50 protein-coding genes and 1 pseudogene (1 of these 51 cut by a window edge) are annotated in these 56,298 nt (G+C 71.6%); 20 read left to right on the top strand and 31 right to left on the bottom strand.

The window, feature by feature from the left end; translation table 11 throughout:
* On the top strand, window positions 1-354 hold the 3' portion of the coding sequence (locus ACFYW7_RS26040; RefSeq protein ID WP_389506406.1) for a hypothetical protein. Its footprint begins 483 nt before the window's first position; only the last 354 of its 837 coding nucleotides appear in the window; its start codon lies off the left edge, out of view; it ends in the stop codon at window positions 352-354.
* Window positions 355-398: 44 nt separating this feature from the next.
* Here the strand turns inward: ACFYW7_RS26040 and ACFYW7_RS26035 are convergent, their stop codons facing one another.
* Window positions 399-941 (bottom strand): hypothetical protein, encoded by a 543-nt coding sequence (locus ACFYW7_RS26035; protein WP_389506404.1) that lies wholly within the window; start codon window positions 939-941, stop codon window positions 399-401.
* Between the two features lie 688 nt (window positions 942-1,629).
* Here ACFYW7_RS26035 and ACFYW7_RS26030 point away from each other — a divergent pair.
* A complete protein-coding gene (locus tag ACFYW7_RS26030; RefSeq protein ID WP_389506402.1) occupies window positions 1,630-2,280 on the top strand; it encodes a DUF4360 domain-containing protein in 651 nt (216 codons plus the stop codon).
* An 87-nt stretch (window positions 2,281-2,367) separates the two neighbouring features.
* On the opposite strand, the gene ACFYW7_RS26025 is transcribed toward ACFYW7_RS26030, so the two are convergent.
* Entirely contained in the window at window positions 2,368-2,574 is a 207-nt protein-coding gene (locus ACFYW7_RS26025) for a hypothetical protein (RefSeq protein WP_389506400.1), read from the bottom strand.
* A gap of 182 nt (window positions 2,575-2,756) precedes the next feature.
* Here ACFYW7_RS26025 and ACFYW7_RS26020 point away from each other — a divergent pair, with 182 nt between their 5' ends.
* Complete coding sequence (locus tag ACFYW7_RS26020) at window positions 2,757-2,993, top strand: chaplin (protein WP_389506398.1); 237 nt, start codon at window positions 2,757-2,759, stop codon at window positions 2,991-2,993.
* Between the two features lie 513 nt (window positions 2,994-3,506).
* Here ACFYW7_RS26020 and ACFYW7_RS26015 read toward each other — a convergent pair.
* The 3 genes and pseudogenes from ACFYW7_RS26015 to ACFYW7_RS26005 form a co-directional block, all read right to left on the bottom strand.
* Window positions 3,507-4,511, bottom strand: coding sequence for an NADP-dependent oxidoreductase (locus ACFYW7_RS26015; RefSeq protein ID WP_389506396.1), 1,005 nt, complete (start codon window positions 4,509-4,511; stop codon window positions 3,507-3,509).
* 119 nt (window positions 4,512-4,630) lie between these two features.
* Window positions 4,631-5,208, bottom strand: a pseudogene (locus tag ACFYW7_RS26010) (aldo/keto reductase).
* Between the two features lie 33 nt (window positions 5,209-5,241).
* Window positions 5,242-5,934: an SDR family oxidoreductase gene (locus tag ACFYW7_RS26005; RefSeq protein WP_389506394.1), complete on the bottom strand. Its 693-nt coding sequence runs from the start codon at window positions 5,932-5,934 to the stop codon at window positions 5,242-5,244.
* Between the two features lie 118 nt (window positions 5,935-6,052).
* Between ACFYW7_RS26005 and ACFYW7_RS26000 the strand changes: the two genes are divergently transcribed.
* From ACFYW7_RS26000 to ACFYW7_RS25985, 4 genes are all read left to right on the top strand, one after another.
* Window positions 6,053-6,613, top strand: coding sequence for a TetR/AcrR family transcriptional regulator (locus ACFYW7_RS26000; RefSeq protein ID WP_389506392.1), 561 nt, complete (start codon window positions 6,053-6,055; stop codon window positions 6,611-6,613).
* A gap of 363 nt (window positions 6,614-6,976) precedes the next feature.
* Window positions 6,977-7,228 carry a hypothetical protein gene (locus ACFYW7_RS25995; RefSeq protein WP_389506389.1) on the top strand — a complete coding sequence of 84 codons (252 nt, stop codon included), beginning with the start codon at window positions 6,977-6,979 and terminating at the stop codon, window positions 7,226-7,228.
* A gap of 11 nt (window positions 7,229-7,239) precedes the next feature.
* Entirely contained in the window at window positions 7,240-8,439 is a 1,200-nt protein-coding gene (locus tag ACFYW7_RS25990; protein ID WP_389506387.1) for an SPFH domain-containing protein, read from the top strand.
* A 173-nt stretch (window positions 8,440-8,612) separates the two neighbouring features.
* Window positions 8,613-10,079 (top strand): FAD-binding protein, encoded by a 1,467-nt coding sequence (locus ACFYW7_RS25985; protein ID WP_389506385.1) that lies wholly within the window; start codon window positions 8,613-8,615, stop codon window positions 10,077-10,079.
* Between the two features lie 107 nt (window positions 10,080-10,186).
* Here ACFYW7_RS25985 and ACFYW7_RS25980 read toward each other — a convergent pair whose 3' ends face one another.
* The 7 genes from ACFYW7_RS25980 to ACFYW7_RS25950 form a co-directional block, all read right to left on the bottom strand.
* Entirely contained in the window at window positions 10,187-11,134 is a 948-nt protein-coding gene (locus ACFYW7_RS25980) for a TauD/TfdA dioxygenase family protein (RefSeq protein WP_389506383.1), read from the bottom strand.
* A 385-nt stretch (window positions 11,135-11,519) separates the two neighbouring features.
* A complete protein-coding gene (locus ACFYW7_RS25975; RefSeq protein WP_389506381.1) occupies window positions 11,520-11,987 on the bottom strand; it encodes a peroxiredoxin in 468 nt (155 codons plus the stop codon).
* Window positions 11,984-12,364, bottom strand: a complete 381-nt coding sequence (locus ACFYW7_RS25970; RefSeq protein ID WP_389506379.1) for a MauE/DoxX family redox-associated membrane protein — start codon at window positions 12,362-12,364, stop codon at window positions 11,984-11,986. The genes ACFYW7_RS25975 and ACFYW7_RS25970 overlap by 4 nt, the downstream gene beginning before the upstream one ends.
* Before the next feature lie 272 nt (window positions 12,365-12,636).
* Window positions 12,637-13,095, bottom strand: a complete 459-nt coding sequence (locus ACFYW7_RS25965) for a hypothetical protein (RefSeq protein WP_389506377.1) — start codon at window positions 13,093-13,095, stop codon at window positions 12,637-12,639.
* A gap of 154 nt (window positions 13,096-13,249) precedes the next feature.
* A complete protein-coding gene (locus tag ACFYW7_RS25960) occupies window positions 13,250-13,543 on the bottom strand; it encodes a hypothetical protein (RefSeq protein WP_389506375.1) in 294 nt (97 codons plus the stop codon).
* A gap of 101 nt (window positions 13,544-13,644) precedes the next feature.
* Window positions 13,645-14,079 carry an ATP-binding protein gene (locus ACFYW7_RS25955; RefSeq protein ID WP_389506373.1) on the bottom strand — a complete coding sequence of 145 codons (435 nt, stop codon included), beginning with the start codon at window positions 14,077-14,079 and terminating at the stop codon, window positions 13,645-13,647.
* Window positions 14,080-14,192: 113 nt separating this feature from the next.
* Window positions 14,193-14,453 carry a WhiB family transcriptional regulator gene (locus tag ACFYW7_RS25950; protein WP_389506371.1) on the bottom strand — a complete coding sequence of 87 codons (261 nt, stop codon included), beginning with the start codon at window positions 14,451-14,453 and terminating at the stop codon, window positions 14,193-14,195.
* A 266-nt stretch (window positions 14,454-14,719) separates the two neighbouring features.
* Between ACFYW7_RS25950 and ACFYW7_RS25945 the strand changes: the two genes are divergently transcribed.
* Together ACFYW7_RS25945 and ACFYW7_RS25940 are read left to right on the top strand one after the other, a co-directional pair.
* Entirely contained in the window at window positions 14,720-15,424 is a 705-nt protein-coding gene (locus tag ACFYW7_RS25945; protein ID WP_389506369.1) for a GAF and ANTAR domain-containing protein, read from the top strand.
* A gap of 442 nt (window positions 15,425-15,866) precedes the next feature.
* Entirely contained in the window at window positions 15,867-16,277 is a 411-nt protein-coding gene (locus ACFYW7_RS25940; RefSeq protein ID WP_389506367.1) for an ATP-binding protein, read from the top strand.
* A 202-nt stretch (window positions 16,278-16,479) separates the two neighbouring features.
* On the opposite strand, the gene ACFYW7_RS25935 is transcribed toward ACFYW7_RS25940, so the two are convergent.
* The 5 genes from ACFYW7_RS25935 to ACFYW7_RS25915 are packed head-to-tail and all read right to left on the bottom strand — an operon-like array spanning window position 16,480 to window position 21,068.
* Complete coding sequence (locus ACFYW7_RS25935; protein WP_389506365.1) at window positions 16,480-18,240, bottom strand: PP2C family protein-serine/threonine phosphatase; 1,761 nt, start codon at window positions 18,238-18,240, stop codon at window positions 16,480-16,482.
* Complete coding sequence (locus ACFYW7_RS25930) at window positions 18,237-19,310, bottom strand: SpoIIE family protein phosphatase (protein ID WP_389506363.1); 1,074 nt, start codon at window positions 19,308-19,310, stop codon at window positions 18,237-18,239. The genes ACFYW7_RS25935 and ACFYW7_RS25930 overlap by 4 nt, the downstream gene beginning before the upstream one ends.
* Entirely contained in the window at window positions 19,307-19,702 is a 396-nt protein-coding gene (locus tag ACFYW7_RS25925; protein WP_389506474.1) for an anti-sigma regulatory factor, read from the bottom strand. Before ACFYW7_RS25925 ends, ACFYW7_RS25930 begins: the two co-directional genes overlap by 4 nt.
* 47 nt (window positions 19,703-19,749) lie before the next feature.
* A complete protein-coding gene (locus tag ACFYW7_RS25920) occupies window positions 19,750-20,172 on the bottom strand; it encodes an STAS domain-containing protein (RefSeq protein ID WP_389506361.1) in 423 nt (140 codons plus the stop codon).
* Entirely contained in the window at window positions 20,169-21,068 is a 900-nt protein-coding gene (locus ACFYW7_RS25915) for an STAS domain-containing protein (protein ID WP_389506359.1), read from the bottom strand. Before ACFYW7_RS25915 ends, ACFYW7_RS25920 begins: the two co-directional genes overlap by 4 nt.
* 663 nt (window positions 21,069-21,731) lie before the next feature.
* Between ACFYW7_RS25915 and ACFYW7_RS25910 the strand changes: the two genes are divergently transcribed.
* Window positions 21,732-21,887: a hypothetical protein gene (locus ACFYW7_RS25910; RefSeq protein WP_389506357.1), complete on the top strand. Its 156-nt coding sequence runs from the start codon at window positions 21,732-21,734 to the stop codon at window positions 21,885-21,887.
* A gap of 244 nt (window positions 21,888-22,131) precedes the next feature.
* On the opposite strand, the gene ACFYW7_RS25905 is transcribed toward ACFYW7_RS25910, so the two are convergent.
* A complete protein-coding gene (locus tag ACFYW7_RS25905) occupies window positions 22,132-22,491 on the bottom strand; it encodes an STAS domain-containing protein (protein WP_389506355.1) in 360 nt (119 codons plus the stop codon).
* A gap of 295 nt (window positions 22,492-22,786) precedes the next feature.
* On the opposite strand from ACFYW7_RS25905, the gene ACFYW7_RS25900 reads away from it, so the two are divergent.
* Entirely contained in the window at window positions 22,787-24,358 is a 1,572-nt protein-coding gene (locus tag ACFYW7_RS25900; RefSeq protein ID WP_389506353.1) for an MFS transporter, read from the top strand.
* A 71-nt stretch (window positions 24,359-24,429) separates the two neighbouring features.
* On the opposite strand, the gene ACFYW7_RS25895 is transcribed toward ACFYW7_RS25900, so the two are convergent.
* Entirely contained in the window at window positions 24,430-24,783 is a 354-nt protein-coding gene (locus ACFYW7_RS25895; RefSeq protein WP_389506351.1) for a VOC family protein, read from the bottom strand.
* A 93-nt stretch (window positions 24,784-24,876) separates the two neighbouring features.
* A complete protein-coding gene (locus tag ACFYW7_RS25890) occupies window positions 24,877-27,459 on the bottom strand; it encodes a SpoIIE family protein phosphatase (RefSeq protein WP_389506349.1) in 2,583 nt (860 codons plus the stop codon).
* Between the two features lie 350 nt (window positions 27,460-27,809).
* Between ACFYW7_RS25890 and ACFYW7_RS25885 the strand changes: the two genes are divergently transcribed.
* The gene (locus tag ACFYW7_RS25885; RefSeq protein WP_389506347.1) at window positions 27,810-28,046 is read left to right on the top strand and encodes a DUF6296 family protein; all 237 of its coding nucleotides are present in this window, start codon (window positions 27,810-27,812) and stop codon (window positions 28,044-28,046) included.
* Here the strand turns inward: ACFYW7_RS25885 and ACFYW7_RS25880 are convergent.
* From ACFYW7_RS25880 to ACFYW7_RS25870, 3 genes are all read right to left on the bottom strand, one after another.
* Window positions 28,007-28,570, bottom strand: coding sequence for a GNAT family N-acetyltransferase (locus ACFYW7_RS25880; protein ID WP_389506345.1), 564 nt, complete (start codon window positions 28,568-28,570; stop codon window positions 28,007-28,009). The genes ACFYW7_RS25885 and ACFYW7_RS25880 overlap by 40 nt on opposite strands.
* 93 nt (window positions 28,571-28,663) lie before the next feature.
* Complete coding sequence (locus ACFYW7_RS25875) at window positions 28,664-28,852, bottom strand: hypothetical protein (protein ID WP_389506343.1); 189 nt, start codon at window positions 28,850-28,852, stop codon at window positions 28,664-28,666.
* A 15-nt stretch (window positions 28,853-28,867) separates the two neighbouring features.
* On the bottom strand, window positions 28,868-31,147 hold the full coding sequence (locus tag ACFYW7_RS25870; protein ID WP_389506341.1) for an MMPL family transporter: 2,280 nt from the start codon (window positions 31,145-31,147) through the stop codon (window positions 28,868-28,870).
* A 324-nt stretch (window positions 31,148-31,471) separates the two neighbouring features.
* On the opposite strand from ACFYW7_RS25870, the gene ACFYW7_RS25865 reads away from it, so the two are divergent.
* Both ACFYW7_RS25865 and ACFYW7_RS25860 read left to right on the top strand, forming a co-directional pair.
* Window positions 31,472-32,317 (top strand): SMP-30/gluconolactonase/LRE family protein, encoded by an 846-nt coding sequence (locus tag ACFYW7_RS25865; protein WP_389506338.1) that lies wholly within the window; start codon window positions 31,472-31,474, stop codon window positions 32,315-32,317.
* A gap of 823 nt (window positions 32,318-33,140) precedes the next feature.
* Complete coding sequence (locus ACFYW7_RS25860; protein WP_389506335.1) at window positions 33,141-35,531, top strand: M4 family metallopeptidase; 2,391 nt, start codon at window positions 33,141-33,143, stop codon at window positions 35,529-35,531.
* Between the two features lie 96 nt (window positions 35,532-35,627).
* Here the strand turns inward: ACFYW7_RS25860 and ACFYW7_RS25855 are convergent, their stop codons facing one another.
* Window positions 35,628-36,248, bottom strand: coding sequence for an L-threonylcarbamoyladenylate synthase (locus ACFYW7_RS25855; RefSeq protein WP_389506333.1), 621 nt, complete (start codon window positions 36,246-36,248; stop codon window positions 35,628-35,630).
* 182 nt (window positions 36,249-36,430) lie between these two features.
* On the opposite strand from ACFYW7_RS25855, the gene ACFYW7_RS25850 reads away from it, so the two are divergent.
* Entirely contained in the window at window positions 36,431-37,504 is a 1,074-nt protein-coding gene (locus ACFYW7_RS25850; RefSeq protein WP_389506331.1) for a dihydrodipicolinate reductase, read from the top strand.
* Between the two features lie 8 nt (window positions 37,505-37,512).
* Window positions 37,513-37,992 (top strand): carboxymuconolactone decarboxylase family protein, encoded by a 480-nt coding sequence (locus ACFYW7_RS25845; RefSeq protein WP_389506471.1) that lies wholly within the window; start codon window positions 37,513-37,515, stop codon window positions 37,990-37,992.
* Window positions 37,993-38,055: 63 nt separating this feature from the next.
* Here the strand turns inward: ACFYW7_RS25845 and ACFYW7_RS25840 are convergent, their stop codons facing one another.
* Entirely contained in the window at window positions 38,056-39,699 is a 1,644-nt protein-coding gene (locus ACFYW7_RS25840; RefSeq protein WP_389506329.1) for a GMC oxidoreductase, read from the bottom strand.
* Between the two features lie 250 nt (window positions 39,700-39,949).
* Between ACFYW7_RS25840 and kstD the strand changes: the two genes are divergently transcribed.
* A complete protein-coding gene (gene kstD / locus ACFYW7_RS25835; RefSeq protein WP_389506327.1) occupies window positions 39,950-41,743 on the top strand; it encodes a 3-oxosteroid 1-dehydrogenase in 1,794 nt (597 codons plus the stop codon).
* Between the two features lie 27 nt (window positions 41,744-41,770).
* On the opposite strand, the gene ACFYW7_RS25830 is transcribed toward kstD, so the two are convergent.
* Together ACFYW7_RS25830 and ACFYW7_RS25825 are read right to left on the bottom strand one after the other, a co-directional pair.
* Complete coding sequence (locus ACFYW7_RS25830; RefSeq protein WP_389506325.1) at window positions 41,771-42,892, bottom strand: PP2C family protein-serine/threonine phosphatase; 1,122 nt, start codon at window positions 42,890-42,892, stop codon at window positions 41,771-41,773.
* Window positions 42,893-43,178: 286 nt separating this feature from the next.
* Window positions 43,179-44,048, bottom strand: coding sequence for an ANTAR domain-containing protein (locus tag ACFYW7_RS25825; RefSeq protein ID WP_389506323.1), 870 nt, complete (start codon window positions 44,046-44,048; stop codon window positions 43,179-43,181).
* 282 nt (window positions 44,049-44,330) lie between these two features.
* Here ACFYW7_RS25825 and ACFYW7_RS25820 point away from each other — a divergent pair, with 282 nt between their 5' ends.
* Window positions 44,331-45,188: a DMT family transporter gene (locus tag ACFYW7_RS25820; RefSeq protein WP_389506321.1), complete on the top strand. Its 858-nt coding sequence runs from the start codon at window positions 44,331-44,333 to the stop codon at window positions 45,186-45,188.
* A gap of 271 nt (window positions 45,189-45,459) precedes the next feature.
* Here ACFYW7_RS25820 and ACFYW7_RS25815 read toward each other — a convergent pair whose 3' ends face one another.
* The 3 genes from ACFYW7_RS25815 to ACFYW7_RS25805 form a co-directional block, all read right to left on the bottom strand.
* On the bottom strand, window positions 45,460-47,880 hold the full coding sequence (locus ACFYW7_RS25815) for a SpoIIE family protein phosphatase (protein WP_389506319.1): 2,421 nt from the start codon (window positions 47,878-47,880) through the stop codon (window positions 45,460-45,462).
* A gap of 102 nt (window positions 47,881-47,982) precedes the next feature.
* Window positions 47,983-52,260: a HAMP domain-containing protein gene (locus ACFYW7_RS25810; protein WP_389506316.1), complete on the bottom strand. Its 4,278-nt coding sequence runs from the start codon at window positions 52,258-52,260 to the stop codon at window positions 47,983-47,985.
* Window positions 52,261-52,611: 351 nt separating this feature from the next.
* On the bottom strand, window positions 52,612-53,493 hold the full coding sequence (locus ACFYW7_RS25805; RefSeq protein WP_389506313.1) for an RNA polymerase sigma factor SigF: 882 nt from the start codon (window positions 53,491-53,493) through the stop codon (window positions 52,612-52,614).
* A 461-nt stretch (window positions 53,494-53,954) separates the two neighbouring features.
* Between ACFYW7_RS25805 and ACFYW7_RS25800 the strand changes: the two genes are divergently transcribed.
* Entirely contained in the window at window positions 53,955-54,890 is a 936-nt protein-coding gene (locus ACFYW7_RS25800; RefSeq protein ID WP_389506311.1) for an anti-sigma factor RsbA family regulatory protein, read from the top strand.
* Window positions 54,891-54,987: 97 nt separating this feature from the next.
* Here the strand turns inward: ACFYW7_RS25800 and ACFYW7_RS25795 are convergent, their stop codons facing one another.
* On the bottom strand, window positions 54,988-55,557 hold the full coding sequence (locus ACFYW7_RS25795; RefSeq protein WP_389506309.1) for a Dps family protein: 570 nt from the start codon (window positions 55,555-55,557) through the stop codon (window positions 54,988-54,990).
* Window positions 55,558-55,803: 246 nt separating this feature from the next.
* Here ACFYW7_RS25795 and ACFYW7_RS25790 point away from each other — a divergent pair, with 246 nt between their 5' ends.
* Window positions 55,804-56,163 carry a DUF5133 domain-containing protein gene (locus ACFYW7_RS25790; RefSeq protein WP_389506307.1) on the top strand — a complete coding sequence of 120 codons (360 nt, stop codon included), beginning with the start codon at window positions 55,804-55,806 and terminating at the stop codon, window positions 56,161-56,163.
* The last annotated feature ends 135 nt before the right edge of the window (window positions 56,164-56,298 follow it).

Here is a 56,298-nt window from a genome sequence, read left to right as displayed (position 1 = left end):
GTGTTCGGCGTCAACCTGCTGGACTCGCTGCTCGAGGGACTCTCGGTCCAGCAGGTGGACCGGCTGATCTGGGCGCCGGACCTGGTCGGGTGCGTTCTGTTCCTGGTCTCCGGCCATCTGGCGCTGGTCGAGGTCTGCCACGGCCGTCCGCGTGTCCTCGCCGGTGATCTCGGCTGGTGGATCGTCGCGGTCAACCAGCTCGGATCCGTGTGTTTCTTCGTCTCGGCGGTGGCGGCCTTCACGCGCCCCGAGACCGGAGGTCTCGTGAACGTCGGCATCGCCAACTGGGGCACGCTCGTGGGGGCGCTGTGCTTCGCCGTCGGCGGTGTGATCCAGTTCTCCGAACGCCCCTGAGGGGGCCGGCCGACGCGGGGCGGGCGGGAATTCGACGACAGGGCCTAGCGGTCGCCCGCCGGGTTGCCCTCGACCCACTGGATGAGCAGTTGCCGTACGTACGGATTGCCCTCCTGGGCGGCGTGCGCCAGCCGCTCCGCGCTCGCCCGCGCCGCCCGCCAGCCCGTCGGGGTGTCCTCGGCGTGGGCGTGGTCCGCGGCGGAGAGCGCGTCGGCCGCGAGCAGGCGCAGTTCCTCGGAGAGGTCGTCGGCCGCGGCGGACCGGTACGCCTCCAGGCGCAGGGCCGCCAGATCCTCTGGGGAGGGGGCCGGCCGGGTCGGCGGCTGGGCGTAGCCGCTCACCGCTATGACCACGCAGAAGGTGGCGACGTCCCGGCGGCTCTCCGACTGGCCCTTGGCGATGGCGGGGGCGAGCCAGACGGGCGCCCGCCAGTGCGAGACGGCCGTGGCGACGGTGAGGACGACGGTCAGCAGGGCGAAGGGGATCCAGCCACCGAGGAACCAGCTGATCGGACCGAGCACCAGGAAGCAGACGGCACTGCTCATCCATATGCGACGGCGGCCGGTTTTCAGATGTCGTGGATCCATGCGCCTCAGTGTCGCAGGGGCGTCGGACCCGTGAGGAGGCGGCGGGTGATTCGGGTGGGCCATGAGCTGTCCGATCCGTCCGGGCACACCGGAATGCCCGCCTCGGAGCGTACGGAAACACGACATGGGCAGCGAAAGCGGGCACCACCGGCCCGGACCTGCCCCGGTGTGCGTCTTTTGGCCATGCCGTGGCGGTCGTGTGCCGGGAGGAGCGTGCGGGCGGCGTGGGGCGGCCGGGCCGGGGTCCGCCGGACGGGCCCCGCCTCAGGGGGCGGGTCGCCGGGTCCCGGCGCCCGTCAGGTGCGGTGGCGGAGGGTCCGCGTTGTGGCGGCCGGGTGCGGGCCGGGGCCCCCGCCCGCCGGCCTCGGGCGGGCGGGAGCGCGTCGTCCCGGGTCCCGTGGGCGCGGCGGAAGCTGTGAATGGCCTGTGTCGAATGGCCGGAGATGGCCCTGTCGGCCTCGACCCCGCGTACGTACGCTTTTGCCACTCCCGTTCTTCACGGCTCCTTCACAAGCGGGAGTGGGCTGCGCGTGGGCATTTGTCATGCGCATGTCCAAATAGGCCGAGCTCGATCCACGCACTGGTCTGCGACGGTTCCCGTCCGTTCTCGGGAGCCGCACCCCCCAATTCACGGCGGCGCGCCGCAGGGCTGCCGCCGGAACGCCGACGCAACGGATTGGAACACCTCATGGCTGGTGGGCTGCTTCTGGGTGGCGCGATCGCCGCCCTGTTCGCCACAGCGCTTCCCCTGTCGGACCCGTCCTCCGGGTTCATCGACCCGCCCCCGGACAAGATCGTCATCAAGGTCGCCACGGTGAACGGCTCCGGCTGTCCCGCGGGCACCGCCGCGGTCGCCGTCTCCCCGGACAACACCGCCTTCACCGTGACCTACAGCAACTACCTCGCGCAGGTCGGCGGCAACTCCGACCCCACCGCGTTCCGCAAGAACTGTCAGCTCAACCTGCTCGTGCATGTCCCGCAGGGCTTCACGTACGCCATCGCCAGCGCGGACTACCGCGGCTTCGCCTCGCTCCAGCAGGGCGCCAGCAGCACGGAGAAGGCCTCGTACTACTTCCAGGGGTCCCCCAACACGGCTTCCCTGACCCACCCCTTCCGCGGCCCCTACGACGACAACTGGCAGGCCACGGACACGACGGACTGGGCCCAACTGGTCTGGGCCCCCTGCGGTGTCCAGCGCAACTTCAACATCAACACCGAACTCCGGGTCAGCGCGGGCACCTCGGCGCCCGGCAGTACGAGCTTCATGACCATGGACTCGACGGACGGTGACATCAGCACCGTCTACCACCTGGCCTGGAAGGAGTGCCCCGGCACCTGACCCGCCCGCTCCGTGAGCGGGTTCCCGGTCGGCTCCGCCGCATCGGAGCCGGCCGGGCCCGCGGTGCCGTCATTCCGCCGGGAGGTTTCAGGGCAGCAGCTTGTCGACCGCGGCGGAGCCCTCCTGCTGGAGCTTCCGCTCGGCCCAGGCGAGGTTCTGCGGACTGATGTCGCGGCCTGCCGCGAGTACCAGGTCCTCGGCCGTCACCGGGCCTTCGGTCCCGGTGTGCAGGAGCGTATCGGGGGTCACCCTGTCGTCGGAGGGCGTGGACGCGTCGGGCTGGCTCGTTGGCATGGTCTCTCCCTGTTCCACCGGATCTGTTCTCACGCTACGGGCATTCCGTACACCCCGCGCGCGACGCACTCGGGTGTCTTCGCGACCGGCGAACCCCCGTTCGGCTGTCCCTGGATGTCGACGCGCGCCGACTGAGGTGATGGTGGAGGAACTCGCATCCCCGCGAATGAACGGAGCCTGTAATGCGTATTCGTCTGATGGCCGCCGCCGGACTCGCCAGCGTGGCCCTGCTGGCCACCGCCGGGACCGCTGCCGCCGACGGCCCCAACCCGGTGGGCGTCGCGGTGGGCAGCCCCGGAGTCCTGTCCGGCAACGTCATTCAGATCCCCATCGACGTCGGCCTGAACGTCTGCGGCAACTCGATCAACGTGCTGGGTTTCCTGAACCCGACGATCGGAAACGTCTGCGTGAACGACTGAGGCCAGTGGTCCGCCGGGCAGGGGCTGTCCTGCCCGGCGGACGCGCGTCCGGGCCCGGTGGATCACCGGGCCCGTTCGTGTGAGCGGATCCGCCGCGCCGGGACCGGTCGGCGTCCGTCGGACGCCAGGACGATGCCCCGCGTCCATGGATTGGTCTGTGCATGATCGTCGTGGCGGGTGAGACTGCGCGCCGATAAGTCCCCCTGGAGGAGCAGGCCTCGGGGCCTGAGGAGCATCGGTGTCAGATCGTGCGCCGAGCCTCCGCCGGCCCTGGTGGGCCGCCGGGTCGAGCCCTTCGAGTGTGGACTCACGGATGTTCTCCCGCTCGGTCTGCGCCACCGCGGCGAAGAAGGCGAGCAGCGGCTTGCCGGGGCCGGTGGGGCGTGGACGCCGGGCTGGGGCAGCTGGACGATGCGCTCGTGGCCGGGTCCTGGTGTGCGGCAGGGGACGGGGGCGTGGGGGGCTTCTCGTCGTGACGGGTCGCCTCGGCGTCCGGCTGGGCCGTGCCCGCGCTCACATCATGGAGACGACGACTTTCCCAGCCTTCGCGCGTCCCTTTTCGACGTACTCCATGGCCTGGAGGGTTTCGTCGAACGGGAAGACGCGGTCGACGACGGGACGGACCTTTCCGGCGTCGATGAGGGGGGTGAGTTCGCGCAGCTGGTCGCCGCTGGCCTTCATGAACAGGAACGAGTACGTCACACCGTGGCGCCTGGCGTTGCGCCGGATTCTGAAGCTGAGGGCGGTCACGGCCAGGCGGAGGAACGGGTTCGCGCCCAGTTCGCGGGCGAAGGCCGGGTCGGGCGGGCCCGCGACGCTGATGACCATGCCGCCGGGCTTGAGAACGCGCAGGGACTTGGCGAGGTTCTCGCCGCCGAGGCTGTCGAGGACGACGTCGTAGCCGTCGAGGACCTCTTCGAAGTCCTGGGTGCGGTAGTCGACAACGACGTCCGCACCCAGGTCCCTGGCCAAGTCGACCTTGGCGGTACTCACGGTGGTGGCCACCTGCGCGCCCAGCGCCTTCGCCAACTGGACGGCGATGGAGCCGAGGCCGCCGGCGCCCGCGTGGATGAGGACCTTCCGGCCCGGCTGTACGTGGGCCCGCTCGACCAGTGCCTGCCATGCGGTGAGGGCGACCAGGGGGAGGGAGGCGGCCTCGGCCATGGTGAGCGTGGCCGGTTTGGGGGCCAGGTCGTCCTGGCGGACGGCGATGAGTTCGGCGAAGGTACCGATGCGGTCCTTGTCGGGCCGGGCGTATACCTCGTCGCCCACCGAGAAGCGGGTGACGGACGGGCCGACCTGGACGACCGTTCCCGCCAGGTCGTTGCCCAGAACAAGCGGGAGACGGTAGGGCATGAAGGCCTTGAAGTCTCCGTCGCGGATCCTGAGGTCCAGCGGGTTGACGCCCGCCGCGTGGATCTTGACCAGGACGTCGTCGGCACCCACCTGGGGGTTGGGGGTTTCGGCGGCACGCATCCCGGCCTGGTCGCCGTACTTCTCGACCATGAAAGCCTTCATCGTCGTCTCCGTTCCGTTTCCCGTCCCTGGAAGGTCCGGGTCTCCGCTCGCCCCGGGCTTCTCCCCGTGCGAATCAGCTTGTGTCGTCTTTCTGGGTGCGGCGCGGGTGCGCCGCGTCCTCAGCCGCGTGCACCCGTCAGGCCACCGGCACGACTGGGGGCGGTGGCGTGGTCGGCGGTGCCTCCCTGGAGGCGGTCCAGGGAGGCGGCGATCCCCTCGTGGGGTACGCCGAGCGGCACCGCGCTCACCCCGGCCGGGCGGGTGTACTGCTCGTCGGTCGGCTGGATGTCGAGGGCGCCGGGGTGGCGGTCGAGCTGGGAGAGGTTGCGCGGGCCGATGATCGGGAAAATCGTGGCCACGGAACGGGCGGCGCGCTCGCGCACCCACGCCACCGCCACCTGGGCGGGCGTCACTCCGGTCTCCTCGGCGATCTCCAGGACGGTGTCGACGACGGCGGTCTTCTGGTCGGTGCTCTCGGTGTGGATGACCATGCCCAGGTCGCTCGGGCGCCCCCGGCGGAGCTGCGGTGTCTGCCGGTGAGCAGTCCGCCGCCGAGCGGGGACCACAGGGCTGCGCCGAGCCCGAGGCTCTCGGCCAGGGGCAGGAGTTCGCGACCGGCGGTGCGTTCGACGAGGCTGTACTCGTGCTGGATGCCCACGATCGGGGTCGTGCCGACTCCGAAGGCCGGGCGCCTCATTGCGGGGCCACCAAGAAGGTCCTGGGGTGAGCGTCAGTCTGCGTTCGGCTGGGGTGCCGCGGACAGGCTCTGCTTGACGTACCGGCTGACCTCGTCCGCGAGGATCTCGGGCAGGCCGGTCCCGATGCCCTGCAGGGCCTGGGCCGCGACGTCGGCGGCAGCGACCTTCTGATCGGCGGGCACGCCGGCGGCCATGTCGGTGTCCATGTAGCCGACGTGCAGCGCCGAGACGGTGATCCCGCGCGGTGCCAATTCCTCACGGGTCGCGTCGCTCAACGCCCAGGCGGCGGCCTTGGACGCGGCGTAGGAGCCGAGGCCGGCCGGGTGGAACCAGGACAGGGCGGACAGGACGTTGAGTACGGCGCCGCCGCCGTTGCCCTCGATCACGGGGGCGAAGGCGCGGGTCACGGCGAGCGGGCCGAAGAAGTTGGTCTCCATCTCCCGGCGTACCTCGGCCAGGTCGCCTCCGATCAGCGCCGCGCCGGTGGAGATGCCCGCGTTGTTGATCAGCAGTGTCGCGTCGGATGCCACGCGGGCGGCCTCCTGCACCGACGTCTCGTCCGTGACGTCCAGCCGCAGCGGGATGACGCCCGGCACGTCGACCGTCTCGGGGCGCCGGGCCGCCGCGTACACCTTCGCGCCACGATCGACGAGCTGGGCGGCCAGATGCCGTCCGAGCCCCCGGTTGGCGCCGGTTACCACCGCGACCGCGTCCTTCAGTTCCATGCCCACTCCCAGCGTTACGGCCGTCGGCGAGCGGCCGGCGGCACCAAATTAGATTACATGCATAATCTAAGCACCGGTCTAGGATAGATGCCAGTCGACATCCGATCGGGAGGTGGCCATGGGCCGCGCATCACAGGCGCAGGCGGAGGAGAACCGCCGGCGGGTCGTGGAAACCGCGTCTCGTCTGTTCCGGGAACATGGGACTCACGCCAGCGTCGCCGACATCATGAAGGCGGCCGGACTGACCCACGGCGGCTTCTACAAGCAGTTCCCCTCCAAAGAGGCACTCATCGACGAAGCCACCGCCCACGCCTTCGACGAACTCGGCCGGCACCACAAGGACGGACTCGAGCAGCACAGCGGACAGCGCGCCGCCGCCCAGGGGGCACTGATCGACGCCTACCTCTCCCCTGAGCACCGCGACAGCCCGGCGGACGGGTGCCCTGTCGCCGCGCTCGTCACCGACATGGCGCGCGAGGGCGAAGGCCAGGAAGCCCGCCGGATCTACACCGAAGGCGTGGGCGACTTCGCCGAGTGGCTCACCACTGAGGACCAGGACGGCATCACCCGGCTGTGCACCATGCTCGGCGCACTCGTCCTGGCCCGGGCCACCAACGGCTCCCCGCTCTCCGAGGAGATCCTCACCACCGCGCGCGCGGCACTGACGGCATCCGGCTGAGTCGCCGCCGCGTGGCCGACAGCGCAGCCGGCCTCCCCGGGCCGCCCCGCCCGACCGGCCGGCGCGGCAACGCACCCCACCGGATCCAGCCTTCCGGGCGACGTCGGAGGTGCCGGCTTTTTCGAGGCGGAGGGGATCGACTGAGACCGGCGCACCGGCACCCCGCGTGATCGTCGTGTCCCCGGGCTTCTGTGTGCTGACCGACAGCAAGACCTATCGCTTCGACAGGAGTTGAGCCCACACTCGTGTCGGGCCCGGCACGTGCCCGTCGGGCGGTCCCGGATCGCCGGGGGTCGTCCGTGCCCCGCGGGGGGACAGGTCTAAGGTCAGAGGCAGATTCAGAGTGATGGGGGGTGGCCGGCTGTGGTGCAGGACGAAGCCGTGATCGGCTGCACGGGGGAACTGCTCATCGGCACCCGGGGATCCGCCGGTCCCGGCGAGATCCTGGTGCGAGTGAGAGGCGGATCCGAGACCTTCCTCGCCTGGTCTCGGGAGCCCCTGCGGACAGGGGCGACCGTGCTGGTGATCGAGTCCCGGGGATGTCGTGAGGTCGACGTCATCGAGTGGGCCGATCCGTTGGACGCGCTCGACGGCGACGCCGTCGGCGCAGGTTGAGGAGGAGAAGTATGTTCGGTTATCGCGTGCCCGCTCCGGACGAGGCGATGTTGATCTCGGGCGGCAGGCGGGGGCTGGGGGGCGCGCCGTTCCGGGTGGTGACGGGGCACGGCAAGTTCGTGCTGCCGATCTTCCGCAAGACCCGCTTCCTGACGCTGTCGATGTGCGAGTCCGAGGTCACCGAGACCTGCGTCACCAAGCAGGGCATCTCGCTGCACGTCCGCGCCGTGATCGCGTTCAAGGTCGGCAACGACACCGAGAGCATCGTCAACGCGGGACAGCGGTTCCTGTCCGACCAGGACCAGATGTCGATCCTGACGGGCCGGATCTTCGCGGGCCACCTGCGCTCCATCATCGGCTCGATGACGGTCGAGGAGATCGTCACCGAGCGGCAGAAGCTCGCCGCCGAGGTCCTCGACACCTCCAAGCTGGAGATGGCGAAGATCGGCCTGATCGTCGACTCGCTCCAGATCCAGTCGATCGACGACGGCGACACCGGCTACATCGACGCGATGTCCGCGCCGCACAAGGCGGCCATCCAGCGGCAGGCGCAGATCGCCCAGGCGCAGGCCACGCAGGCCTCCGTCGAGGCGGAGCAGGTCGCGGCGCGCAACCAGGCCGAGTACGCCCGGCAGACCGCGATCGTGAAGGCGCAGTACTCGGCCGAGGTGGACCGGGCGCAGGCGGAGGCGGCTCAGGCCGGTCCGCTCGCCCAGGCCCACGCCCAGCAGGAGGTCCTCGCGGCGCAGACCGAACTCGCTGAGCGGGCAGCCCAGTTGCGCCAGCAGCAGCTGGTCGCCGAGATCGTCAGGCCGGCCGAGGCGGAGGCCGAGCGGATCAAGGTGCTCGCCATCGCGGACGCCGAGCGCATGAAGATCCAGGCCGAGGCGGCGGCGTCGCACGACCGGGTCGCGCTCGACCGGATGCTGATCGACCAGCTTCCGCTGATCGTCAAGGAGGCGGCGGGCGGTCTCGCGGGCGCGAACGTCAACGTCCTCAACGGCGCCGACGGCCTCGGCGAGATAGCGGCCGGCCTGGTCGCCCAGGGCCTGACGATCCTCGACTCGGTCCGCCAGAACCTGGGCGGACAGAACTCCGAGAACCGTGCTCCCAAGGCGAACGCCCCGCTCGAACTCCAGGGGTACAGCCGTACGCAGGACACGAGCGTCGACGGGGACGACACGGAGGACGGCTCGGCGCGGGCCAACTGAACCGGGACCACCGTCCGTCGCGTCCGCCGTCCCTCCGGGGCGGCGGACGCGGCCGTTCCCGCCCGAGATCGGAGCCCGTGGGCCCCCGTTCGTATCAATCGACTCCTGCGTCACCCAAGTCCCTTACACTCGGCGCAAGTTGATCGTTTGACGGCCGCCCCCAGGAGGAGCGCATGCCCCGGACACCCTCGCGACGTACCGCATTACAGGGACTCGCCGCCGCGGGCGCCGCGGTCGTCGGGTTCGATCCCTTCTCCCGGAGCTGGGCGGCCACCGCCACCGGCCGGCCGCTCGCGGGCCTCCCGGCGCTGGACGGGCGGGTGCACACCGACGACGCCTCGCTCACCGCGGACGCCGACGACTTCGGCCACATCGTCCACCGGCGTCCGGTCGCCGTACTGCGACCGGGTTCGGTCCGCGACATCGTCGCGATGGTCCGCTTCTGCGGCGAGCACGGCATCTCCGTCGCCCCGCGCGGCCAGGGCCACGCCACCCAGGGGCAGGCACAGGTCGACGGCGGTCTCGTCATCGAGACCACACCGCTCGCGTCCATCGGCCCGGTCGGACCGCGGAGCACGACGGTCACCGTCGGCGCGGGCGCCCGATGGAGCGAGGTCGCCAAGGCCACCCTGGCCCACGGCCTCACCCCGCCCACCTTCACCGACTACCTCGAACTCTCCGTCGGCGGCACCCTGTCGGTCGGTGGCATCGGCGGCCAGACCCACCAGCGGGGCGCCCAGGTCGACAACGTGACGGAACTCCAGGTCGTCACCGGCGCGGGCGACCTCGTCCGCTGCTCCCCGACCCGCCACCGCGACCTGTTCCACGCCGTGCTCGCCGGCCTCGGCCAGTGCGCGATCATCGTCGGCGCCACCCTGCGCCTGGTCCCCGCGCCCGGGACCGTACGCCACTACCTCCTGCCGTACGACGACCTGCGCACGTTCCTGGAGGACCAGCGACTGCTCGTCGAGGAGGGCCGTTTCGACTACGTCGAGGGCCAGGTGACCGCCGACACCGCGGGGGCCTTCAGCGGCTACGTCCTCGAAGCCGTCGCCTACGGGCCGCCCGCCGGGCCCGCCCCCGACGACACCGCGCTGCTGCGCGGGCTGCGGCACGACCCCGCGGGAGTGCAGGCGAGCGACCTCGGCTACTACGACTTCCTCGACCGGCTCGCGGCCGGGGTCGCCGCCCTCAAGGAAGCGGGCCTGTGGGCCTTCGCCCACCCCTGGCTGAACCTGCTGCTGCCGGGCCGTTCGGCGGCGGCGCTGGCCGAGTCCCTGCTGGCCGACCTCACCCCGGCCGACGTCGGACCCGGCGTCGTCCTCCTGTACCCGGTGCTGAGCGAGAACCTGCACGCCCCGCTGCTGCGGACTCCCGACGACCCGGTGTCCTACCTGCTGGCGGTCCTGCGCACCACCCCGCCCGACGACACCGCCACCGTCGACCGTCTCCTCGCCGCCAACCGCGCCGCCTACGACACCGTCCACGCGGCCGGCGGCACCCACTACCCGGTCGGCTCGGTCCCCTTCACCGCGGCGGACTGGCGCGAGCACTTCGGCCCGGCCTGGCGCCGGCTGGCCACGGCCCGGCACACCTACGACCCGCGAGGAATCCTGGTCCCGGGCCAAGGTGTTTTCTAGGTCCTGTCAGCACGTTCCCGTCGTCGTCGGAGAGCGGGGCAGGCGGGAACGTGACGACAGGGCCGAGGACCGGTTCGCGGCCCCCGCTCCTGTCGTGCGGCCCGGGCTCACCAGAGCCCGGGCTCGCTGCCCACGATCGGCGCCGACGGCTTCCCGTCCACCCCTTCGGGGACCTCGCCGGCCAGCATCACCCGGTGCATGACCCGGGGGTGGTCGACATGGACGGTGTCGCTCGGTGCGAGGTGGATGGTGGCCCGGTTGTCCCAGAAGGCCACGCTGCCCGGCTCCCACCGGAAGCGGACCGTGTACTCGGGCCGGGTCGCCTGCTCCAGCAGCAGGTCCAGGAGCGCCCGGCTCTCCGGCCGGGACACGCCGAGGATCTGCTCGACGTAGTAGCCGTTGACGAACAGCACCCGCTCGCCCGTCTCCGGATGCACCCGCACCAAGGGGTGGTCCGTGGCGATCTGGCGGTCCAGCAGGTGACGGACGTACGCGTCGTCGCCCGGCCGCGCCTGGTACCCGACCCCCAGCCGGTGCTCGGCGCGCAGTCCGTCGACGAAGGCCCGCACCGGAGCCGACAGGCCCGCGTAGGCGACCGCCAGGTTCGACCAGGTCGTGTCGCCTCCGTACGGGGGCACGGACTCCGCGCGCAGGACGGTCGCCGCCGGAGGATCGACCCTCGCCCCGTGGTCGCAGTGCCACCCGCGCGACAGCGAGTGGCGGCGCCGGCGCAGCCACTCCTCGTGGTCCATGCCGTAACGCCCGCCCAGTTCGAGCCGGTCGGCCGTGGTCTCGACCTCGGGGAAGTCCGCGGGTGAGGCGCCGCCGCGCCTCCGGAGCCGGACCGGTTCGCCGAACCGGCGCGCGAAGGCGACATGCGAGGCGTGATCGAGCCGCTGACCGCGGAAGAACACCACCTTCCAGCGCAGCACCGCCGCCCGGATCGCGGCGACGACCTCGTCGGACAGTTCCTCCGCCAGGTCGACGCCCGTGATCTCGGCACCGATGTGTCCGGCCGCCGGCTTCACTTCGAGACAGGGGACCTGCTCCGTCATGGGGGCTCCGTTGATCGTGCTGTCGGCTCGTCGGGTCCAGCATGACCGCCGCGCCCGGCACCCGACAGGACGCCTCGGGGCCGGGGGCCGGTGCCGGGCGCCGTGCGGAACCGGCGCCCGCGCGACCCGCCGCGGGACTCGCCCGAGGAGGGGTGTCCCCGAGGAGGGGTGTCGGCTCGCGCGCGAGGGCGTACGCCGCGCACGGGAGGCTCGGCGTACGCACGGGGTGTGTCCGGTGTCGCGCACTTCGCCCGCCGCACTCCCTGTTCCGGGGCACGGCCGGTGCCCAGAATGAGACGGTGTGAACGGGTCCCGCCCTCCATCCGCATAGGGGTGGGACCCGTTCGCCACGACACGGTTCCGGGTCACGGCGCCGTGGACGTCCTCAGTCCCGGTGCGCGCGCAGGGCGGCGAGCGCCCGGTCGGCGTGCGCGCTCATGCGCAGCTCGCTGCGGACCACCTCCAGGACGGTGCGGTCCTGTGCGATGACGAACGTGACCCGCTTCGTCGGTGCCAGCGAGAAGCCGCGCTTCACCCCGAACCGCTCCCGCACGGTGCCGTCGGGGTCGGAGAGCAGCGGGAAGCCGAGCGAGTGGCGCTCGGCGAACTCCAGCTGCCGGTCGACCGCGTCACCGCTGATCCCGACCGGCCGCGCGCCGGCGGCGGTGAACTCGGTGGCCAGATCACGGAAATGGCAGGCCTCGGCGGTGCAGCCACCGGTCAGGGCGGCGGGATAGAAGAACAGCACCACCGGTCCCTCGGCCAGCAGCTCGGACAGGGTCCTGACGGCCCCGGTCTCGTCCGGCAGCGTGAAGTCCTCGACCTCGTCGCCCACGTTCGGTACGGATGTCATGACCGTCCCTCCCCGGACCGCGCGATTCCGCGGGCCCACAGCACGAGCGGCACCTGGAGCGGGAGCCGCGCCAGCGCGGCCGCCTTGAGGGGCGTGGGCCGGTTCCGCCAGTCCACGGCCATCTGGACGTTGGCGGGGAAGACGCCGACGAAGAACGCGGCGGTGGCCTTGGCCGCGATCCGGCGCGTGCGGGGGAGCGCCACCCCGGCCGCGAGGGCGAGTTCGGCGACACCGCTCGCGTACGTCCAGGTCCGGGGTGTGCCGGGCAGAGCGCGCGGGATGGTGGCGTCGAACCGCCGTGGTGCGGCGAAGTGGGCGACGCCCGCGGTGGCCAAGAGGCCTGCGAGCAACAGGGGTGAGCGTTCGGACCGTGGCACGGTTCCTCCTCGGGGGGCCTGTCGCCGGATATTACTGGAGGGTAAGTGCCTGTGGGTCGGGTGGGACGGATCGTTCGTGGGCTGTCCGCCGATAGGCGCGCGAGCCCCCGCAGGACCGAACGCCCGTACCGGGAGAAGGACGGCGTCCCGCCGGACCGGGATCCGGGGGACGGTGGTCGTCGCGCGGACGACGGGACGCGGTGCGACGCCGGGGGCGGGCCCGGCCCCCGCCGGAGGTCCGGGGAGGGCCTCCCGCGGCAGGGGGCAGGCCGTCAGGCCGTCAGGGCGTGTCGGTACGCCCGCGAACCCACCGATGCGCCCGGGCCGGTCGACGGGTGCGGAACCGTCGGCGTCCTCGGGCCGGTCACGGTCGGGGCGCTCGGGACGGTCGACGTCCGCGGGCCCGCCGCGGCGGTCCGCGCCGTGGCCTCGACCGGGTACATGGTCTTCCCGGGGTCGACCAGGGGCGCGCCGAGCGCGATCCGGCCCGCCGCGTGCAGCGCGTCGCACTCGCCGGTGGGCAACGCCACGTAACAGCCGCCACGCCCGGTCGAGGCGTCCAGGGGAAGCCAATAGCCGTACCGCCGACGGCCGTTCGCGTGCACGATGAGGCGGACGGGGAACCGCCGCTGCGTGATCAGACGCAGCACCTCGGCGCCTTCGGGACCGAGCGGGGTGTTCGCGCGGGGCAGGGGCCGCAGCATGGTCACCGGCCTCCGATCGGTGCGCACGGCATGACACGGTCGTGCGAGGTCGGCGTCATGTGCATGCGGCCTTTCGAAGACGGACGGATCACGCGTCGCCGGAGCGACGACATTCGGACTGATCGACATTGTTCCGCAGTGCACTGACAATGTGGGCGGAAAATGTTCGACAGCGTCGCGGCTATGTACGCTCGTGACGGTTCCGGACGGACAACTGACCTTGGACGAAGGGGTCCGTGGCGGGGTCGTACGCCCCCGCGTGGTCGGCCAGGGTGTCGGTGATCCGTTCCCATTCCGCCGCCTCCGTCCACGCGTCGGGCGCCTGCTGCCCGGTGGCCGACGCACTGTCCTCGGCCGCCTTCCGCGCGTCGGCGAGGGCGGCCTTCGCCTCGTGATGGTTCATTCCGGTGGCGGCGCGGCGCACCCGGTCCCAGACCGCGTGCTCCCGCTCGGACGGTTCCTGCTCGGGGCTCAAGGCGTCACCTCGTGTCGCGCGACCGGACTGTTCCCTCACCCGGCCCGTGTGCCCACTTCGGGCCGACCGACACCTGCCCAGGGGGCACCGGTTCCGGCCCGTCACCAGGGAAGGAAGGCGTGGACGTCCTTGCCGTCCGGCCGCACGACCACGCTCACCTGGTCGCTGAGCGCGTGGACGAGATGCCAGCCGATGCCGCCCCCGCCCTTGGAGGGACGGAAGCGGCGCGGCGTGGGCGGGGTGGTGCTGGTGTCGCGCAGCGTGACGTGCACGCCGTCGAAGGTCGGACGCATCCGCAGTTCGAAGGGGCCGGGAGCGTACTGGATCGTGTTCGCGGCCAGCTCGGTGACCACCAGCAGGATGTCGTCCCAGTGCTCGGCCGCCGACGGCGGTGCCGTCCGCGCGAGGGCGCGCAGGTAGCCGTCGGCGGCCAGCCGCGCGTCGGTCACGTTGCGCAGTTGTCCGCCGAACGCGCTGACGAGGGTCCCGAATCCGTCGTAGGACGAATTCCTGTTCCGCCTCGGATCGATTTCCATCGTGCCCTTCGTTCGGATCTCGTCGGCGCCGTGCCCGTGTCGCGCCGCGACCGGACAGATCCTGGGACCGGGCCCCGCACGGGGCGAGGTCATGGCGGTCCCCGCCGCTCCGTCTACGCCGAGGTGTCCGGAGAGCGCAGACGGGAGCGCCGTCGTGCCAGGGCACGCCGTTCCGTCTCGCTCGTACCACCCCACACACCGATGCTCTGACCCGTGTCCAGGGCCCAGTCCAGACAGGCGTCGCGGACCGGGCAGCCGCCGCAGACGACCTTCGCCTCCTGGATCTGCAGGACGGCGGGTCCGGTGTTGCCGATGGGGAAGAACAGGTCGGGGTCCACGGTGCGGCAAGCCGCGGAATCGCGCCAGTTGTCCATGAGAGCCTCCTGCGATCGTGTCGAAACGCGTTCTTCGGGATTCGGTCCCCTCCCGGGTCACCCTTGATCTGCCGGATGAAACGGGCCGGGCATGCAAAGATCCCGTGGACGAGGGACCCGCCGCAGCGGTGAGGGCCCGGGTTGGCGGGAACGCGCCGCCGCCCGCCGGACCGCCGTCACCCGATCGGGGCGCCGGTCGGGTCGGGGTGGCAAGATGGAATCCCAGGTGGACGCAGGTCGCGTTTCGACGAACGAACGGGTGGCCCATGGCGCAGGTGTCCGGCGAGGTCTGGGAGAAGTTCGCCGTCGCCTTGGCGGACATGGCACGGGATCTGCTGGCACAGGACTCGGTGCAGGCGACCCTGGACCGGATCGTGGAACACGCGACGGTGCTGATCAACGGATGTGACGAGGGCGGCATCCTCACGGTCCGCCGGGGCGAGGTCAGCGCGCTGGCCGCGACCGGCGACGTCGTGCGCAGGGCGGACCGCATCCAGCAGGATCTGCAGGAGGGGCCCTGCTTCGACGCGGTGAAGGACCGGCGGCAGCTGTACGCCATCGAGGACCTGCGTCAGCCGCACGAGCGGTGGTCCCGCTTCGCCCCCGAGCTGAGGAAGCTGGGGATGGGCAGCATGATGGGTTTCCTGCTCTTCACCGACGACGACGAGCTCGGTGCCCTCAACCTGTACTCGCACCGCCCGAACATGTTCGACGAGATGGCCCAGCGCGCCGGGTGGATCCTCGCCTCGCACGCGGCCGTCGCCTTCTCGGCCGCCCGCACCCACCAGCAGCTCGGCCACGCCCTGGAGACCCGCCACGAGATCGGTGAGGCGATGGGCATCCTCATGGAACGCCACGGCCTCAGCGAGCAGAACGCCTTCGCCGTGCTGAAGAAGGCCTCCCAGGACCACAACATCAAACTGCGGGAGGTCGCCCGCAAGGTCTGCGAGACCGGCGAGCGGCCCACCTGACCCCGCCCCTCTGGAGGAGCGGGCGCGGCGTCGTGGGACGGGCGGGTGACGCCGGTGCCTGGGAACGCGGTGGTGGGGTGGTGACCCCCTCGGGACCTGACGGCCGGGGTCACCACCCCTCCGCTCGACCGTGCCGGCCTCGGGGTCGCCCGGCCCCTCCGACCGCCGCGGGAGCGATGTCGCCGGCACCCGTGGGTGTTCGCGACGTGTGCCCTCGTGCCCCCGATCCGCCGCGGCAGTCCCCCGGTCACAGAGGACACCGGCACCGTCCGGCCCGGTGACCGGACCGGGCACCTGTGACCGCGGTGTGAAGGCGGGGGATTCCGTGACATGGGCTCCGGAGGTCCGGGAAGAAAGGGGAGAAGCCCGCTCGACACGCCGGACGGACACGGAGTGCCGCTACACGGTGTACGGGCGGAAGCAACGCAAGGGAGTTGAAGGGATGACCACTGTAGAACCGTCCTGTGAACTCGGCCCCGTCCCGGGGGCCAGGCTGGAGAGAAGTCCTCAGGCCGCTGTCCAGGCCCGCCGGATGGCCAGGGCGTTTCTCGGCGGACTGCCCCGCCCGGTGCCCCGCGAGGCCTCCGAAGCCGTCACCCTCGTGGTCTCGGAGCTGGTGACCAACGTGGTGCGGCACGCGCACGGCCGGCTGTGCAGTCTGGATCTGCGGGACGTGGGCCACGGGGTGGGGATCTCCGTCACCGACGACGATCCCGAGCCGCCGCGTCCTCGCCGCCTGGACCTGACCGGACAGGGCGGCTTCGGCTGGCCGTTGGTACGGCGGCTGTCCTCCGAACTGACCGTGCTGCCCCGCCCCGACGGCAAGACCGTCCGGGCCGTCGTGAGCTTCTGACGATCCAGAGGTACGAGCGGGATCCGCGAGCAGGTCGGGACCGCTTGCCCCGTCCCGGAGCCCCGTCCTCCGGAGTCCCGTCCTCCCGTGCCCCGTCCGTGCGCCGAGACCGCCCGTCCTGACGGCGACGTTCCCCGACCGCGCCCGGAGCCGTGGCCCAGGGCCTCCGGGGAGCGCGGGCCGGCCCCTGGCCGGAGAGGTGTCAGGCGGACGCCTGCCCCGAGATCAGGGGAGCGGTCCGGTGGTCGGTGTGGCAGAGCAGCAGGCAGACGTCGTCGTCCCGCTGGGAGTCGCGGAGCATCGGTCTCAGGATCCGGTCGGCGGCGCCCTCCAGATCGTGGTCCAGATCCGCCGCGCGCTCACCGGACAGGGCTTCGGCCAGCCGCCGGATGCCCGGGTCGATGCCCTGGGTCCTTCGCTCCACCAGACCGTCCGTGTACAGCGCGAGCGTGGACCCGGGCGGCAGCCGCGCCGTGTGGTCGCGGATCTCCTGGTCCAGCGGAATGCCCAGCATGGCACCGGGTTTGGCGTCCAGGACGCGGACCTCGCCCTCCGGGGTGCGCAGCACCGGCGGCGGGTGCCCGGCGGCGGCCCAGGTGACGGTGGTCTCGTCCGGGTGGAAGCGGGCGATGACGGCGGTGGCGTACAGATCGGGCTGGAGGTGGTGGAGGAAGACGTGCAGGCGGGTCAGGAGCCGGCCCGGTGTGCCCCCGTCGACGGCGTACGCCCGCAGCGCGGTGCGCAGTTGGCTCATCATGACGGCAGCGTGCAGCCCGTGGCCGGTCACGTCGCCCATCACGGCGACCAGCCCCCCGTCGGGCTGCCGGAACGCGTCGTACCAGTCCCCGCCGATGTTCAGCCCGTGCGTGGCCGGGAGGTAGCGCGCCGCCAGACCGAGTCCCGGTGTCTTGGGCAGGTCCGTGAGCAGGGCGCGTTGCAGGGTCTCCGCGATGTCACGGTTGTGCTCGAACCGCTGGGCGTGGTCGATCGCGGTCCCGGCCCTGCGGGCGAGCTCGACGAGCATCACGACGTCGTCCGCGCTCCATCGCTCCGGCGGCGGCGTCAGCGTCACCACGCCCAGCGGCGTGTGCCGGGTCGGCAGCGGGACGCACAGCAGCGGCTCCCGCGGGTGCAGCGCGGACGGCGGGAGGTCGTCGACGCCGGGCAGGCCGCCCGGATGGTCGGCGGCGTACTGCGGGCGACCGGTACGGGCGGCGGCCACGGCCGCCGCCGGGCGGGCGGTGTGACCGCGCGCTCCGGCGTCGTCGGCGAAGAGCCACAGGTCGACGCTGCCGGCGTAGTCCGGCACGAGCAGGCGCGGCAGCCGGTCGAGGATCTCCTCGTGGTTGAGCGAGGCGGAGAGGGCCGCGCTGGCGTCGGCGAGGAAGGCCAGCCTGCGCCGGGCGCTCTCGGCCTCGGTGCGGGCCTCGCGCTCGGCACCGAACAGTTCGCGTTGGACGCGTCCCGCCGCGTCGAGTTCGGCGTGCAGCGCGAGCACGCCCTGATTGGTCTGATGCAGTTCCTCCCGGTGGAAGGCGACCAACTGCTCCTGTTCGGCGAGCAGGTCGAGGACCCGGGAGGTGTCCTCGTCGGCGCTCAGCAGCGCGTCGGCGAAGGCCGAACGGCCACGCGGCCCCCCGGGCGGGCCGCCACCGCCGTCCGGGCCCGGGGACGGAACGTCCGCGCTCGCCCGCCAACTCGGCCGGTGCCCCTCCCCGTTCGCCGCAGCGTCGATGGCGAGCGTGAGCCGGCCGGAGCACCGCGTGCCGGTGGGCGCGGCCGTCCGCAGGGTCAGCAGCCAGTCGCCCCCCTTGACCAGACACTGCCGCAGCTGCGCGCTCAACGCGGTGACCAGCCGGGTGCGTTCCACCGTCGGGACGCCGTGCGCCGCGGCGATCCGCGCGGCCGCGATGCGGGCACGGGCGGCGTCGTCGACCGTGCTGATCTGCCAGGTACGAGTCATGATGGGTGATCCTGCGGGGTGGGGGTGAGGACGGCCACGGTCGTGTCGTCCCGCACCGGGCGGGCGGCACTGCTGGAATCCCGCACGATCACGGCGGCCGTGACCGCGGGGTCCCAGGAGGTCATGGGCGCGACGGACGGGGGAGCCCAGCGGCTGGGCAGACCGTCGCTGTGGAGGACGAGCAGGCTGTCGGGGTTCCACGGGCGCCTGCACGGCGGCAGGCGCGCCGGACGGTGGGCGCCGACGATCCCGGGGTGGGACAGCAGCGGATGCCAGGTGTCGCCGGAACGCAGCCGGGCTCCGATGTTGCCGATCCCGGCGAAGTCGAGGTGCCGGGCCCCGAGGTCGAGCCGGGCCACCGCGACGGCGGCCCCCCGGGTGTCGCGCAGGGCCGTGTGCAGAGCTCCGAGGAGTTCCGGCGGCGGCAGGTGCGCGAGGCGGCGCAGTTCCTCCACGGCGGCCCCGGACGCCTTCGCGGCGGCCGGTCCGTGGCCGAGTCCGTCGGCCAGCAGCAGGGTGACGTGGTCGCCGGAACGGACACAGGCCCAGGCGTCGCCCGAATGGGCGGCCGCCGCGAGAGGGATGTTGACACCTCCGGCGCGCACCGGGGCGTCCGCGCCGGGAAGGCGGTGTCCCTTCCGGTCCCCGCGGGCTGTGTGCACCCGGGCCAGGGCGACGGTGCCCCGGCCCGGGACGGTGTGCACCTCGAAGTGGTCGGCGATACGGCGGCAGGTGCCGAGCCCCGCGCCGAGCGAGGAGGTCGTGGAGAACCCGTCGCGCAGCGCGGTCGGCAGGTCGGCGATGCCGGGGCCGTGGTCGATCGCCGCTATCTGGAGGGCCGGGCCGCGTCCGGTGCCGGGCTCCGCGAGATCCGCGTCCACGGTGTCGATCAGTATCTGTCCGCCGCCCCCGTGCTTGAGGAGGTTGGTGGCCAGCTCCGTCGCGACGAGCGCGGCGAGGGCCCTGCGGTCGCGGCCGAGCCCGGTGTGGTCGGCGGCGTCCTCGGCCGCCACCCGGACGTCCCGGACCCGGGTGGAGTCGTGGACGGGGATGTCCCAGACGCGTGTCATCGGCTCTCCCCACGCGGATGCGGGGGACCGCCCGTCCAGCAGATCACGGTCACGGCCGTCCCCTCGCCGGGCCGGCTCTCGATGGAGAACTCGTGCACCAGGCGCCGGGCTCCGCCGAGCCCGAGACCCAGACCGCCGCCGGAGGTGTAGCCGTCCGTCAGCGCGCGCTCGATGTCGGGGATGCCGGGGCCCGGATCGGAGAAGGTCAGCCGAAGGCCCCGCGCGGCCCCGGCGGTGAGGACGGTGGACTCGACCTGCCCGCCGCCGCCGTGCACGAGGGTGTTGCGCGCCAGCTCACTGGCCGCGGTGAGCAGTTTGGTCTGGTCCACGAGTCCGAAACCGAGCTCGGCGGCCGCCTGGCGCACATGCTGGCGCACCCACGCGAGGTCCATGTCGGTGCGGATCTGCAGGCAGGCGGTGACACGGCCGGAAGTGTCCGTCACGGGCGCTCCCTGCGTTCGGGGTCCTGGCGAAGGTGCGCCGGCGCCGGGCCGAGCAGCCGCATGGCCTCCTCGGTGTCGAGCGCGGTGCGCAGTCCGGGCATGGTGAGGCCCAGTTCGACCAGGGTGATGGCGACGGCGGGGCGCATGCCCGCGACCACGGTCTGCGCAGCGAGCAGCTTCGAGTGCGCCGCGACCTCGGCGAACACGCGTCCCAGGAAGGAGTCGACGATCTCCACCCCGGAGATGTCGATGACCACGCCGTCGACGGAACTGGCCGCGATGGCCTCGCCGATGTCGCGCTGCAACCGTTCGGCCGCGGCGTCGTGCAGGTCTCCCTGGAGCGTCACCAGGAGGATGTTGCCGAGTTTGAGGACGGGCACACGGGTGCCGTCCGGGTAGCCGGCGATCGGGGCGCTCACCGCGCGCCGGGACCGGAACGGTCCTGGTCGACGATGGTGATGCCCTGGCGGTGCAGGGCGTACGCGAGGGCGTCGGCGAGGCTGGCGCGCGTGACGACCGATCCCAGGTCGATGCCCAGGTGGACGATGGTCTGCGCGATCGCGGGCCGGATCCCGGAGACGACGCACTCGGCGCCCATCAGACGCGCCGCGGCCACCGTCTTCATCAAGTGCTGGGCCACCAGGGAGTCGACGGCCGGCACCCCGGTGATGTCGAGGATGGCGAACCGCGCCTGCTGGCTGACGACGGCGTCCAGGAGGTTCTCCATCACCACCTGGCTGCGGGCGCTGTCGAGGGTGCCGATCAGGGGGACGGCGACCACACCGGTCCACAGTTTGATGACGGGCGTGGCGACCTCCAGCAGTTGGAGGCGCTGCCGGTCGATGAGTTCCTGTCCGGCGCTGAGCACCGTCTCCAGGACGACGAGGCGGAGCGTTCCCACCAGCGCGGTCAGCGTGACCGCGCAGGCCTCGGCGCGGTCCCGGGAGCCGTCGGCGAGATCGGCCCGCAGCAGGTCGGCGGCCGCCGGGTGCAGCGCCGCCACCTCGTCCGCGATCTGGGCCGAGGTGGCACCGGTGCGCGCTCGGGAGGCCGCCATGCGCCCCAACTGGTCGCGGACGGTGGCGAACCCGGCGGCGCCGAGGTCCTCGACCCGGCCGGCGGCCGCGACCGCGGCCAGCGCCTCGACGACCGCCCGGGCGGCCTCGACGGCCTCGTCCCTGGAGAGGGTGAAGACGGTACGGAACAGCGACTCGTCGGCCCAGCGGTGGGCGATCTGTTCGCGGCGCGCGCGCAGGAGGTCCCCGACCTCCCGAGCCGATGACTCCCGCTGTTCCGTTGCCTGGTGGTCCGCCACGTGATCTTCTCCTCGGTTCGTGCGCCGCGTCGACATCGGGGATCCGCCGTGCGGCGTGATCGATTGTCGTGCGACAACTGTAGTCATGGTCGGACCGCCTGCGGCGCCCGCCCTCGGCGCCCGGCGCCGGGGCGGGCCGGTCGGTCAACTGGCCGGTGGCCGGCGGTCCGTGTCGGGCGGGACACACCGCCGCGGCACCCGTTCCGTCGGTGAGGTGGAGCGGCGACAGCCGGTCGGCGTGGGCCACCTGGTCGACGTGATCGCCGAACTCCCGCTCGAATGCTTCTGGTTGGGGATCGAGCCCGGGCTCGCGCCGGAGCGGGACCGGCCCGGGAGGTGCGCTGGTACGCCGCCGCCCGGACCTTCTGCCCGGAAAGGTCCGTCGTCGCCCGGGAAGACTTCGAAGGACGCGGCCGCGAGGCGGGCGCACGGCCCATCGGGGGCCATGTCCCGCGACGGGCCGGAAACCGCCGTGCGCGAGGCCCGCTCCGCGGCCACACGGTTGTTCCCGAAGCCGGACACGTCGTTCCCCGACCAGTGGGATGCCGGGTCCACGGCACCGGGAAGCCGGACCCTCACGCGAGGGCGCCGGTGTCCGTCGTTGCGCCACCGCCGTCGCCCCGACGGGGGGACGGAGTCCGGGAAGACCGGGAGAGCCGGACGGTGACTTCCTCCGCCCCGCGTCGACTCACGGAGGCGCGCGTACGCCGGGCGGGCGCCGTGGCGGGGATCCTCGCGCGGGAGGGACTGGCGGCCTTCCGCGCGGCCACGGCGGCCCAGCTCGACGAGGGCGACGCGAGGGGTGTCCGCTCGGCCTGACGGACGCGCCGGCCCGGCACCCGAGCCGGTCGCCGCGGGGTCGCGCGGCGCGGCCGCCGGGCCTCGGCGGTCGGTGTCCTCGTCCGCGGCACCAGCCGCCTCGCCCCTGGTCCTCGTCCGTGGGCGCTCATGTCGCTCTTTCACCTCCACCGCAGGCACAGGGCAGCCACCGCTCTCATGGTTCGTGGGTCTCAACTCTCCTCGCAGATCCGACAAGGCCGGGATGCCGGCCGCTCTCGCGGGCTCAGTGCCGGGAGCTTCCTCCGTCGATGCGGGCGAGCGCGGCGTCGACGCCGTCCAGGGACGCGATCGTGAGACTGACGCCCGTGAGATCCAGGATCCGCCGGACGACCGGCGCGGGGGACACGAGACATACGCTCGTACCGGCCCGTCCGGCCTCGGCGTTGGCCTTGAGGAGGGCGTTGAGACCGGAGGAGTCCATGAAGGGGACGGCCGACAGATCGAGCAGGAGATGCCGGCACCCGCCGCGTATCTGGTCGGCCAGCCGGTCGCGCAGCTCGGGGGCCGTCTCGACGTCCAGTTCCCCCGCGACGCGGACCAGGACGATGCCCTCGCCGTACGGGGTCACGTCGATGGACAACACAGAAGCTGGTTCGGTCGGCACGGCTACCTCCAAGGGCACTGACCCGTCGGGATCCTTCCGGTGCTGGGGGACACCGGCGAGCAGGTCAACGGTTACCCCCCGAATCGAAGTGCACACCCCGCTCCTCGCCCGGCCCGGTGATCGATTGGTGGGGCCGGGCGGTCAGGCTTAACGTCGATGGAGTGAACATCCACGTTCACCGCCGACCCGAGATGCAGGGCCATCCCCCATGACGGCCGATCACACGACATCCTCCGAGTCTGCCGAATCCCCGAAGCGGGGACGAGGCAGCGGTATGGCGCTCCTCGTCATCGCCTCGTGTCAGCTGATGGTGGTCCTCGACATCACCATCGTGAACATCGCGCTTCCGCACATCCAGACCTCGCTCGGCTTCTCGACCGAGAACCTCTCCTGGGTGATCAACGCCTACACGCTGACCTTCGGCGGCCTGCTGCTGCTCGGCGGGCGTTCCGGAGACATCCTCGGCAGACGCCGGGTCTTCATGTTCGGCGTCCTGCTCTTCGTGTTCGCGTCCCTGCTCGGCGGACTCTCCCAGGAATCCTGGCAGTTGCTCGCGGCCCGCTCGCTGCAGGGCGTCGGCGGGGCCATCGCCTCACCCACCGCGCTGTCGCTGATCACCACCACCTTCAGCGAAGGGCCCGAACGCAACAGGGCGTTCGGCGTGTTCGCCGCGGTCTCCGCCGGCGGCAGCGCGATCGGGCTGCTCGCGGGCGGCATACTCGTCGAATGGCTCGACTGGCGCTGGGTGTTCTTCGTCAACATCCCCATCGGCCTGCTGATCGTGCTCGCCACCCCGCGCTACATCAAGGAGTCCGCGCGTCACCCGGGCCACTTCGACCTGCTGGGCGCGCTCACCTCCACCCTGGGCATGGTGCTGCTCGTCTACGGTTTCATCCGGGCCTCGGAGGAGGGCTGGAGCGACCCCGTCACCCTCGGGGCCTTCGGGGCGGCGCTGGTGTTCCTCATCGTGTTCATCGCGGTCGAACGCCGGTCGAGACAGCCCATCACCCCCCTGTGGATGTTCCGCGACCGCAACCGCTCGGGCGTCTACGCGATGATGCTGAGCCTGTCTGCGGCCATCTTCGGGATGTTCTTCTTCCTGACCCTCTTCGTGCAGAACATCCTCGGATTCAGCCCGCTCAAGGCCGGGATCGCCTTCCTGCCGATCAGCGTGATCATCGCCATCGGCGCGGGCGTCGCCTCGAACCTGTTGCCCAGATGGGGTCCCAAACCCTTCATGGCCGTGGGCGCGATCCTGGCGGCCCTGGGTCTCGGCTGGCTGACCCTGACCGACGTCGACAGTTCGTACCTCGGCAGCATCCTCGGACCCACACTGGTCTTCGGCTTCGGCATGGGCCTGCAGTTCGTGTCGCTGACGCTGATGGCGGTGTCGGGTGTCCAGCCGAAGGACGCGGGTGCCGCGTCCGGAGTCCTCAACGCGACCCAGCAGGTCGGTGGTTCCCTCGGCCTGTCCGTGCTGGTCACCGTCTTCGGCACGGCCAGCCGCAACGAGGCCACCGATCAGGTCAAGGACTTCATGTCGACCGCGACGCCCGCGCAGCGGCTGGAGTTCCGCAGGACGGGACAGCTTCCGGCGCCCTGGAGCGACCAGGTGCTGACGTCCGGGATCTCGGGCGCCTTCGTGGCCGCCGCCGTCTTCGCCGTCTTCGCCGCGCTGGTGGCCCTGTTCGTCATTCAGGTCCGGCCCTCCGACCTGGAGCGGCTCCAGGGAGGCGCCGCCTCCCTCACGCCCGCGGAGGGTTCCGTCGCCGCCCCGGCCGAGTCCTCGGGCGCGGCGGCGACGGGGGAGCCGGACGCCCGGGAGGGACCACGTCCTCCCGGCTGAGCGGCCCGGGAGCGCCAGGCCTCACCACCGGCGCGAACACGGCGTCACCTGTGCGCCCTGTCGAGGCGGTGTCAGCCGGGCTGCCACAACTCGATCCGGTTGCCCTCGGGATCGGTGACCCAGCCGAACCGGCCGACCCCCTCCATGTCCTGGGTCTCCTCGGCCACGTCCGCGCCGTGGGCGCGCAGTTGGGCGAGCATCGCGTCCAGGTCGCGGACACGGAAGTTGAGCATCGTCTGCTGGGTGCGGGAGCCGAAGTGATCGGTCCCGGACTCGAAGGTCGCGAACACCGTCATCCCGGGTTCCTGACGCCACAGGCCGTTCTCGTCGGCGTCCAGCCCCAGACGATCGCGGTACCAGGCGCCCAGGGCCACCGGGTCGGCGGCCCGCAGGAAGTATCCGCCGACTCCGAGCACTCGTTCCATGCGGCCATCCTGCCAGGGCTCCGATCGCCGCACACGCCGTCGCCCGGTTCCGCCCTCCCCGTCCTCGCCCCTCCGCCGCCCCGAGAACTCGGCTCAGGGCAGCGGCTGTTCCGCCCAGATCACCTTGCCCTCGGGCGTGTAACGGGTGCCCCAGCGGTCGGCGAGCTGGGCGATCAGGAACAGCCCGCGGCCACCCTCGTCCGTCGTCGCCGCGTACCGCAGATGCGGTGACGTACTGCTGCCGTCGAAGACCTCGCAGATCAGCGCGCGGTCCAGCACCACGCGGACCCCGATCGGCCCGATGCCGTAGCGGATCGCGTTGGTCACCAGCTCGCTGAGGATCAGTTCCGTGGTGAACGTCAGCTCGTCCAGCCCCCACCGCGCCAGTTGCCGGGCGACCGAGGCGCGGACCTCGCCGACGGCGGCCGGTTCGGCGGGGACCTCCCAGGTGACGATCCGGTCGGCGTCGATCGCGTGGGTCTGCGCGACGATCAGGGCGATGTCGTCGCTCGGCCGGGCCGGCAGCATGGCGGCGAGAACCGCCTGGCAGGTGTCCTCGGGGGAGCGGTCGGCCCCGGCGAGCGCGGTGCGCAGCAGTTCGAGCCCGACGTCGATGTCCCGCTCCCGGTCCTCCACCAGGCCGTCCGTGTAGAGAACCAGCCGGCTGCCCTCCGCCAGCTCCAGCTCGGCCGTCTCGAACGGCAAGCCGCCCAGACCCAGCGGCGGCCCGGCCGGGATGTCGGGGAACGTCACACTGCCGTCCGGACGGACCACGGCCGGTGGCGGGTGTCCGGCCCGGGCGACGGAACAGCGCCGGGTCGTCGGGTCGTAGACGGCGTACAGACAGGTGGCCCCCGTGACGGCGGCCCCGCTGTCCTCCGGCAGCTCGTCCTGGTCGATACGCCCGACGAGCTCGTCCAGGAGCCCGAGCAGTTCGTCGGGGGGCAGATCCAGCGCGGAGAAGTTGTGGACCGCCGTCCGCAGCCGTCCCATCGTCGCGGCGGCCAGCAGCCCGTGACCGACGACGTCGCCCACGACGACCGCGACCCGGGCACCGGGCAGCGGGAGCACGTCGAACCAGTCGCCGCCGACCCCCGCCTGCGCGGGCAGATAGCGGTAGGCGAGGTCGAGCGCGCTCTGATCGGGCAGGTTGCGCGGCAGCAGGCTGCGTTGCAGCGTCACCGCCATCGTGTGCTCGCGGGTGTAGCGACGGGCGTTGTCGATGGAGACGGCCGCGCGGGCGACCAGTTCCTCGGCGAGCGCCAGGTCGTCCGCGTCGAAGGGATCGGGCTGCTCCGAGCGCCAGAAGTTGACCACGCCCATGACCAGTGGTCCGACACGCAGCGGGACCGTGATCAGGGAGTGGATTCCGTAGTCGACGACCTGCGCGGTACGCCGGGGGTCCTGGGCCAGCCATCCCGGGGCCCCGCCGAGATCGGGCTCGACGACGGCCTCGCCGGTGCGCAGGCTGTGGGCCTGGGGAGTGGACGGCACGAAGCCGATGTGCTCGCCGACCGGATACAGCGGGGCGTCCCCCCGGATGCCGCCGTAGGCGGTACGGCGCAGGCCGGTGCCCGCGTCCGGCTCGCGCCCGTCGAGCACGGCGTCGGCCAGGTCGACCGTCACGAAGTCCGCGAACCGCGGGACGGCGACCTCCGCCAGCTCCTCGGCCGTCCGCGTGACGTCCAGACTCGTACCGATGCCCACACCGGCGTCGTAGAGGAGTTTGAGCCGCTCCCGGGCGATCTCCGCGCGGCCGGAGAGCGCGCGCAGCTCGGTCGAGTCACGGAGGGTGGCGACGCTGCCGGCCGGGCCGTCCCGCAGGTCGGTCGGCCGCTGGTTGACGGCCAGGAGCTGGTCCCCGACCAGGTGCACCTCGTCCGTGGCGACACGTCCCGAGGCCAGCAGTTCGGCGGTGCCCGGATCGAGGCCGAGTTCCTGGACACCGCGTCCCTCGGCGTCCGCGGGCAGGTCGAGCAGGCGGTTCGCCTCGTCGTTGGCCAGGAGCAGCCGCCCGTCCGCGCCGACGATGATCACTCCCTCCCGGACGGAGTGCAGCACCGCGTCGTGGTGTTCGTACATCCGGGTCATCTCGAACGGGCCGAGGCCGTGAGTCTGGCGCAGCAGCCGCCTGCTGACCAGCGCGGTGCTGATGGTGGCGAGGGCGAGCGCGACGCCCGCCGCGCCCAGCAGGAGCGGCAGCTGGCGGTCTGCGGCGCCGCCCACGTTCTCCGTGGTGATCCCGGCCGACACCATGCCGACGACCTCGCCGTCGGGTGCCTTGACGGGGACCGTGGCCTGCACGAGCTGTCCGATGGTCCCGTGGATCATCTCGGTGATCGAGTGCCCGGCCAGCACCGGCGCGGTCGTCCCCACGAACTTCTTGCCGATCCGGTCCGGCTTGGGGTGGGTGTAGCGGATCGAGTCGGTGTTCAGGACGACGATGAAGTCCACCTCGGACGCCTTGCGGGCGGCCTCGGCGCTCGGCTGGAGCAGGGCCGTCGGGTCGGGCGCGCTCAGCGCCGCGCGCGTGCCCGGCGCGTTGGCGAAGGTCTCCGCGACGGCGAGGGAGCGGTTGCGGGCCTCCTGACCGCTGTCGTGCCGCACCTGGAGCACCAGTGCGACCACCGCGGCGACGACCAGGAGCAGCACGATCGCGACTTGCAGGAAGAACACCTGTCCGGCGACGCTGCGCCCGCTGAGCGCGGAACGGAGCCCGTTGGACGGGCCGCGTCTGTGCTTGCCTTCGTGTGACCCACGCTGCTGGTGCGCCGTGCTGGGGCGGCGGGTCGACTGAGCCCGGGTTCGACCCAATAGTCCGACCATGTGCTATGTCTACACTGCCCGGCGCGTGGTGGCGAGGGGCGTCACGCTTGGTGAGCGGTCGGCCTCCCGCGCTCGGGACCCGGCGGGACCGGCCGGGACGCCCGCGCGGCACGGGTGGCGGTGCTGTCGCCGGGCGGCGGCGGCATCATGGGGGACGTACCTGTTCCTTCTGATGTGTCGCTTCGGCGTGGGAGGCCCTCATGGAGACCGTGGACCGCTACCGGCTGACGTTCACCCATCCAGGACCGGACGCACGCATGGTGACGGACGAGGTGGTCGTCGAACGGACGACGGCCAAGGGTCCGGGCGGCAACCCGGTGTACAGCGATCCCACCGGTATCCTCCGCGCCGAGATCAGTCCGGTGGGGGAGGTGCGCATGCTGGCCAGCGGCGCCTATCAGTCACCGATCAATCCGGCCGCCGAACCGATTCCCTGACCGGCGGGGTCGCCGTCCGGTCGGGAGGAGCGCGGGACGGCGTCCGACAGGTCCCGCGCGAAGCGCAGGCCCGGGCGGCCGCTCAGTTCGGTGGTGCCGGTGACGAGGAATCCCGTGCGGGTCAGGACGGTCCGGGACCCGGTGTTGTCGACGGTCGTGGCGGCCCGCAGCGTGGTGAGGCCGTACGCGCTCGCGGCCAGGGCGCAGACCTCCCGTACGGCCGTCGTGGCGAGCCCCCGCCCGGCGGCGCGCTCGGCGACGCGGTATCCCAGCTCCGCCGAATCCCCTGACACGTCGACCAGGTTGAAGCGCCCCAGGACGGTACCGGTGTCGTCCACCACGAGATGGAAGAGGTGCAGCCCCGCCGCCTGATCGGCCAGCAGTTCGCGATGCCGGGCGTCGAAATCGGCGAAGTAGGCGTCCCCGCGGTCCGGGATCGACGCGGCGAAGTAGGCGCGGTTCTCCCGCTCGAACGCGAGGAGCGCGGGCGCGTGGTCTGGACGGAGGGGTTCGAGTCGGGCCATTCGGCCATGCTAGGGAGCCGTGGCGGTCGGGTCATCCGGATTCCCGGGTCCGCCGGGAGAGAGGGCCGGAGCCTGCGGTATTCCCCTAGTTCCTCACGATATGAGGCACTTGGGTGCGCTCCGGCGCTCCGCGCGGCCCGGGCGGTCGGGCTTCTCCGTCCCGATGCCGGCCTCCAGCCCGATCGTCTCCACGCCGATCGTCTCCACGCCGATCGTCTCCACGCCGGTCGTCTCCCGGCCGAGCGCGCCCGGCGGCCCGTAGGCCCGCCCGGCCCGTGTCATCAGGCACTCAGGCACTCAGGCGCTCGGCGGGTGCGCGGGGCCCGGAACGGCGGGGCCGGGCTCGCCCTCCGGGTCGATGTGCGGCAGGATCCGGTCCAGCCACCGCGGTGTCCACCAGGCGTGGGCCCCGAGCAGGGTCATCACGGCCGGGACGAGCAGGAGCCGTACCACCGTCGCGTCGATCAGGACGCTCACCGCGAGACCGAGGCCCAGCATCTTGACCACGATGTTGTCGCTCACGATGAACGCGGCGAAGACGCTCACCATGATCAGGGCCGCGCAGGTGATCACCCGGGCGGTGATCTCCAGGGCGTGCGCCACACTCGCCTTCGCGTCCCCGGTGCGCAGCCAGAACTCGTGGACCCGCGACAGCAGGAAGATCTCGTAGTCCATGCTGAGGCCGAAGATGATCGCGAACATCATCATCGGCACGTAGCTCTCGATGGGCACCTTGCCCGACACCCCGAGCGCTGGCCCGCCCCAGCCCCACTGGAAGACGGCGACGACGACACCGTACGAGGCGGCGATGGAGAGCACGTTGAGGACCGCGGCCTTCAACGCGACGAGCAGTCCGCGGAAGACCATCAGGATGATGAGGAAGGCGAGCCCGACCACCACGGCGATGATGAGCGGCAGCCGGCTCGCGACGATGTTGCGGAAGTCGACCTGCGCGGCTGTCGTGCCCGTGACGTAGCCCTCGGCCTTGGTGCCGGACACGGCGCTCGGCAGGGTGTCGTCGACCAGACGGTTCGTCAGGTCGGTGGTGTCCTGGTTCTGCGGGGACACCTTGGAATAGACCGTCCCCACCAGCAGGTCCTGGTCCTGGGTTGCCGTCAGCTGCGTGACGGTGGCCGCGCCGGACACGTCGTCGAGCGTCTTCTGCGCCTGTGAGGCCAGCGAGGAACGCTGGTCGGAGGGCACGTCGGTCTGGTCGATGACCACCGTCAGCGGACCGTTGGAGCCCGGCCCGAACGAGTCCGACATGATGTCGAACGCCCGCCGGTCCGTGAAGGACTTGGGGTCGGCGCCGTCACCGATGTGCCCGAGCTGGATGGTGAGCACCGGGATGGCCAGCACGAGCACCGTGACCAGGCCACCGGCCAGGAACCACCAGGGACGCCGTTGCACGCGCATCGCGTAGCGGTGCCAGGTGCCGTGCGCGGGCGTCCCGGGCTCGGCGTCCGTCTCCGCCACCGGCTTGCGCACGTGGTAGCGGTCGATGCGCTTGCCGATGAGCCCGAGCATGGCGGGTACGAGGGTCAGCGCGCCGGCGACGGCCGAGACCACCGTCACGGCCGCCGCGACGCCGAGCAGGCTGATGAAGGAGACCCCGGAGACGGACAGCCCCGCCAGGGCGACGATCACGGTGCAGCCCGAGACGAGGACGGCCCGTCCGCTGGTGGTGGTGGCCCGGCCCGCGGCCCGCACCGGATCGGCGCCGTCCATGAGGTTCTGCCGATGACGGGTGATCAGGAACAGGGCGTAGTCGATCCCGACACCCAGTCCGATCATGGTGGCGAGCGTCGGAGACACCGTCGCGAAGGTGAACGCGGCGGCCAGCAGGCTCAGGCAGGCCAGCCCGCCCACCACACTGATCAGCGCGGTCACCAGCGGCAGGGCCGCCGCGATGACACTGCCGAACCCGACGAGCAGCACGATGATCGCCACCGCGAAGCCGATGGCCTCGCTGACCCGGTCGTCGGGCGCCGGTCTGGCCAGTTCGCCCAGCGGTCCGCCGTACTCGACGTCGACGCCGGCCGACCGCAGCGGCTGCACGGCGCTGTCCACGCCGTGCAGGTAGTCGTCGCCGAGGGTCGAGGGCTGCACGTCGAAGCGGACGGTGATGTAGGCGGTCTTCCCGTCGCTCGACAGCGGCCCGACGTTCTGCTGCCCGGACTGCCCCGAGGGCGGCTGGGAGCCGGGCGGTGGCAGCGGATTCTGCGCCGACAGGACGTGCGGCAGCTTCTGCAGGTCGCCGACGGTCTGGCCCATCTGGGAACTGAGCGAGGTCAGGGGCTTCTGCGTGTCGCGGAGCACGACCTGGCTGCTGTAGCCGCCGGCCGCCGGATCGTGCTCCTTGAGGACGTCCAGCCCCTTCGTCGACTGCACGCCGGGAAGAGTGAAATTGTCGGAGTACTCTCCGCCGAACGAGCGGCTCAGCACCTGCAGCACGGCGAGCACGACGAGCCAGGCCACGATCACGATCACGAAATGGCGGGCGCACCACTCGCCCAGCCGCCGCAGTACTCCGGGCTTGTCCCGCCTGTTCTCTGGCGTGGCTTGCGTCGCCGACATGTGCTGCTCCTGCTGGAAGACGAGACCTCCGACTCCGCCAGTAGACGACGCGACGATCATCACGGCACGACGGGAACCGTGGCCCGGCCAGGGGCGCGCCGGCCTGCGGGGAGCGACCCGGAGGCCGGGTCGCGGCGGCCGTGGACGGCCGGGCGGACCGGCCCGGAACGCCGTGGATCGCCGCACGGTGCCGGGAGCCGCGTGGATGGTTCGGCGGTTTCGTCCCCCCGTCCGGCCGGACATGTCGATTCGGCGGGTGTCCGTTCGTTCTGTGGGTGTGGGGCGCCGGTGCCGTGCCGGTGCGGAGCGAAGGCTGTGATGGGCATGTACGAGGTACGCACCCTGATCGAGGGGCACGGGCTGGTCGAGTCGCCGCGCTGGCACGAGGACCGCCTGTACTTCTCGGACTGGACGGCGGGGGAGGTTCTCGCCCTCGACCCGGCCACCGGTCACCGGGAGGTGGTCGCGCGCGTGGCGTCGCTGCCGCTGTGCACCGACTGGCACCCCGAGGGCGACCTGCTGATCGTCTCCTCCGGCGACGGACTGCTGCTCCGCCGGCAATCCGACGGCTCCCTGGCCACGTACGCGGAACTGGGCCGACCGGGCTGGAACGACATCGTCGTCGACGGCCGGGGAGACACCTACGTCAACCGGGCCGGCTTCGACCCGATGGCGGGGGAGGCGGCCAGGCCGGGCACCGTCTCCCTGGTGACCCCCGACGGGTCGGTGCGCCAGGTCGCCGACGACCTCGCGTTTCCCAACGGGATGGCCGTGACACCCGACGGCTCCACACTGATCGTCGCCGACTCCTACCGGCACGCGCTGGTCGCCTTCGACATCGGCCCCGACGGCGCCCTGTCGGGCCGCCGGGTCTGGGCCGATCTCGGCGAGGGCACCCCGGACGGCATCTGCCCCGACGCGGAGAACGCCGTCTGGTACGCCGACGTGCCGAACCGGTGCTGTGCGCGGGTCGCCGAGGGCGGCGCCGTGCTGGACCGGGTCGACCTCGACCGGGGCGGCTTCGCCTGCGCGCTGGGCGGCCCCGACCGGAGGACGTTGTTCGTCGTGGCGGCGGACTGGCGCGGCATGACGGAGTCCGAACCGGTGAGACCCGGGTCCGGACAGGTCCTCGCCACGAGGGTCACGGTGCCGGGAGCGGGTCGGCCCTGACCCCGGCGCCGCGGGGATGCCACCTGCACGGGGGCTACCCGAAGACGGCAGACCGCGGCCCGCCTCGCGGCCACCCATGCCCAAGTCGGCCCTCGCGCCCGGCGACTGCGCGCAGGTCCAACACCCGTACGGACGCCTGTCCGCGCGCACGTCGGCCCTTACGCCTGACGACTGAGCACACGTCCAACATTCGTACGGACGGCTGCCCACACCAGCGCCGGCCCTCGCGCCCGGCGACTGCGCGCCCGTCCAACACCCGTACGGACGGCTGCCCGTGCGCACGGGCCCGCGTGCCCGATCGGCGCCCGTTCGCGCCACTTCCGGCGACCGCCCACGGGTGCTCAGGGCGTGGAGGGTCCGGGGCTCGTCGTCGGCGCGGGGGTGCCGGCCACCGGCCGGTGCGGACGCGGCGGCACGACAGCGCTTTCCCGACGGGCGGGCGCCCGAGGGCAGTTCGGGGCGTCGCCGTACGCCGGGCAGGGCGTGGCGCCGGGTTTGGCGGTGAACTCCGTTGCGGAGGAGGTGAGTTCGGCAGGGATTGTGCGGAGGTTGTGCGGTGATGTCGGTGATCCCGCCCGGCGGGCGCGGCGCGCGGCAGGGTGTTTCGGCGCGCGGGCGTAGGGATAACCCTCGATTGCCGGTAAGCGCATGTCATGCCTAGGTCAACGATGCGATCCTTCCCCCACCTGTAGGCCAGGCCGCCCCACGGCCTGCCCACGGTCGCGTTCCCGCACGCCCCTGCTCAGCTCACCCCGGACAGCACATCCCGTCTGCCCGGTCTGTCGTCGGCCGCCGATCCGCGGCCGCAGCAGTAGGAGTACGAGTGAGACGTTTCCCCCGTCAGGCGACCGCGGCCGGAGCCCTGGTGGCCACCGCCGCATTCCTGGCCGTCGGCATTCAGACGGTCCCGGCAGCCGCCAAGCCCGCCCCCCACACAACCCCCCTGCGTACGGGGGGCCTCGAGGCCAAGCTCACCCCGGCCCAGCACGTGGCGCTGCTGAAGAAGGCATCGACGCAGACCACGGCGACCGCCGGCGCCCTCGGCCTCGGCTCGAAGGAGAAGCTGGTCGTCAAGGATGTCGTCAAGGACAACGACGGCACCCTGCACACCCGTTACGAGCGCACCTACGCCGGCCTCCCGGTGCTCGGCGGCGACCTCGTCGTCCACACGCCGCCGGCCTCGCAGGCCACCGGCACGGTGAGCACGACCTTCGCCAACAAGCACACCATCAAGGTCGCCAGTACGACCGCGTCCGTCACCAAGGCCGCCGCCGGGACGCAGGCGCTCAAGGCCGCCAAGGCGCTCAAGGCGCAGAAGCCCGCCACGGACAGCGCCCGCAAGGTGGTCTGGGCCGGCACCGGGACCCCGAGGCTCGCCTGGGAGACCGTGATCAGCGGCCTCCAGGACGACGGGACACCGAGCAAGCTGCACGTCGTCACCGACGCCACCACCGGCAAGGAGCTCACCCGGTACGAGGGCGTCCAGACCGGTACCGGCAACACCCAGTACAGCGGGACGGTGACGCTCAACACCACGCTCTCCGGCTCGACGTACCAGCTGACCGACTCCACCCGTGGCAGCCACAAGACGTACTCGCTGAACAACGGCACCTCCGGCACCGGCACCCTGATGACGGACGCCGACGACGTGTGGGGCACCGGAGCCGGCTCCAACACCCAGACCGCCGGAGCGGACGCCGCCTACGGCGCCCAGACGACCTGGGACTTCTACAAGAACACCTTCGGCCGCAGCGGCATCAAGAACAACGGTGTCGCGGCCTACTCCCGCGTCCACTACAGCACGGCGTACGTCAACGCCTTCTGGGACGACTCCTGCTTCTGCATGACGTACGGCGACGGCACCAGCAGCACCCACGCGCTGACCTCGCTCGACGTCGCGGGCCACGAGATGAGCCACGGTGTCACCTCCAACACCGCGGGTCTCAACTACTCGGGCGAGTCCGGCGGTCTGAACGAGGCGACCTCCGACATCTTCGGCACCGGCGTGGAGTTCTACGCCAACAACTCCTCCGACGTGGGCGACTACCTCATCGGCGAGAAGATCGACATCAACGGCGACGGCACCCCGCTGCGCTACATGGACAAGCCCAGCAAGGACGGCGGCTCCAAGGACTCCTGGTACTCCGGGGTCGGCAACCTGGACGTCCACTACTCCTCGGGCCCCGCGAACCACATGTTCTACCTGCTCTCCGAGGGCAGCGGCAGCAAGACCATCAACGGCGTCACGTACAACAGCTCGACCTCCGACGGTGTCGCCGTCGCGGGTATCGGCCGCGCCGCCGCGCTGCAGATCTGGTACAAGGCGCTGACGACGTACATGACGTCCACCACCAACTACGCGGGCGCCCGCACCGCCGCGCTGAACGCCGCGACCGCGCTCTACGGCGCGAGCTCGACGCAGTACGCGGGTGTGGCCAACGCCTTCGCCGGCATCGCCGTCGGTGGCCACGTCACCCCGCCGACCAGCGGCGTGACCGTCACCAACCCGGGGAGCCAGTCCTCCACCGTCGGTACGGCCGTGAGCCTCAAGATCACGGCCAGCAGCACCAACACCGGCACGCTGACCTACGCCGCGACCGGTCTGCCGACCGGTCTGTCGATCAGCTCGACGGGCACCGTCTCCGGTACCCCGACCACCGCGGGGACGTACAGCACGACCGTCACCGTGACGGACAGCACCGGTGCGACGGGCACCGCGGCCTTCACCTGGACGGTCAGCACCTCGGGCGGCGGCGGCACCTGCACCTCGGCGCAGCTGCTCGGCAACGCGGGCTTCGAGTCCGGCGCCACCACCTGGACCGCGACCAGCGGGGTCATCAACAACGACACCGACCAGGCGGCGCACGGCGGTTCGTACAAGGCGTGGCTGGACGGCTACGGTGCCACGCACACCGACACGCTCTCCCAGTCGGTGGCGATCCCGAGCGGCTGCAAGGCCACGCTGACGTTCTGGCTGCACATCGACACGGCCGAGACGACCACCAGCTCCGCGTACGACAAGCTGACGGTCACGGCCGGATCGACCACCCTGGCGACCTACTCGAACCTCAACAAGGCCACCGGCTACGCGCAGAAGACGTTCGACCTGTCCTCCTTCGCCGGTACGACCGTCGCGCTGAAGTTCAGCGGCGTCGAGGACTCCTCGCTCCAGACCAGCTTCGTCGTGGACGACACCGCCCTGACGACCAGCTGACCGGCCCCACCCGCACCACGTCGTGAAGCCGCGACGCGGGTCCTCCGTGAGGACGACCCGCGTCGCGGTGCCGTGTCCGGCGCGACCTGTCCAGGACTACTCGAAGCGGCTCGGATCACCCGCTCCGAGACGTACGATCTCGGGCTCGTCCCCGGAGAAGTCGATGACGGTCGTCGGCTCGGTGCCGCAGTCGCCGGAGTCGATCACGGCATCCACCACGTGGTCGAGACGGTCCTTGATCTCCCAGCCCTGGGTGAGCGGCTTGTCCTCCTCCGGCAGGAGCAGGGTGCTCGACAGCAGCGGCTCGCCGAGCTCGGCGAGGATCGCCTGCGCGACGCCATGATCGGGAATCCGCACCCCGACGGTCTTCTTCTTCGGGTGCAGCAGCCTGCGCGGAGCCTCCTTGGTCGCCGGCAGGATGAAGGTGTAGCTGCCGGGAGTCGCCGCCTTGACGGTGCGGAAGACGGCGTTGTCGATCCGTACGAAGTGCCCCAGCTGCGCGAAGTCCTCGCACATCAGCGTGAAATGGTGCCGCTCGTCCAACTGGCGGATCGAACGGATGCGGTCGATCCCCTCCCGGTTGCCGAGCGCGCAGCCGAGCGCGAAGCAGGAGTCCGTCGGATAGACGATCAGCCCGCCGCTCCGGACGATCTCCACCACCTGACTGATGATGCGGCGCTGCGGGTTCTCCGGGTGCACATCGAAGTACTTGGCCATGGACCGAGCTTAGGCGGTGGCACGAAGGACGCCCGCCGAGCCGCGGCCGCGCCCCCGGCCGAGCGGGTTCGGGCCCCGGACCCCCGTCCCCCGCCGGGCGGCGTCGACGCCGGTTCCGCGCCCGGAATTTTCCCCGGTCACGGCTATGGGAACCTCGGCGTCGTCTCGCTACCCTCCGCCGCATGATTTCCACGGTGGTCTGGGGTACCGGCAACGTCGGCCGCGCGGCCATCCGCGCCGTCGAGGCCCACCCGAAGCTGAAACTCGCGGCCGTGCTCGTCCACGACCCCGGCAAGGTGGGCCGGGACGCGGGCGAACTCGCCGGGCTCGATCACGCCCTCGGGGTCGCGGCCGTCGACGACGTCGACGCGGTCCTGGCCACCGCTCCCGGAGCCGTGGTCTACGCGGCCACCGGCGACATCCGGCCCGACGAGGCGCTCGCCGACATCGGTCGGGCGATCCGGGCCGGCGCGGTGGTCGTCACCCCCGCGCTCTATCCGCTCTACGACCAGCGCAACGCCCCACCGGAGTTCCGCGAACCCGTCCTCGCCGCCATCGCCGACGGGGGTGGCTCGCTGTTCGTCTCCGGTGTCGATCCCGGCTGGGGGAACGACGTCCTGCCGCTGCTGATCAGCGGACTGGGCACCACGATCGACGCCGTCCGCTGCCAGGAGATCTTCGACTACTCCACGTACGAACAGGAGGAGTCCGTCCGCTACCTGGTCGGCATGGGGCAGCCCATGGACTACGAGCCCCTGATGCTCGCCCCGTCGATCCCGACCATGGTGTGGGGCGGTCAGATACGGCTCATGGCACGGGCGCTCGGCGTCGAACTCGACGACATCCGCGAGACGTTGGAGCGCCGCCCGCTCACGGAGACGGTGAGCACCCGCACCATGGGCGAGTTCGCGGCGGGCACCCAGGGCGCCGTGCGCTTCGAGGTGCGGGGGATCGTCGGGGGAGAGCCCCGGATCGTCATCGAGCACGTCACCCGCGTCCACGCGTCCTGCGCACCCGACTGGCCGACGCCGCCCGACGGGGACGGCGCCCACCGCGTGATCATCGAGGGCCGCCCGCGCATCGAGGTCACCGTCGAGGCCACCGACGAGGGCGAGAACCGCTCCGCGGGCGGGAACGCCACCGCCGTCGGCCGGCTGGTCGGCGCCATCGACTGGCTGGTGGAAGCGGCACCCGGTCTCTACGACGCCCTCGACGTCCCGCTGCGCCCCGCAGTCGGCCGACTCGGAAGGAAGTGACCATGACCCTGCGCATCGACATTCCCGAGGGACAGGAACCGATCGGATACGTGTGGGGCGAGATGGTGCCCGGCATCGGCATGGCCGCCGCGAACTTCTCCCTGTCGGTGTACGAGCACACGACACTGGGCCTGCGCGAGTTCGAGGCCGCGCGCCTGCGCGTCGCGCAGATCAACGGGTGCCAGTTCTGCCTCGACTGGCGTACGGAGCGCGAGGGCCAGAAGGTCGAGGAGGAGTTCGCGGACGCGGTGGCCCAGTGGCGCACCACCGACGCCTTCGACGACCGGACACGGCTGGCCGCCGAGTACGCCGAGCGGTACGCCCTGGACCATCACGGTCTGGACGAGGAGTTCTGGACGCGGATGGCCGCGCGGTACAGCCAGCCGGAGATCGTGGAACTGAGCATGAGCATCGGGTCCTGGCTGGCTTTCGGCCGGCTCAACCATGTGCTGGGTCTGGACGCCGTGTGCGTGCTGCCGACCCACTGAACCGGTCCGGGCGCCGAACCGCTCACCGATCCGATCCGGGCCGCGTGGGCGGCCCGGACGGGTCTAGAGGTCCACGGCGATGATCTTCTCGATGTTCCGTTCGGCGAGGGCCGTGATGGTGACGAACGGATTGACGCTGGTGTTGCCGGGAATCAACGCGCCGTCGATGACGTAGAGGCCCGCGTAGCCCTGCAGCCGGCCGTAGTTGTCGGTGGCCTTGTTCAGCACGGCGCCACCGAGCGGGTGGTAGGTGAGGTGGTCGCCCCAGATCTTGTACACGCCGAAGAGGTCGGTCCGGTAGATGGTCCCCTCCTTCGCGTTGATCTTGTCGAAGATCGACTTGGCCATGTCGATCGCGGGCTGCTTCCAGGCGGTCTGCCAGTTGAGGTCGACGGTGCCGGTGGCCGCGTTCCAGGAGAACTGGGCCCGGTTCGGGTTCTTGGTGATGGACAGGTAGAACGACGCGTAGGTCTCGATGCCGGTCGGCAGCGGCGCCACCTCGGCGAACGCGCCGCCCGCGGCCCAGTTGTCGATGCCGCCGCAGGGAATGCTGGACTGGAGCGCGCCGGTCGGGTCCCACAGGTGGTTGGCCCGGCCGCACATGACGTTGCCGTTGTCGCCCCAGCCCTTGCCGATCTCGCCGTTCAGTCCGGGCAGCGCTCCCGTGGCCTTCAGCTTGACCAGGAGTTTGCTGGTGCCGACGCTCCCGGCCGCGAAGAACACCCGGTCCGCCGTCACCGTCTTGGAGGCGGTGGCGTCACCGCTGGTGTTGAGCTGGTCGATCAGGACGGTGTAGCCGCCACCGGCCGCCGGCGACACCGAAGTGACCTTGTGCAGCGGCGATATGGTGACCCTGCCGGTGGCCGCGGCCTGGGCGAGATAGGTCTTCTGGAGCGACTTCTTGCCGTAGTTGTTGCCGTAGAGGATCTCCCCGGCGAGGGCCGACTTGGTGACGGTGCCCGCGGCCTCCCGCTCCATGTAGTCCCAGTCGTACACGTCGGGCACGAAGACGAAGGGGAAGCCGGAACGCTGGGCGTGCTTACGGCCGACCCGCGCGTACTGGTAGCAGTCGGTGGTGTTGAACCACGCCGGGTCCACGACGCCGACACCGAGCCCGGTGTTGGCGCGCGGGTAGTAGGTCGCGTACATCTCGTCGGCGTTCACCGACGGGAGGATGGCGCCGAAGTTCTCCCGCTTGGGGGTGACCGCCATGCCCCCGTTGACCAGCGACCCGCCGCCGACCCCGCGGCCCTGGTACACGATGATCTGGCCCATCTCCTCGGCGTCGAGGATTCCCGTGTAGCGGGGGATGTCCTTGTCGATGGGGAAGCCGAGGAAGTTGCTGAGGGGCTGCTTGGTCTTGGTCCGCAGCCAGTACGAACGCTGGTCCGGGCTGGTCGTGTTGGCGAAGATCTTGCCGTCCGGGCCCGGGGTGTCCCAGGCCATGCCCATCTCGACCATCTGTACGTCGACACCCGCCTGGGCGAGCCGGAGGGCGGCGACCGAACCCCCGTATCCGGTGCCGATCACGAGGACGGGGACATGTGCTCCGGAAGGGATGGACGAGGCCGCCGTGGCGATCTGAGTCGGCGCCGCGACGGCGCGACCGGCAAGGGTCACTGCTCCAAGAATAGAACCTGTTCCAGCTATGAATCGTCGACGCGAGACACCCCTGGAGTCGTTGTTCTGCTGGGTGTTGTCACCCATGTGACACTCCTCACTCTCGATGAGTGGGAACAGGTTCTACTGTTACTGGCTTGTTAAGTCACTACATACCAGTTGGTAACTTGTGTCCGATCTTGGGGTGATCGGCGAGTGATGCTCCGCTTGCCCTTGACTTCACAAGACCCTCGCGCGACATTCCTGACGCCGCATCAGAACCGGTACGTCGGGGGCCTGTCGGCACCCGGAACACGGAACGACTCACCTTCCCCCCGCCCCACTGGAGCGCCCTGCCATGTCCCCGAGCCCGGACCCCGCGAGACGCAGCGACTCCCCTCCGGCATCCGGCCCGTCACGACGCCGGGTGCTCGGCGCGGCGACGGGCGCCTCCCTCGCGGTCGCCGCCGGTGCCGCCGGATCCGCCACGGCGGCCGACCTGCCCCTGCTGGGTACGTACGACGTCGTCGTGGTCGGCTCCGGCGCCGCCGGGATGACCGCGGCACTGACCGCCGCCAAACAGGGACTGAGCTGCGTCGTCCTGGAGAAGGCACCCACCTTCGGCGGCTCGGCGGCCCGCTCCGGTGCGGGCATCTGGATCCCGAACAACCCGGTGATCCTCGCCGCGGGCGTCCCCGACACCCCGGCGAAGGCCGCCAGCTACCTCGCGGCCGTGGTCGGCCCGGACGTCTCCGCCGACCGGCAGCGGGCCTTCCTCGGCAACGGACCGGCCATGATCTCCTTCGTCATGGCCAACAGCCCGTTGCGCTTCCGCTGGATGGACGGGTACAGCGACTACTACCCGGAACTCCCCGGCGGGCTCCCGAACGGCCGCTCCATGGAGCCCGACCAGCTCGACGGCAACATCCTCGGAGCCGAACTCGCCCACCTGAACCCGGCGTACATGACGGTCCCGGCCGGCATGGTCGTCTTCAGCGCCGACTACAAATGGCTCACCCTCGCGGCGGTGAGCGTGAAGGGAGCGGCCGTCGCCACCGAGTGCCTGGCGCGGGGCACCAGAGCGGCGCTGCTCGGCCAGAAGCCGCTGACCATGGGCCAGTCGCTCGCGGCCGGGCTGCGGGCGGGCCTGCTCGCGGCCAGGGTTCCCGTGTGGCTGGACACCCCGCTGTCCGACCTGCTGCTGGAGAGCGGCTCCGTCACCGACGCGGTGGTCACCCGGAACGGCGCTCCCGGCCTGGTCAGGGCCCGGCGTGCGGTCGTCGTCGGCTCCGGCGGCTTCGAGCACAACGCGGCCATGCGCGCCCAGTACCAGCGCGCGCCCATCGGGACGGCCTGGACGGTGGGCGCCAAGGAGAACACCGGCGACGGCATCCTCGCGGGCCGGCGCGCCGGAGCCGCGCTCGACCTGATGGACGACGCGTGGTGGGGACCGGCCATCCCGCTGCCCGACCAGCCCTACTTCTGCCTCGCCGAACGGACGCTGCCCGGCGGCCTGCTGGTCAACGCCGCCGGAGCGCGCTTCGTCAACGAGGCCGGCCCCTACAGCGACGTCGTGCACACCATGTACGACCGCGATCCGAGCGCTCCGGACATCCCGGCCTGGCTGGTCGTCGACCAGAACTACCGCAACCGCTACCTGTTCAAGGACATCGCTCCGACGTTCGCGTTCCCCGACTCCTGGTACACCTCGGGCGCCGCGTACAAGGCCTGGACCCTGGACGACCTCGCCGGCCGGATCGGCGTCCCCGCCGCCGCCCTGCGCACCACGGTCGGCCGCTTCAACAGCCTGGCCCTGAGCGGCACGGACACGGACTTCCACCGCGGGGCCAGTGCCTACGACCACTACTACACGGACCCCGCCGTCCTCCCCAACTCCTGCCTTGCCCCCCTGTGGCTGCCTCCGTTCCACGCCTTCAGGATCGTCCCGGGCGACCTGGGCACCAAGGGCGGCCTGCGCACCGACGCCCGGGCGCGCGTCCTGCGCGCGGACGGCACCGTGATTCCCGGCCTGTACGCGGCGGGCAACGCCAGCGCGGCCGTCATGGGCCACAGCTACGCGGGAGCGGGCTCGACGATCGGTCCCGCGATGACGTTCGGGTACATCGCGGCGCTGGACATCGCGGCGACCTGACGGGGGAGCGGACGCCGGGACCGTCCCTCAGCCGGCGGCCAGGTCGTCGTCGCCCCGGATCCGCGGCGCCAGCAGCAGGATGGAGACGTCGTCGCGGATCGAGGGGCAGTACCGGACGAGGTCCTGCCAGACGCGGTCGACGATCGCGTCCGAGTCCTCCTCGGCGAACCCGGTCAGCCGGTCCGGCAGGGGGTAGAAGACGCCGGCCGGGTCCCTGCTCTCGCTCACCCCGTCCGACGCGAGGAACAGCCGGTCGCCGGGTTCGAGATCCACGACCCGTACCCGCGGCGGGGACAGCTCGAAGAAGCCCGGGCCCAGCGGGGCTCCCGGTTCGATGTCGAGCTCGAGCGCCTTCGCACCGCGCAGCAGGAACGGGCAGGGGTGCCCGCAGGACACCATCCGCACGCTGTCGGTGTCGGGCGGGAACTCCAGGAGCAGCGCGGTGGCGAACATCTCGGCGTGCTCGACCGCGGCGGAGTCCACCACCAGCCGCCGGTCGAGACGGGCCGCGGCCGCCTCCAGGTCGCGCTGGTCCAGCACCGTCTCCCGGAACGCCCCGAGCAGCGAGGCGACCGTCCCCACGGCGGACAGACCGTGCCCCTGGACGTCACCCATCAGGGCCCGGACCCCGAAGGGCCCGTCACGCACGTCGAAGAAGTCGCCGCCGACCAGCGTCTCCCGCTGCGCGGGCCGGTACAGCCCGACGCAGCGCACCGGCCCGACCCGGTCGGGAAGCGGTGGCAGAACGGCGAGCTGGGCGGCTTCCGCCACCGAGCGCACGGTGACCAGGTGAGCGTCGCGGCGGCTGCGCACATGGGACACGAACACGCTCAGCACGGCGATGAAGACGATGGTGAGCAGGTCGGCCTGGCCCGGACGGTTGAGCTCCAGGGCGGGGACGGTCAGCAGGAGCACGACGATCCCGCCGAAGACGGCCGTCGCCAGGGGCCCGTAGGAGAGTACGGCCAGGGCGGGGATGGCACCCAGGAGGAAGCCGATGTCCAGTCTCTGACTGCTCAGGAGCTCGCCCACGCAGATCGCCACCAGCAGGACCGGCGGAAGCAGCCGCACCCAGGGCGGAGGGGGCGAACCGTGCAGCCATCCCTGGTCCGTGTCACCGGGCCGGCCGGCCGAGGCCTTCCTGGCCATGGCACTCCTCCTTCCGCCCCCACGCTCCTCCATTCCGTGCCGCCGCGCATTCCGGTCGGCCCGGCGGCACGGCCACCAGGGAGTCGAGGGGTGCTCCCCGGTCGGGTGCGGCGGGAGGGGTGGCGGGCGCCCCGGCGGGCGTGGCCGTGGGACGGAGCCCCGCCACCACGGGGATGGGACGGCGGGACTCCACAGGGCGTGTGCCCCGTGGGCCCCGGTTCATCCCACCCGGCTCCGGCCGGGACGCCGGGGACCCTTCGCGGCGGACACGGAGGGCCCCGCCCGCTCAGTCCTCCGCGGTCGCGGTCGTGTGCAGATGGTCCAGCGCGTCGAGCACGACGGTGTTCCGGTGCCAGGAGAGCCAGCGGCCCACCATCAGACCGGTGGTCTCCAGGGCCTGGAGCTGGGCGCGGGTGAACCCGGGCAACGGGCGCTCGTGGTGGGAGGAGGCCATGCCGATGGGCACGCCGGCCCGGTTGACCAGGGGCACGCTGTGGCAGGCGCGGCTGCCCGCTCGCAGGATGACCTGCCGGGAGTCCTCGTCGAAGACGTCGGCGGTCGCCACGTCCCGGACCGTGACCTGCCGGCGGTGTTCGGCGGCCTGGGCGCACGAGGTCGTGGGCGAGTCGACGAACGCGAAGAAGCCCGTGAACTCGCGGGCGAGACCCGAGTGGCGGACCATCCGCAGGCGCCCTCCCTCGGCGAGCTGGACATTGCCCATGCCGGCCCCCGTGATGTCCATGACCCGGTGCAGAGCGGCGCTCAGCACCTCGCCTTGGTGCGTGCGATCGGCCCCGGAGATCCGCAGCCCGGGCAGCGGGGGAGGGGGCGTCCGGACCCGATCGGTGGCGCGGGCCGGCCCGTCGGGGCTGTGCGGAGTCCGTACGACCGCGTCCGCCAGCGTGTGCAGTCTGATGTTGAACCGCTGCGAGGCCTCACGCAGCAGGGTGAAGGAGGACTCGGGCGCGGGAAGCCGGTAGCGCTCCATCAGGACGCCCTGGGCCAGCGAGATGGCGGGGCGGGCGTGCAGGCGTTCCTGCAGATCGGCGTTCTGCTCCCGCAGCCGGGCGATCTCCCCGCGTACCGCGGCGGAGTTCGCGTCCGGCTCGGGGGCGCCCCCGTCGGCGGTGGACGGGGGCTGTGGGTCCTGGCTCATGCTGTACGGCATCCTGTCTGACGTCGGGTCTCATCGGCAGCCCGAACGCCAGGGGAAGGCATGACGGGCCGCCGTCGCACCGCCGGTTCCGCGCCACCGCGCGGCCCCGCGGAGACAACGCGGCGCGTGCCTGCTTCCCAAGCACTTGCGGCGACACTATCGCGGGGGCGGAGGCCGCTTCGCAAGGGGTCCGGTCCCGTTCCCGCCCGCCCGCGCCGAGCACGTCCTCCGGTCGGTCGGCCCGAGGAGGCCCGGACCGGAGGACCGGGGGATGGTGGAGGGGTGACCGGGCTCGCCGTGCTCTTCGCGCTCCTCGGAGCCGCCAGCAACGCCATGGGCACGGCGTTCCAGCGCAAGGCCGCCTCCCGTCTGGCCGAGGGCGGCGGCCTGCGGCTCGTCCTCCGGCTGGCCCGGCAGCCCTCCTGGCTGATCGGCATCGCCGGAGTGATCGGGGCCGCGGTCTTCCAGGCCCTGGCCCTGGTGAACGGACCCCTGTCCCTGGTGCAGCCCCTGTTCGTCCTGGAACTGCCCTTCGCCCTGATGATCGCCATCCCGTTGCTGCACCGCCGGCTCCCGCGCGCGGGATGGCGGGCCGTCGCCGGCGTGGTGGCCGGCCTCGGACTTGTCCTCGGCGCGGCCGCTCCCTCGGGAGCGCGGTCGGACGCCGCCATGGAGCGCTGGGTCCCGGTACTGGCCCTGTGCCTGGGAGCCGTGGCGGTCGCGGTCCTTCTCGCCCGACCGGGCCGTCCGCCGCTGTTCCGCGCGGCCGTGCTGGGATCGGCGGCGGCCGTCAGCAACGCGCTGACCGCCGCGCTCCTGAAGTCGGCCATGGGCACGCTCACCGACGAGGGCTTCGTCGCCTTCCTCGGCGTGTGGCAGACGTACGGCTTCGCCGTTACCGGGGTAGGCGCCGTCCTGCTGCTGGAGAACGCCCTGCAGGCGGGCCCGCTGGCCGCCTCGCAGCCGGCGCTGACCATCGGCGACGCGACCGTGAGCCTGCTGCTGGGCGTCTTCCTCTTCGACGAGACGATCCGAACCGGCTGGTGGCTGCTCCCCGAGCTGATCGGGGCCGGACTGGTCCTGTGGGGCGTCCTGCGGCTGACCAGGGTCGTCCCGCACATCGCGGAGATCGCCCACTGACGTCCCCCGCGGCGCGTGACGCTCGGCCATACGAGGGGAATCCCGGCCGGAAGCCCGTGTGCGTTCGCCGTCGGGACCGGGGCGGCAGCATCCTGGAACTGCTCGAGGAAGCCATCCCCCCCTGGCGAACCCGAGCTGTACGGCCCCGCAGGCAGTCACCCCCCCCCGGCTGTCGGCGGGGCCGCATCCTTTTCTCCCGGGCGGACCCGATCGCGGTCCCGTCTCCCGGACCTGGATCCCGGCCTCGTTCCCGGACCCGGTTCGCTTCCGCTCAGTCGATCCGGACGCCGATGATGCACGTGTCGTCGTCGGTGTCGGACCTGCTGTACGTCAGCAGCCGGTCGAGCTGGTGGTCCAGGGTCCTGGACGTCGTCCGGGCCGCCTTGAGCAACTGGCGCAGCGACACCTCCACCGACCGGTCACGTCGTTCGATCAGACCGTCCGTATACATCAAAAGGGTGTCGTGGGCGGCCAGTTGGACCTCTTCCTCCTCGAACGTCGCCTCGGGGACGGCGCCGAGCAGGATGCCCTTGAGCAGCGGAAGCACGATCGCCTCCGTGTCGCGGACCAGCACCGGCGGAAGATGCCCGGCCCTGGCCCAGCGCAGGACGCGGCTGCGCGGATCGTAGACGCCGCAGACCACGGTCGCGGTGACCCCGCCCGTCAGATGGTGGGCCACGATGTTGAGCCACGACAGCAGCTGGCCGGGCCCGGCGCCCGTCACGGCCAGTCCGCGCAGCGCGTTGCGCAGCACCACCATGCTGGTCGCCGCCTCGATCCCGTGCCCGGCCACGTCCCCGACACACAGCAGCACCAGTCCGGACGGCAGGACGACGGCGTCGTACCAGTCGCCACCGACGAGCTGCTCGGTCTCGGCGGGCCGGTAGCGCACCGCCACGTCGAGGCCCGGAGCCCGCAACGGGGCCTGGGCCGGCGGCATGATCGCGTGCTGGAGCTGGAGGGTCAGCCGGTTGCGCTCGTGCGCCTGCTGCTCGGTGTGCGCCAGCTGGTCGCGGGTGACGGCCAGCGCCACCTCGGTCCAGTGCTGGGCCGAGATGTCCTGGTAGGCACCGCGGACGACGAACAACTGGTCGTCGGCGCCGAGCACCGGCTCGGCCACCATGCGGATGTGCCGGGTGACGCCGTCCGGACGCAGGAGCCGGAACGCGGCCGTGGCCGGCCGACGATGGTGCAGGACCGTGCGCAGGAAGCGGCCGATGGTGACGGCGTCGTCCGGATGGGCGTGCGCGGGCAGCTCCTCCAACGCCGTGGGAGGACCCGCGGGGGAGCGGCCGTACAGGTCGAAGAGCGTGTCGTTCCAGATGATCTCGCCGGTCAGCAGGTTCTCCTCGAAACCGCCGATCCGGCCCAGCCGTTGGGCGTGCTGGAGCAGGCTCGCCAGCCGCGCCGTCTCGTCCTCGATGCGCCATATGAGCAGCACCGCCCCGCCGTGCCGGCTGACGTTGATGTCGGCCACGGCGGACAGCGTCACCTGGTCGACCAGCGCCATGAGGTCCATGCGCCGAGCCCGGAACGGTTCCCCGGTGGCGTAGACCCGTTCGATGCTCTGGAACAGGTCGCTGGCCCCGGCGGCCATCGGGTAGGCCTCCAGCAGCAGTGAACCGTGGACGGTGCCCCGGGGCCGTCCGGCGGGGTCGAGGAAACGGCCGTTGACATGGCGGATGCGGAAGTCCGCGAGCCGCCCCTGGTCGTCGAGGTGCGGCACCAGGACCAGGGCGGGATCGTGCAATCCGTCGACCAGGTCGATCAGCTCGGAGACGTCCGTCGTTCCCCGCACGTCCTGGCCCTCGACCGGAAGCACGTGCGTCTCCAGCGTGTGCGAACACAGCTCCGCCAGCGCCTCGACCTGGCGGACGACCTGGGGCGGCTGAGGTTCCAGGTGGGAGGGCCAGGCGATTTCCAGGACGCCGTGGATACGGCCCCCGGAACCGGCCGGCACCGCGACCCTGCCGCCGTCCGGATGGTCGGCGTGCCCGATGGACGGCAGGCCCGTGTCCGCCAGCGAGCCCGCCCACTGCGCCGTACGTTCGGACAGCGCGCGGCGCGCCATCGTCGCCACGCCCGGCGGTACGTATCGCCAGCGCCTGGCCTCGGCCGCCGAGAACCCGGCGCTGCCCGCCAGCGAGAGCGAACCGTCGGCGTCCACGGCCCAGATGGCCACGGCGACCGCCCCGAGCGGGGCCAGCGCGTGCTGGAGCAGGGAGTCGGCGACGGCCTGGGTGTCGTCGGCCGCGAGCGCGCCGCTCTCGGCCGCGCGCAGCCGCACCGCGGGCGCCTCGTCCGCCCTCACGCGTTCCGTCGTCAGGGCGAGGAAGGCGCTGGTCACCTCCGAAAGCCGGTCGTGCGCCGCCTGGTTGATGATCTCGACCGCGAGTTCCAGCTGGGGCACCTTGGCCTGTTCGGCCAACTCCGTGAGCTGGCGGGCGGCCTGCGCCGGCCCGCAGCCCAGCCGCTCGACCAGGATGCCCTTGGCCAGCTCGATCAGCGCCCGTCCGTCCGCCTCCGCCTGGGCGGTCCGCACTTCCCGGCGCAGCCGTTCCACGGTGGCCGCCAGCCTGCCCACCGGAGACGTCGCCGGCACGCCGTTCTCGCCGTCCCGTCCGGTCCCGGCGTCAGCGAGGTCCGCGGAACCGGTGGCGACGTCCGCGTGGGCCGCTTCAGGAATGTTCACGGTGCGGCCGCTCCTCGGGACGGGACCCCACAGGGGCGGGGGAGGGGCGGTCCTGGCGGACGCCCCGTCGATCGGCCGCGACGGCGGGTGCCGTTCGCCATGTCACTCCCCCAGCCAGCGTCGTACGCAGGCGATCAGGTCGTTGGTGTCGACCGGCTTGGTGACGTAGTCGCTGGCACCGGACAGCAGGCTCTTCTCCCGGTCGCCCGGCATGGCCTTCGCCGTCACCGCGATGATGGGCAGATCGGCGTACCGCGGGATCTTGCGGATCTCGGCGGTCGCGGTGTACCCGTCCATCTCGGGCATCATTACGTCCATCAGGATCAGCGCGACCTCGGGCCGGCTCAGCAGGGTCTCGATGCCCTTCCTGCCGTTCTCCGCGTGCAGCACCTGAAATCCGTGCAGCTCCAGGATGCCGCTGAGCGCGAAGAGGTTGCGGGCGTCGTCGTCGACGACCAGGACCGTACGGCCCCGGAAGGTGTCGTCGATCGGCTGCGCGGGCCGGCTCTTCGCCTCCTCGGCGCGGACCAGCGGGACCACGTCGCCCGGCTGCTCCGCGGACAGGTGCAGCGCGATGCGCTCGCGCAACTCGTCCAGGCTGGAGAGGAATTCCAGCGAGCGGGCGCCGGAGCGGGACTGCAGCGCCTGTTCCTGCGCCAGGTCGACCCGGCTGCCGTTGTGGACGAGGACCGGAACGGTGACGAGGGCCGAGTCGCCCTCCACCGCCTCCAGGAACCGGGCCGTCTCCCCGTCCGGCATGCCGAGTTCGAGGACGACGCAGTGCCACGGCTCCGCTGCCAGCGCGCTCGCCGCCTCCTGCGCCCCCACCACGGTGATGACGTCGACGCTCTCGCGGGTGTCGCCCTCGTCACGGCTGCGGGCGACATCCTCGACCGCGCTCTCGGCCACCAGGGTCAGCAGGCCCCGGGGCCGCTCCTCGACGACCAGCAGCCGGCGCCGCCGCCGGTCGGGCGGACTGACGGAACCCGGCAGCGAGTGGCGTGGTGCGGAGCGGGCCGTGACGCCCTGTGCCGGGGCCGCTTCGGACACGCCGCCCCCGGCCAGCAGCTCCTCGAATTCGGGGCGTGCGACCGGCAGGAAGAGGGTGAACGTACTGCCCTGTCCCGGGATGCTGTCGACGATGACCGCTCCACCGAGCAGATGGGCGATCTCCCGGGTGATGGACAGCCCCAGCCCGGTCCCGCCGTACTTGCGGCTCGTGGTGCCGTCGGCCTGCTGGAAGGCGCCGAAGATCGTCTCCAGCTGCTGCTCGGGGATGCCGATCCCGGTGTCCTTGACCCGGAAGGCCACGACCGTGCCGCCACGCCGTACGCCCGCCGGGATCTCCTGGTCGGCGGCCGGTTCGATCCGCAGTTCGACCTGTCCCCGCTCGGTGAACTTGACCGCGTTCGACAGCAGGTTGCGCAGCACCTGCCGCAGCCGGGAGTCGTCGGTGAGCAGGTCGACCGGCGCCCCGGGTGCGGTGCTGACCGTGAAGTCCAGGCTCTTCTGCGAGGTCATCGGGCGGAACGTGGCCTCGACGTACTCGAGGAGCTGGCGCAGCGGGACACGCTCCGGCGTGACGTCCATCTTGCCGGCCTCGACCTTCGACAGGTCCAGGATGTCGTTGATCAGCTGGAGCAGGTCGGAACCCGCCGAGTGGATGATCCCGGCGTACTCGACCTGCTTCGGCGTGAGATTGCGCGAGGGGTTCTGCGCCAGCAGCTGGGCCAGGATGAGCAGGCTGTTGAGCGGGGTCCGCAGCTCGTGGCTCATGTTGGCGAGGAACTCGGACTTGTACTTGGACGCCAGCGACAACTGCTGGGCCCGTGCCTCGAGTTCCTGCCGGGCCTGCTCGATCTGGAGGTTCTTCGCCTCGATGTCGCGGTTCTGGGTCACGAGCAGCGAGGCCTTGTCCTCCAGCTCGGCGTTGGAGCGCTGGAGTTCGTCCTGCTGGACCTGCAACTCCTCGGACCGTGCCTGGAGTTCGGCGGTCAGTCGCTGCGACTCACCGAGCAGTTCGTCGGTCCGGGCGTTCGCCACGATTGTGCTGACGTTGACACCGATGGTCTCCATCAGCTGTTCCAGGAACGTCCGGTGCCCCTGCTTGAAGCGGGTGACCGAGGCGAGCTCGATGACGCCGAGCACCTGCTCCTCGACGACGATGGGGAACACGACCAGAGCGGTCGGCGCCGTCTGTCCGAGGCCCGAGGAGATGGTGACGTAGCCCGGCGGCACCTCGTCCACACTGATGGCGCGACGGCTGCGCGCGGCCTGCCCGACGAGGGAGCGGCCCAGCGGTATGCGCGTGGGACGCCCCTCGTCGTCGGGGTAGCCGTAGGAACCGACGAGCCTCAGCTCGGTCCCCTTCGCGGTCTCCTCGGCGAGGTAGAAGGCGCCGTACTGGGCGGCGACCAGCGGGGTGAGCTCGTCCATGATGAGGTCGGCCACGACGTCCAGGTCCCGGTAGCCCTGCATCAGACCGGAGACACGGGCCAGGTTCGTCTTGAGCCAGTCCTGCTCCTGGTTGGCGCGCGTGGTCTCCCGCAGCGACCCGACCATGGAGTTGATGTTGTCCTTCAGGTCGGCGACCTCACCGGAGGCCTCCACCGTGATGGACCGGGTCAGGTCGCCCTCGGCCACGGCGCTGGTGACCTCGGCGATGGCGCGGACCTGCCGGGTGAGGTTGCCGGCGAGTTCGTTCACGTTCTCGGTGAGCCGCTTCCACGTGCCCGAGACGCCCTCCACCTCGGCCTGGCCGCCGAGCCTGCCCTCGCTGCCGACCTCCCGTGCCACCCGGGTGACCTCCGCGGCGAAGGCGGAGAGCTGGTCGACCATGGTGTTGATGGTGGTCTTGAGCTCGAGGATCTCGCCCCGCGCGTCGACGTCGATCTTCTTGGACAGGTCGCCCTTGGCCACCGCCGTCGTCACGAGGGCGATGTTGCGCACCTGCCCGGTGAGGTTGTTGGCCATCGAGTTGACGTTGTCGGTGAGGTCCTTCCAGGTGCCGGCCACGTTCGGCACGTGCGCCTGGCCGCCGAGGCGTCCCTCGGTGCCGACCTCGCGGGCGACGCGGGTGACCTCGTCGGCGAACGCGGACAGCGTGTCGACCATCGTGTTGATGACGTCGGCCAGGGCGGCGACCTCGCCCTTCGCCTCGACCGTGATCTTCTGCGAGAGGTCGCCGCGGGCCACAGCGGTGGCCACCTGGGCGATGGAGCGGACCTGACCGGTCAGGTTCGACGCCATCACGTTGACGTTGTCGGTGAGGTCCTTCCAGGTGCCCGAGACCCCGCGCACCGTGGCCTGGCCGCCGAGGTTGCCCGCCGTGCCGACCTCGCGGGCGACGCGGGTGACCTCGTCGGCGAAGGCGGACAGCTGGTCGACCATCGTGTTGATGGTCTCCTTCAGCTCGAGGATCTCGCCGCGGGCGTCCACGGTGATCTTCTGGGAGAGATCGCCCTGGGCCACCGCCGTCGCCACCTGGGCGACGTTGCGGACCTGCGCGGTCAGGTTGCCCGCCATGAAGTTCACGGAGTCGGTCAGGTCACGCCAGGTGCCCTTGACGCCCTTGACGTCGGCCTGGCCGCCGAGGCGACCGTCGGTGCCGACCTCGCGGGCGACGCGGGTGACCTCGTCGGCGAAGGCGGACAGCTGGTCGACCATCGTGTTGATGGTGTTCTTCAGTTCGAGGATCTCGCCGCGGGCGTCCACGGTGATCTTCTGGGAGAGATCGCCCTGGGCGACCGCCGTGGTCACCTGGGCGACGTTGCGGACCTGTGCGGTCAGGTTGCCCGCCATGAGGTTGACCGAGTCGGTGAGATCGCGCCAGACACCGCCCACACCGGGGACCTGCGCCTGGCCGCCGAGGTTGCCCGCCGTGCCGACCTCGCGGGCGACGCGGGTGACCTCGTCGGCGAAGGCGGACAGCTGGTCGACCATCGTGTTGACGGTCTCCTTCAGCTGGAGGATCTCGCCGCGGGCGGGCACGTCGATCTTCTGGGAGAGGTCCCCCTTGGCGACCGCCGTGGCCACCTGGGCGATGTCGCGGACCTGGGTGGTGAGGTTGCCCGCCATGGCGTTGACGGAGTCGGTCAGGTCGGCCCACGTGCCGGAGACTCCCGGCACCTCCGCCTGGCCGCCGAGCGTGCCCTCCGTGCCCACCTCGCGCGCCACCCGCGTCACCTCGGAGGTGAACACCGACAGCTGGTCGACCATGCCGTTGAACACAGTGGCGATGTCGCCCAGCAGGCCACCGGCCTCGTCGGGGAGCCGGGTGCCGAAGTCACCGTCGCGCACGGCGGTGAGGCCGGCCAGCAGCTGGCGCAACTCCTGCTCGCCCGGCGTCCGTACGGACGTCTCGCTCGCGGTCCTGGTCATGCCCACCCTCGTTCCGCTCCCCTGGAGTCCCGTAGACGGACTCGGAACCACGCCGGGCCCACGGACAGCCCCACGGCTCTCCCTGGAATTCCCGCAGATCACAGGTCGTCCCGATAAGAAAATACGCCGCAGGCTAACCCAGAAGGCAGGCGCTGAACAAAGCCTGGTGACAAACGCTTCAGCGGCCGGAAAATATTGCCGGTGGCAGGAATAAGCGGGAGTGAAGGGGATACACAGAACCCTCTCGTTCCAGGACGGCCGCGGTACACACGAAAAGTCCCGCCGACCCGCTCGGACCGGAGTCCGGGGCGGGGCGACGGGACCGTCGTACCGATCGTGCCGTGGGGTGCGTCAGGCGACCGCGGGGTCGAGGAGCCCGGTGCGCAGACGCTTGAGGATCCGGCTGATCAGCCGGGAGACGTGCATCTGCGAGATCCCCAGCTCCTCGCCGATCTGCGCCTGCGTGCGCTCCTCGACGAAACGAAGATGGATGATCCGGCGCTGACGGTCGTCGAGTTCGGCGATCAGCGGAGCCAGCGAGTTGAAGTCCTCGACGAGTTCGAGCGCCGCGTCCTCCTCGCCGATGAAGTCCGCCAGGACCGCCTCGCCGTCCGAGCCGCCGTCGGCCGTGAGCGCGGCGTCCAAGGACGAGGAGTTGTAGCCGTTCGACGCCTTGCGGGCCTCGATGACCTCTTCCTCGGACAGGCTCATCAGCTCGGACAGTTCACGAGTGGTGGGCGTACGGCCGAGGCGGGTGCGCAGTTCCTCCGTCGCCTTGGCCAGCTCGACGCGGGCCTCCTGGAGCCGGCGCGGCACGTGGACGGCCCAGCTCGTGTCCCGGAAGAAGCGCTTGATCTCACCGACGATGTACGGAACCGCGAAGGAGGTGAACTCGACCTCGCGGGACAGCTCGAAGCGGTCGATGGCCTTGATCAGCCCGATGGTGCCGACCTGGACGATGTCCTCCATCTCCCCCTGGCTGCGGCTGCGGAAGCGCGCCGCCGCGTACCGGACGAGGGAGAGATTCATCTCGATGAGCGTGTTGCGGGCGTACTGGTATTCGTGGGTGCCCTCCTCGAGCACGGCGAGCCGGTCGAAGAACTGACGGGACAACTCGCGCGCGTCCTTCGGGCTGATCTTCAGCGGCTCGTCGATCTGCGGAAGGAGCCCGCCCGCGATCGTCGCTGCCTGGTGCGCCGTGTCCGTTGCCTTCGCTGCCGTCACGGCTGCCATGCCGTCCACCCCAAATCGTCCGAAGGAATTGATGCCAGAAGCCGTCTGCCCCGCATCACACCGCTCATGCCACCCTGTTGCGGGAAAATCCGCGGAACGCGAGCGTCCCGCGATCCGCCCGGTACCGGATGCGGGTGTACTTCCGTCGGGATGCATCGGTCGGATGCGGGGCCTCGGCGTCGATTCTCCGACGGAGTACCGGGCGGCCGCCGGACGGTTCCCGTGGGGAACCCGGGGCAGGTGAGGACCGGGTGCCGTCGACGAGGTGGCGCCGTCGCGCCCGGGGGCCCGGCACCGGCGTCGTGACGGCCACGTAATATGAGGTTCGGGGTGAAGTCCGTGGGCATCGAGCAACGAGTGGACGGAGCGCGGGCGCTCCTTCTCCTGACGTGTCTCTCCTCGGTGTGCCGCCCGGCGCGGCCGATCGCCGGGCACCCCCACCGGAGCGTGGTGGTCGAGTCATGAGAGCGACGGCACCTCCCCGTGAACCCTTCGTCCACCCGGCGCTCCTGTATCACGGCGACCGCGAGTACGTGGAAGGGACGACCCGGTTCGTGTCGGACGGCGTAGCCGCCGGGGAGCCGGTGGCGGTGGCCGTTCCCGCCGAGCGACTCGAACTCATCAGAGGGGAGCTGGGACCCCTCGGTGCCGGCGTCCGCTGGATCGACATGACGCGGGCCGGCCGGAACCCCGGCCGGATCATCCCCTCCGTGCTCAGGGCGTTCGTCGACGCCCACCCCGGCACCCATGTGCGGATCATCGGCGAACCGATCTGGGACGGTCGCACGGCGGCCGAGTACCCGGCCTGCGTCCAGCACGAAGCCCTCATCAACGCGGCGTTCGCCGGACGCGACGCGACGATCCTCTGCCCCTACGACGCCCTCGCCCTCCCGGACGACGTGATCGCCGACGCCCGGGCCACGCACCCCGTCGTGATCAGGGACGGCCTGTGGAGCGGCAGCCCGGCCTACGACCCGGACGGCGTGCTGGCACGCTTCAACGAGGCGCTGCGCCATCCGCCGGGGGCGGCGACGGTCCGTTTCGACGCGGAACTCCTGCCCGCCGCCCGCGACTTCGCGATGGGCGAGGCCCGGGAGCGCGGTATGAGTCCGGCCCGCCTGCAGGACCTGAACCTGGTGGTGGCGGAGCTGACCACCAACAGTGTGGTGCACGGGGGCGGTTCGGGGACCTTGAGGATCTGGGCCGAGAGCGAGCAGATCGTGTGCGAGGTGCGGGACGGAGGACGGCTGAGCGATCCGCTCGCGGGCAGGCATCCCGTGCGTCCCGACCAGATCGGCGGACGCGGCCTGTTCCTCGTGCACTTCGTCTCGGATCTGGTCCGGGTGCACACCGGGGACCGCGGGACGACCGTACGCAGCTACCTCGCCCGGGCCTGACCGGTCCCACCCCGACGCGTCTCGCCGCCCTGGTGTCCCGCCGCCGACGCGCCCGTGTCGGACTCCCGCCCGCCCCGCGGCCTGGGCGACGCCGGTCCTAGCCCGCTTCGCCCGGCTGGGCCGATCGTGCCGCCTCGCGTTCCGTGCGGGCCCGCGCCTGCGACAGGGTTCCGCCTGAGCTCTCCAGATGCGCGCGGACGAACCACTGGAACTGTTCGAGCGAGCGCAGTTGTTCGATGAGGAGGTCCTCCGTCACCGGATCGAGCTTGCCGATCTCGGCCACGACCGCGCGGTGGTCCTCGACGATTCCCGTGTAGACGAGGTCGAGGGCGCCGAGGTGGGCGATGGCGTCGGCACGGCCGACGCTGTAGTCGTCCCAGCTCCGCTCGGCGACCAGCGCGCCGGGCGTGCCGTGCGGGACCCCGCCGAGGGCGGAGATCCGTTCGGCGGTGTCGTCGGCCATGTCGCGCACGCGGTCCACCTGCGGATCGAGCATTTCGTGAACGGCGATGAAGTGCGGGCCCACCACGTTCCAGTGGATGTGCTTCAGCGTGAGCGAGAGGTCGTTGAGAGCGTGCAGCCGCCCGCTCAGCGCTTCGATGATCCGGCCGCCGTCGTGAGTACTGACGCCGGGGACCGTGTAGTTCGGTGTGGTGGAAGTCGCCATGTTCCCTTCCTTCGCTCGTAAATCCCTCGCGGGTGTCAGCCGGTCGCGGAAGTGTTCAAGTGCCCTGGTTCCCTTGCGTCACACCTGGCCGCCAGGGGCCCGCGCGCGCCTCACCGAGTGACGGCATGGGCAGGAATCCGCCTCGGACACGACATTGGGCCAAATAGGTTGTCTGGGGCGGCTGTTACGAATGAACCGTCGCGAACCAGGGCACACGGACGGAAACTCGAGAGAGGAGCCCTCGCCGTGCTCGTGCCCGACCCGAAGGTTGTCCGGAGGCTGCTGACGCGTTACGCGGCCCTGAAGATCGCGTACGCCGAGCGGGAGACCGCGGAGACGGCCCGCGAACTGGAGGACGTCACGTACACGCTCTGTGTGATGACGGGAACGATCGGCGTGCGCGAGGCCGTGATGGCGGCCGACGCCATGCTCGTGACCGCGGGGAACCTCCGGGACGCGCAGCGCGGCGGACTGCTGGGGAACAGCGCGTCACCCGCCGCCGCACCGAACGCGATGCCCGTCGCGGCCTCGGCCCTGACGCCGCCGCCCACCGAGGTGCGGACGTTGGACAGACGCACCGTCGGCCTGGCGGGTCCACTCTTCTGACCGCCGGACGCGGGGCGGGTTGGGGGGGGGGGGGCCCCCCCCCGGGGGGGCCCCCCCCCCCCGGGGGGGGGGGCCGGGGGGGGGGGGGGGGGGGGGGCCCGCCGCCCCCCCCCAGACACACCCCCCAAAACAGAC

This window comes from Streptomyces sp. NPDC002580 (assembly GCF_042889485.1).
GTDB lineage: Bacteria > Actinomycetota > Actinomycetes > Streptomycetales > Streptomycetaceae > Streptomyces.
This window is presented reverse-complemented; position numbering and strand designations above follow the sequence as displayed.

Excerpts from the sequence above, each read along its gene's own strand:
- ACFYW7_RS25810 (WP_389506316.1), bottom strand. The coding sequence starts at position 52,260 with ATGACCAGGACCGCGAGCGAGACGTCCGTACGGACGCCGGGCGAGCAG.
- ACFYW7_RS26035 (WP_389506404.1), bottom strand. The coding sequence starts at position 941 with ATGGATCCACGACATCTGAAAACCGGCCGCCGTCGCATATGGATGAGC.
- ACFYW7_RS26020 (WP_389506398.1), top strand. The coding sequence starts at position 2,757 with ATGCGTATTCGTCTGATGGCCGCCGCCGGACTCGCCAGCGTGGCCCTG.
- ACFYW7_RS25900 (WP_389506353.1), top strand. The coding sequence starts at position 22,787 with ATGGCGCTCCTCGTCATCGCCTCGTGTCAGCTGATGGTGGTCCTCGAC.
- ACFYW7_RS25850 (WP_389506331.1), top strand. The coding sequence starts at position 36,431 with ATGATTTCCACGGTGGTCTGGGGTACCGGCAACGTCGGCCGCGCGGCC.
- ACFYW7_RS25805 (WP_389506313.1), bottom strand. The coding sequence starts at position 53,493 with ATGGCAGCCGTGACGGCAGCGAAGGCAACGGACACGGCGCACCAGGCA.
- ACFYW7_RS26015 (WP_389506396.1), bottom strand. The coding sequence starts at position 4,511 with ATGAAGGCTTTCATGGTCGAGAAGTACGGCGACCAGGCCGGGATGCGT.
- ACFYW7_RS26005 (WP_389506394.1), bottom strand. The coding sequence starts at position 5,934 with ATGGAACTGAAGGACGCGGTCGCGGTGGTAACCGGCGCCAACCGGGGG.
- ACFYW7_RS25975 (WP_389506381.1), bottom strand. The coding sequence starts at position 11,987 with ATGACATCCGTACCGAACGTGGGCGACGAGGTCGAGGACTTCACGCTG.
- ACFYW7_RS25800 (WP_389506311.1), top strand. The coding sequence starts at position 53,955 with ATGAGAGCGACGGCACCTCCCCGTGAACCCTTCGTCCACCCGGCGCTC.
- ACFYW7_RS25880 (WP_389506345.1), bottom strand. The coding sequence starts at position 28,570 with ATGGCCCGACTCGAACCCCTCCGTCCAGACCACGCGCCCGCGCTCCTC.
- ACFYW7_RS25795 (WP_389506309.1), bottom strand. The coding sequence starts at position 55,557 with ATGGCGACTTCCACCACACCGAACTACACGGTCCCCGGCGTCAGTACT.
- ACFYW7_RS25870 (WP_389506341.1), bottom strand. The coding sequence starts at position 31,147 with ATGTCGGCGACGCAAGCCACGCCAGAGAACAGGCGGGACAAGCCCGGA.
- ACFYW7_RS25950 (WP_389506371.1), bottom strand. The coding sequence starts at position 14,453 with ATGGACAACTGGCGCGATTCCGCGGCTTGCCGCACCGTGGACCCCGAC.
- ACFYW7_RS25980 (WP_389506383.1), bottom strand. The coding sequence starts at position 11,134 with ATGACGGAGCAGGTCCCCTGTCTCGAAGTGAAGCCGGCGGCCGGACAC.
- ACFYW7_RS25990 (WP_389506387.1), top strand. The coding sequence starts at position 7,240 with ATGTTCGGTTATCGCGTGCCCGCTCCGGACGAGGCGATGTTGATCTCG.
- kstD (WP_389506327.1), top strand. The coding sequence starts at position 39,950 with ATGTCCCCGAGCCCGGACCCCGCGAGACGCAGCGACTCCCCTCCGGCA.
- ACFYW7_RS26025 (WP_389506400.1), bottom strand. The coding sequence starts at position 2,574 with ATGCCAACGAGCCAGCCCGACGCGTCCACGCCCTCCGACGACAGGGTG.
- ACFYW7_RS25955 (WP_389506373.1), bottom strand. The coding sequence starts at position 14,079 with ATGGAAATCGATCCGAGGCGGAACAGGAATTCGTCCTACGACGGATTC.
- ACFYW7_RS25895 (WP_389506351.1), bottom strand. The coding sequence starts at position 24,783 with ATGGAACGAGTGCTCGGAGTCGGCGGATACTTCCTGCGGGCCGCCGAC.
- ACFYW7_RS25825 (WP_389506323.1), bottom strand. The coding sequence starts at position 44,048 with ATGAGCCAGGACCCACAGCCCCCGTCCACCGCCGACGGGGGCGCCCCC.
- ACFYW7_RS25830 (WP_389506325.1), bottom strand. The coding sequence starts at position 42,892 with ATGGCCAGGAAGGCCTCGGCCGGCCGGCCCGGTGACACGGACCAGGGA.
- ACFYW7_RS25865 (WP_389506338.1), top strand. The coding sequence starts at position 31,472 with ATGTACGAGGTACGCACCCTGATCGAGGGGCACGGGCTGGTCGAGTCG.
- ACFYW7_RS25925 (WP_389506474.1), bottom strand. The coding sequence starts at position 19,702 with ATGGACCTCGCGTGGGTGCGCCAGCATGTGCGCCAGGCGGCCGCCGAG.
- ACFYW7_RS25940 (WP_389506367.1), top strand. The coding sequence starts at position 15,867 with ATGACCACTGTAGAACCGTCCTGTGAACTCGGCCCCGTCCCGGGGGCC.
- ACFYW7_RS25885 (WP_389506347.1), top strand. The coding sequence starts at position 27,810 with ATGGAGACCGTGGACCGCTACCGGCTGACGTTCACCCATCCAGGACCG.
- ACFYW7_RS26030 (WP_389506402.1), top strand. The coding sequence starts at position 1,630 with ATGGCTGGTGGGCTGCTTCTGGGTGGCGCGATCGCCGCCCTGTTCGCC.
- ACFYW7_RS25875 (WP_389506343.1), bottom strand. The coding sequence starts at position 28,852 with ATGACACGGGCCGGGCGGGCCTACGGGCCGCCGGGCGCGCTCGGCCGG.
- ACFYW7_RS25985 (WP_389506385.1), top strand. The coding sequence starts at position 8,613 with ATGCCCCGGACACCCTCGCGACGTACCGCATTACAGGGACTCGCCGCC.
- ACFYW7_RS25945 (WP_389506369.1), top strand. The coding sequence starts at position 14,720 with ATGGCGCAGGTGTCCGGCGAGGTCTGGGAGAAGTTCGCCGTCGCCTTG.
- ACFYW7_RS26000 (WP_389506392.1), top strand. The coding sequence starts at position 6,053 with ATGGGCCGCGCATCACAGGCGCAGGCGGAGGAGAACCGCCGGCGGGTC.
- ACFYW7_RS25935 (WP_389506365.1), bottom strand. The coding sequence starts at position 18,240 with ATGACTCGTACCTGGCAGATCAGCACGGTCGACGACGCCGCCCGTGCC.
- ACFYW7_RS25855 (WP_389506333.1), bottom strand. The coding sequence starts at position 36,248 with ATGGCCAAGTACTTCGATGTGCACCCGGAGAACCCGCAGCGCCGCATC.
- ACFYW7_RS25930 (WP_389506363.1), bottom strand. The coding sequence starts at position 19,310 with ATGACACGCGTCTGGGACATCCCCGTCCACGACTCCACCCGGGTCCGG.
- ACFYW7_RS25840 (WP_389506329.1), bottom strand. The coding sequence starts at position 39,699 with ATGGGTGACAACACCCAGCAGAACAACGACTCCAGGGGTGTCTCGCGT.